The 44,224-nt window shown below is 69.8% G+C and carries 41 protein-coding genes (1 of these 41 cut by a window edge); 24 read left to right on the forward strand and 17 right to left on the reverse strand.

The genetic code is table 11. The features are described 5' to 3' along the window. From ACFSOX_RS18130 to nusG, 5 genes are all read left to right on the forward strand, one after another. Positions 1–390, forward strand: partial view of a protein-S-isoprenylcysteine O-methyltransferase gene (locus ACFSOX_RS18130; protein WP_378479221.1) — the 3' portion only. It extends 195 nt beyond the left edge of the window; only the last 390 of its 585 coding nucleotides appear in the window; its start codon lies off the left edge, out of view; its stop codon occupies positions 388–390. A 464-nt stretch (positions 391–854) separates the two neighbouring features. Next, entirely contained in the window at positions 855–1,049 is a 195-nt protein-coding gene (locus ACFSOX_RS18135; RefSeq protein ID WP_378479222.1) for a hypothetical protein, read from the forward strand. A gap of 139 nt (positions 1,050–1,188) precedes the next feature. Beyond that, a complete protein-coding gene (locus tag ACFSOX_RS18140; RefSeq protein WP_378479223.1) occupies positions 1,189–1,860 on the forward strand; it encodes a hypothetical protein in 672 nt (223 codons plus the stop codon). Between the two features lie 471 nt (positions 1,861–2,331). Next, positions 2,332–2,529: a preprotein translocase subunit SecE gene (gene secE, locus ACFSOX_RS18145; RefSeq protein WP_378479224.1), complete on the forward strand. Its 198-nt coding sequence runs from the start codon at positions 2,332–2,334 to the stop codon at positions 2,527–2,529. 17 nt (positions 2,530–2,546) lie between these two features. Next, positions 2,547–3,077: a transcription termination/antitermination protein NusG gene (nusG, locus tag ACFSOX_RS18150; RefSeq protein WP_111355535.1), complete on the forward strand. Its 531-nt coding sequence runs from the start codon at positions 2,547–2,549 to the stop codon at positions 3,075–3,077. Positions 3,078–3,197: 120 nt separating this feature from the next. Here nusG and ACFSOX_RS18155 read toward each other — a convergent pair whose 3' ends face one another. Then, positions 3,198–4,214, reverse strand: coding sequence for a zinc-binding alcohol dehydrogenase family protein (locus tag ACFSOX_RS18155; RefSeq protein WP_378479225.1), 1,017 nt, complete (start codon positions 4,212–4,214; stop codon positions 3,198–3,200). A 133-nt stretch (positions 4,215–4,347) separates the two neighbouring features. On the opposite strand from ACFSOX_RS18155, the gene ACFSOX_RS18160 reads away from it, so the two are divergent. The 4 genes from ACFSOX_RS18160 to ACFSOX_RS18175 all read left to right on the forward strand — a co-directional run bounded on the left by ACFSOX_RS18160 (position 4,348) and on the right by ACFSOX_RS18175 (position 6,910). Continuing rightward, positions 4,348–4,776 (forward strand): winged helix-turn-helix transcriptional regulator, encoded by a 429-nt coding sequence (locus tag ACFSOX_RS18160; RefSeq protein ID WP_378479226.1) that lies wholly within the window; start codon positions 4,348–4,350, stop codon positions 4,774–4,776. Positions 4,777–4,909: 133 nt separating this feature from the next. After that, positions 4,910–5,338 (forward strand): 50S ribosomal protein L11, encoded by a 429-nt coding sequence (gene rplK / locus ACFSOX_RS18165; RefSeq protein WP_378479227.1) that lies wholly within the window; start codon positions 4,910–4,912, stop codon positions 5,336–5,338. A 4-nt stretch (positions 5,339–5,342) separates the two neighbouring features. Continuing rightward, positions 5,343–6,059 (forward strand): 50S ribosomal protein L1, encoded by a 717-nt coding sequence (rplA, locus tag ACFSOX_RS18170; protein WP_378479228.1) that lies wholly within the window; start codon positions 5,343–5,345, stop codon positions 6,057–6,059. A 302-nt stretch (positions 6,060–6,361) separates the two neighbouring features. Next, on the forward strand, positions 6,362–6,910 hold the full coding sequence (locus ACFSOX_RS18175; protein ID WP_378479229.1) for a hypothetical protein: 549 nt from the start codon (positions 6,362–6,364) through the stop codon (positions 6,908–6,910). Between the two features lie 74 nt (positions 6,911–6,984). Here ACFSOX_RS18175 and ACFSOX_RS18180 read toward each other — a convergent pair whose 3' ends face one another. The 4 genes from ACFSOX_RS18180 to ACFSOX_RS18195 all read right to left on the reverse strand — a co-directional run bounded on the left by ACFSOX_RS18180 (position 6,985) and on the right by ACFSOX_RS18195 (position 12,888). Beyond that, positions 6,985–7,845: an FAD binding domain-containing protein gene (locus tag ACFSOX_RS18180; protein ID WP_378479230.1), complete on the reverse strand. Its 861-nt coding sequence runs from the start codon at positions 7,843–7,845 to the stop codon at positions 6,985–6,987. Between the two features lie 569 nt (positions 7,846–8,414). Further along, a complete protein-coding gene (locus ACFSOX_RS18185) occupies positions 8,415–8,618 on the reverse strand; it encodes a hypothetical protein (RefSeq protein ID WP_378479231.1) in 204 nt (67 codons plus the stop codon). Between the two features lie 137 nt (positions 8,619–8,755). Then, positions 8,756–9,238, reverse strand: coding sequence for an MgtC/SapB family protein (locus ACFSOX_RS18190; protein WP_378479232.1), 483 nt, complete (start codon positions 9,236–9,238; stop codon positions 8,756–8,758). 104 nt (positions 9,239–9,342) lie between these two features. Continuing rightward, positions 9,343–12,888, reverse strand: a complete 3,546-nt coding sequence (locus ACFSOX_RS18195) for an FAD-dependent oxidoreductase (protein ID WP_378479233.1) — start codon at positions 12,886–12,888, stop codon at positions 9,343–9,345. Positions 12,889–13,363: 475 nt separating this feature from the next. On the opposite strand from ACFSOX_RS18195, the gene ACFSOX_RS18200 reads away from it, so the two are divergent. Beyond that, a complete protein-coding gene (locus ACFSOX_RS18200) occupies positions 13,364–14,179 on the forward strand; it encodes a GntR family transcriptional regulator (RefSeq protein WP_378479234.1) in 816 nt (271 codons plus the stop codon). A gap of 4 nt (positions 14,180–14,183) precedes the next feature. Here the strand turns inward: ACFSOX_RS18200 and ACFSOX_RS18205 are convergent, their stop codons facing one another. The 5 genes from ACFSOX_RS18205 to ACFSOX_RS18225 form a co-directional block, all read right to left on the reverse strand. Then, positions 14,184–15,086, reverse strand: coding sequence for a 3-hydroxyacyl-CoA dehydrogenase family protein (locus ACFSOX_RS18205; protein ID WP_378479235.1), 903 nt, complete (start codon positions 15,084–15,086; stop codon positions 14,184–14,186). Positions 15,087–15,188: 102 nt separating this feature from the next. Continuing rightward, entirely contained in the window at positions 15,189–15,557 is a 369-nt protein-coding gene (locus ACFSOX_RS18210) for an ArsR/SmtB family transcription factor (protein ID WP_378479236.1), read from the reverse strand. 616 nt (positions 15,558–16,173) lie between these two features. Continuing rightward, positions 16,174–16,752, reverse strand: coding sequence for an HPF/RaiA family ribosome-associated protein (locus ACFSOX_RS18215; protein WP_378479237.1), 579 nt, complete (start codon positions 16,750–16,752; stop codon positions 16,174–16,176). 471 nt (positions 16,753–17,223) lie between these two features. Beyond that, a complete protein-coding gene (locus ACFSOX_RS18220) occupies positions 17,224–17,523 on the reverse strand; it encodes a hypothetical protein (RefSeq protein WP_378479238.1) in 300 nt (99 codons plus the stop codon). Between the two features lie 244 nt (positions 17,524–17,767). Next, on the reverse strand, positions 17,768–18,244 hold the full coding sequence (locus ACFSOX_RS18225) for a hypothetical protein (protein WP_378479239.1): 477 nt from the start codon (positions 18,242–18,244) through the stop codon (positions 17,768–17,770). A 621-nt stretch (positions 18,245–18,865) separates the two neighbouring features. Between ACFSOX_RS18225 and ACFSOX_RS18230 the strand changes: the two genes are divergently transcribed. The 6 genes from ACFSOX_RS18230 (at position 18,866) to ACFSOX_RS18255 (ending at position 24,527) form a co-directional block, all read left to right on the forward strand. Then, positions 18,866–19,639, forward strand: coding sequence for a Crp/Fnr family transcriptional regulator (locus tag ACFSOX_RS18230; RefSeq protein ID WP_378479240.1), 774 nt, complete (start codon positions 18,866–18,868; stop codon positions 19,637–19,639). 138 nt (positions 19,640–19,777) lie between these two features. Next, positions 19,778–21,019, forward strand: a complete 1,242-nt coding sequence (locus ACFSOX_RS18235) for an ABC transporter substrate-binding protein (protein ID WP_378479241.1) — start codon at positions 19,778–19,780, stop codon at positions 21,017–21,019. A gap of 214 nt (positions 21,020–21,233) precedes the next feature. After that, positions 21,234–22,103, forward strand: a complete 870-nt coding sequence (locus ACFSOX_RS18240) for a branched-chain amino acid ABC transporter permease (protein WP_378479242.1) — start codon at positions 21,234–21,236, stop codon at positions 22,101–22,103. Continuing rightward, positions 22,100–23,101: a branched-chain amino acid ABC transporter permease gene (locus ACFSOX_RS18245; protein WP_378479243.1), complete on the forward strand. Its 1,002-nt coding sequence runs from the start codon at positions 22,100–22,102 to the stop codon at positions 23,099–23,101. Before ACFSOX_RS18240 ends, ACFSOX_RS18245 begins: the two co-directional genes overlap by 4 nt. Continuing rightward, the gene (locus tag ACFSOX_RS18250) at positions 23,098–23,823 is read left to right on the forward strand and encodes an ABC transporter ATP-binding protein (protein ID WP_378479244.1); all 726 of its coding nucleotides are present in this window, start codon (positions 23,098–23,100) and stop codon (positions 23,821–23,823) included. The genes ACFSOX_RS18245 and ACFSOX_RS18250 overlap by 4 nt, the downstream gene beginning before the upstream one ends. Next, entirely contained in the window at positions 23,823–24,527 is a 705-nt protein-coding gene (locus ACFSOX_RS18255) for an ABC transporter ATP-binding protein (protein ID WP_378479245.1), read from the forward strand. The genes ACFSOX_RS18250 and ACFSOX_RS18255 overlap by 1 nt, the downstream gene beginning before the upstream one ends. 87 nt (positions 24,528–24,614) lie before the next feature. On the opposite strand, the gene ACFSOX_RS18260 is transcribed toward ACFSOX_RS18255, so the two are convergent. Together ACFSOX_RS18260 and phaC are read right to left on the reverse strand one after the other, a co-directional pair. Further along, a complete protein-coding gene (locus tag ACFSOX_RS18260) occupies positions 24,615–25,304 on the reverse strand; it encodes a CBS domain-containing protein (protein WP_378479246.1) in 690 nt (229 codons plus the stop codon). Between the two features lie 696 nt (positions 25,305–26,000). Further along, positions 26,001–27,767 (reverse strand): class I poly(R)-hydroxyalkanoic acid synthase, encoded by a 1,767-nt coding sequence (gene phaC, locus ACFSOX_RS18265; RefSeq protein ID WP_378479264.1) that lies wholly within the window; start codon positions 27,765–27,767, stop codon positions 26,001–26,003. Between the two features lie 854 nt (positions 27,768–28,621). On the opposite strand from phaC, the gene ACFSOX_RS18270 reads away from it, so the two are divergent. The 5 genes from ACFSOX_RS18270 (at position 28,622) to recJ (ending at position 34,695) form a co-directional block, all read left to right on the forward strand. Continuing rightward, positions 28,622–28,960, forward strand: a complete 339-nt coding sequence (locus tag ACFSOX_RS18270) for a hypothetical protein (RefSeq protein ID WP_378479247.1) — start codon at positions 28,622–28,624, stop codon at positions 28,958–28,960. 125 nt (positions 28,961–29,085) lie between these two features. Continuing rightward, positions 29,086–30,303, forward strand: a complete 1,218-nt coding sequence (locus ACFSOX_RS18275) for an LL-diaminopimelate aminotransferase (RefSeq protein ID WP_378479248.1) — start codon at positions 29,086–29,088, stop codon at positions 30,301–30,303. A 35-nt stretch (positions 30,304–30,338) separates the two neighbouring features. Continuing rightward, positions 30,339–31,682, forward strand: coding sequence for a homoserine dehydrogenase (locus tag ACFSOX_RS18280; RefSeq protein WP_378479249.1), 1,344 nt, complete (start codon positions 30,339–30,341; stop codon positions 31,680–31,682). A gap of 54 nt (positions 31,683–31,736) precedes the next feature. Next, entirely contained in the window at positions 31,737–32,759 is a 1,023-nt protein-coding gene (gene glpX, locus ACFSOX_RS18285; RefSeq protein WP_378479250.1) for a class II fructose-bisphosphatase, read from the forward strand. A gap of 136 nt (positions 32,760–32,895) precedes the next feature. Next, positions 32,896–34,695, forward strand: a complete 1,800-nt coding sequence (gene recJ / locus ACFSOX_RS18290; protein WP_378479251.1) for a single-stranded-DNA-specific exonuclease RecJ — start codon at positions 32,896–32,898, stop codon at positions 34,693–34,695. Here recJ and ACFSOX_RS18295 read toward each other — a convergent pair whose 3' ends face one another. Then, positions 34,696–35,625, reverse strand: a complete 930-nt coding sequence (locus ACFSOX_RS18295) for a LysR family transcriptional regulator (RefSeq protein ID WP_378479252.1) — start codon at positions 35,623–35,625, stop codon at positions 34,696–34,698. It lies immediately after the preceding gene. Between the two features lie 84 nt (positions 35,626–35,709). Between ACFSOX_RS18295 and ACFSOX_RS18300 the strand changes: the two genes are divergently transcribed. Beyond that, entirely contained in the window at positions 35,710–36,120 is a 411-nt protein-coding gene (locus ACFSOX_RS18300; RefSeq protein WP_378479253.1) for a carboxymuconolactone decarboxylase family protein, read from the forward strand. Next, positions 36,117–36,953, forward strand: a complete 837-nt coding sequence (locus ACFSOX_RS18305; protein WP_378479254.1) for a Vgb family protein — start codon at positions 36,117–36,119, stop codon at positions 36,951–36,953. The genes ACFSOX_RS18300 and ACFSOX_RS18305 overlap by 4 nt, the downstream gene beginning before the upstream one ends. Positions 36,954–37,102: 149 nt before the next feature. Here ACFSOX_RS18305 and ACFSOX_RS18310 read toward each other — a convergent pair whose 3' ends face one another. From ACFSOX_RS18310 to ACFSOX_RS18325, 4 genes are all read right to left on the reverse strand, one after another. After that, complete coding sequence (locus tag ACFSOX_RS18310; protein ID WP_378479255.1) at positions 37,103–39,295, reverse strand: methyl-accepting chemotaxis protein; 2,193 nt, start codon at positions 39,293–39,295, stop codon at positions 37,103–37,105. A 426-nt stretch (positions 39,296–39,721) separates the two neighbouring features. After that, positions 39,722–41,431, reverse strand: a complete 1,710-nt coding sequence (locus ACFSOX_RS18315; RefSeq protein ID WP_378479256.1) for a methyl-accepting chemotaxis protein — start codon at positions 41,429–41,431, stop codon at positions 39,722–39,724. A gap of 447 nt (positions 41,432–41,878) precedes the next feature. Then, positions 41,879–42,784 (reverse strand): ROK family protein, encoded by a 906-nt coding sequence (locus ACFSOX_RS18320; protein WP_378479257.1) that lies wholly within the window; start codon positions 42,782–42,784, stop codon positions 41,879–41,881. A 203-nt stretch (positions 42,785–42,987) separates the two neighbouring features. Further along, the gene (locus tag ACFSOX_RS18325; RefSeq protein ID WP_378479258.1) at positions 42,988–43,206 is read right to left on the reverse strand and encodes a hypothetical protein; all 219 of its coding nucleotides are present in this window, start codon (positions 43,204–43,206) and stop codon (positions 42,988–42,990) included. 286 nt (positions 43,207–43,492) lie between these two features. Here ACFSOX_RS18325 and ACFSOX_RS18330 point away from each other — a divergent pair, with 286 nt between their 5' ends. After that, positions 43,493–44,086 (forward strand): hypothetical protein, encoded by a 594-nt coding sequence (locus ACFSOX_RS18330; RefSeq protein ID WP_378479259.1) that lies wholly within the window; start codon positions 43,493–43,495, stop codon positions 44,084–44,086. Positions 44,087–44,224: the final 138 nt, after the last annotated feature.

The raw sequence follows: 44,224 nt of genomic DNA on the forward strand, positions 1-44,224 counted from the left end.
CCGCGCGTCGCCGACTACCCGTTCCAGCCCGTCCTTGCGGCGCTGGGCGGACTGGTCGCCGTCGCCGCCTTGGTGATGTTCCGGCTCTCCCACAAGGCGCTCGGCCGCAACTGGTCGATCAGCCTCGACGTCCGCGACCGCCACACGCTGGTGACCGACGGAGTCTATCGCTGGGTCCGCCATCCCATGTACACGGCCTTCTGGCTGTGGGCGCTCGCGCAGGCCCTCCTGCTGCCCAACGCGATCGCCGGTCCGGCCGGGCTGGTCGGCTTCGGCGTGCTGTTCTTCGGGCGCGTCGGCAGCGAGGAGCGGATGATGCTGGACGCGTTCGGCGACCAGTACCGCGCCTATATGGGGCGCACCCGGCGCATCATTCCGCTGGTCTACTGAGCCTCGCGGCGGCCCGTCTTCGCTCCGCGCCCCCCTCCACGCTCCCCTCCGCGACCGCCGTCTCGCACCTCGACCGCGAGTCTCGAATCGCCCCGGGATCCGGCCGCTCCTCGCCGGCGCCGTGGCGTCGCCGAGCGTCGAGCCGCCCCTCCGTCCGGTGTGCCGCCGACGGTCCACCGGGATCGTGCCGGGCCGCGTGCGAGGGCCTCGGCGAACTTGATTTCCTACACCGATATCATGGATTTCGGGGTGGTTCTTGGAAGCCTCGCATCGCGCAACTAGCACGCGCGTGTTATGGGTTAGCCGTGCGCGGAGGGCGTGTCTTTGATGCAACAACACCGCGGGAATGCGCTCGACCGACGGCGTTTTCGAGCTATCGATGGTTGCGCCGCCCGGTGTCTTGCACGACCCTTCGGCAGCTCACGTTCGACGTGGGTACTTGGGGAAAGATCACGGGGGCTCACATGTTGAAACTCGCAGTCATCGCGTCCGCCAGTCTCGCTTTGGTCGGTTCGGCCTTCGCCGCCGACATGCCGGTGCGGCAGCCGCCGCCGCCGGTCGCGGCCGTCGGCAAGGCGCCGGTCGGCAAGGCTCCGATCGGCAAGGCGCCGATCGGCAAGGCTCCGATCGGCAAGGGCCCGGTCGTCGCGAAGTACTGAGACAGGGCTCGGGCCGGCCGATCGCTCGGCCTGCCCGCTCTCGGCCGGTCCACGACCGTCCACTGCAAGACCCGGGACCGCTGGTCGTCGCGTTCGACCTGCGGTCCCGCAGCAACGTGCCGCGAGCCAGGAGGCCTCGATGTTCGACCTTTTCAATCGCAAACGTCTCGTCGCGATCGTCGCCGGCCTGTCCGCGATCGCCCTGTCGAGCGGCGTCGCGATCGATGCGGCGCAGGCGCAGGGCACCACCCTGACGCGGGTCTCCGCCGTCGGCCAGGTGGACGGCGACGTCGCCGCGCCGCGCCCGCCCAAGCCGGCCGCGAAGTCCGGCGGCCGCTACTATGTCGATTTCCGCGCCCGCACCGCGGCGAGCTACGGCCACGCCTTCATCTGGTACGGCAAGTCGGGGCAGCGCGCCGTCGAGGTGGCCGGTCTTCATCCGGCGACCGACAGCGTCATCCCTTACATTCTCGGGCACATCCTCCCGGTGCCGGCCGAGACGGGCAAGAGCTACGGCGATCTCGACGAGCAGTACCTGACCGCGAGCTACCGGGTGTACCTGACGGACGCCGAGGCCCAGAAGGTGTTCGCCTATATCAAGCGCAAGCAGGCCACCACGCTGGTGTGGAACGCCGCGACCATCAACTGTGTCGCGTTCATCTCCGACATCGCGCAATACATGGGCCTCGAGGTGCCGAGCTCGAACCTGCTGTACCCGGAAGACTGGGTGAACCGCCTGCGTGCGCTCAACCGCGGCCGCAAGGTGACGGTCAGCGCGGAGCCGGTCGGGTTCCAGAGCGACGCCCGCTGACGGGCGGAGCCGTTGCGGCGGACATCCCCGGGTGATCGACCGGATCGAAACACGCGCGGCTCGCCCCCCGGCGAGCCGTCGCCGTTCACGGCCGGTCGAGGCGACCGGGCAGGGGCGATCGACGACGTGCGATCGTTCTTCGAGCCCTTGAATTTCCCGAAGAAAATCGAGCGCCGGCCGGACCGGGTCGGCCGGGTTCTGTTGACGGCCCCGCTCGAACGTGTAAAACGGGCCGACCTAGACGTTCGAGGTTTCGGACGGGTCTGCCGGGACCGCCCCGATTTCGATTGCGATCCGAGCCTCCTGGCGTCTGGAATCCCTCGACTCCTGCCTGGTCTGAGCGTCGCCGATCGCACAGCCGGGCCGGGGGGCGGCTCTCGCGGCGGGGTGTTCGTGAGGAGAGGGAGCCGACGGCGATCCGGCCGTCGCCCGCGCGGCTTTTCACGCATTTTGGGACGATCGGAAGAGGCGATGGCGAAGGTTAGCCCGTTCAAGTTCTTGCAGGAGGTCCGCTCGGAGACCGAGAAGGTCACCTGGCCGACCCGGCGGGAGACCGCGATCACCACCGTCATGGTGTTCGTGATGTCGGCGAGCGCGGCCGTCTTCTTCCTCCTGGCCGACCAGGTCATCCGGTTCGGCGTGACGCTCGTGCTCGGGATCGGACGCTGACGCGGCGGATGATGGACATGAGCAAGCGCTGGTACATCGTTCACGCCTACTCGAATTTCGAGAACAAGGTCGCCGAATCGATCCGCGAGCAGGCGCGCCAGCGCCACCTCGAGCATCTGTTCGACGAGATTCTGGTGCCCAAGGAGAAGGTCCAGGAGGTGCGCCGCGGCCGCAAGGTCGATTCGGAGCGCAAGTTCTTCCCCGGCTACGTGCTGGTGAAGATGGACCTTACCGACGAGGCCTATCACCTCATCAAGAACACCCCGAAGGTCACCGGATTCCTCGGCAGCGACAACAAGCCGATGCCGATCTCCGAGGCCGAGGCCGGCCGCATCCTGCACCAGGTGCAGGAGGGCATCGAGCGGCCGAAGCCGACCGTCTCGTTCGAGATCGGCGAGCAGGTGCGCGTGTCGGACGGGCCGTTCGCCTCGTTCAACGGCGTGGTCGAGGAGGTCGACGACGCCCGCTCGCGCATCAAGGTCGCGGTGTCGATCTTCGGTCGCGCCACGCCGGTCGAGCTGGAGTTCGGGCAGGTCGAGAAGGTCTGACCGCAACGCCCTGTTAACTATAGTGATTCGTCCAACGGCCGGGCCTTGCCCGGCCGTTTTGCATGCGAGGCGCTGCCGCGGCGGTTCTGCGAATGCAACTCCGCAGTCTCGGCTAAGCTGTTAAAATCCTTCGAGAACAAGCTTGCCGCGGGTGCGGCCGCTCTCGATCAGCGCGTGGGCCCGCCGCAGCGTCGCCGCGTCGATGCGCCCGAGCGTCTCGGTCGCCGTGGTCTCGATGCGACCCGCGTCGACCAGATCGGCGACCTCGTCGAGCAGGCGATGTTGCTCGATCATGTCCGGCGTCTCGAACACCGGTCGGGTGAACATCAGCTCCCAGTGCAGCGAGGCGCATTTGCGCTTCAGCTTTCGCACGTCGATCGGCCCCGGATCGTCGATCAGGCCGAACCTGCCCTGCGGCGCGATGACCTCGGCAATCGCGTCGAAGTGCTGGTCGGTGCTTGTGGTGGAGAAGATATAGGGCACGGTGGCATGCCCGATGGCGGCGAGCTGCGGCGCCATCGGCTGGGTGTGGTCGATCACGTGATGGGCGCCGAGCGACCGCGCCCACTCGGCCGTCTCGGGGCGTGACGCGGTGCCGATCACGGTGACGTCGGTGAGCGCCCGCGCGAGCTGGATGGCGATCGAGCCGACCCCGCCCGCGCTGCCGATCAACAACAGGCCCGGGCCGCCGTCGCGGCCGTCCCGGCCGCGCGGAATGCCCAGACGGTCGAACATCATCTCCCAAGCCGTGATGGCCGTCAGCGGCAGCGCCGCAGCGGCCGCGAAGCCCAGCCTTGTCGGTTTGCGGCCGACGATGCGCTCGTCGACCAGGTGGAACTCGGCATTGGTGCCCGGACGGGCGATCGAGCCGGCGTAGAAGACTTCGTCGCCGGGGCTGAACAATGTGACGTCCGGCCCGACCTCGGCCACCACGCCGGCGGCGTCGTAGCCGAGAACAACCGGCTTCCCAGTGGTTTCGGTCCGCTTCCTCACTTTGGTGTCGACCGGATTCACCGACACGGCCTTCACCTCGACCAGGAGATCCCGGCCGGTCGGCACCGGCCGGTCGAGGATGAGGTCGATCAGCGATTCGGGGTCGTCGATGGGCAGCGAGCGGGTGAAGCCGACGGCACGCATGAGGTCTCTCCAGGAGGCGGGGTCGCAGGGAGCGGCTCTCGACACGAGCCCACTCCGCACCCGCAAACCTTGTCGCTACGTCCGGAGAGCGCAAGAATGCACTTTTCCGCCTCTAAGGGACCATGAGAATACTATGCCGAAGCCGTTCCGGACGTATGACTGCGGTCCCGGCTGCCCCGTGGAGGCGACGCTCGACCTCATCGACGGCAAGTGGAAGGGCGTCGTGCTCTATCACCTGCTGGACGGCTGCCTGCGCTTCAACGCGCTGCGCCGCAAGCTGCCCGGTGTCACCCAGCGGGTGCTGACCCGCCAGCTCCGCGAGCTGGAGGAGAGCGGCCTGATCGTCCGGACCGTCTATGCCGAGGTGCCGCCCCGGGTGGAGTACCGGTTGTCCGCGCGGGGCGAGAGCCTGCGCCCCGTCATCCTCGCCCTCAAGGCGTGGGGCGACGCCTATCTGGCCGAGCGCGCAGCGGTTTCCGAGGCTTCGGCGGCGGCGGCCCGAGCGCCTTCGGGACCGTCGACCGACACCGGCCCCCTTGTCTCCGAGCCCGCCCCGCGATAGAGAACCGCCACCCCGCCGCCGGCCCCCCGCCGGCGGTGGCGTCGATACGTGGGAGGAGGGACGGTTCGCCGACCGCCCTTGATCCGCACCACGAACCCTGCGAGCCGGCGGCGCCGGCGCGAAGGACTTTGCCATGGCGAAGAAAATCACAGGATACCTGAAGCTTCAGGTGCCGGCGGGAGCGGCCAATCCGTCTCCGCCGATCGGCCCCGCGCTCGGTCAGCGCGGCCTCAACATCATGGAGTTCTGCAAGGCGTTCAACGCCCAGACCCAGCAGATGGAGAAGGGATCGCCGATCCCGGTCGTCATCACCATCTATGCCGACCGTTCCTTCACGTTCGAGATGCGCACCCCGCCGGTGTCGTACTTCCTCAAGAAGGCGGCCGGCATCCAGTCGGGGGCCAAGGCGACCGGCCGCGACATCGTGGGCTCGATCACCCAGGCCCAGGTGCGCGAGATCGCCGAGAAGAAGATGAAGGACTTCAACACCGACAACATCGAGTCGGCGATGCGCATGATCGAGGGCTCCGCCCGGTCCATGGGCCTGAGCGTGAAGGGCTGATCCGATGGCTGAACATGGAAAGCGCGTGGTCGCCTCCCGCGAGGGCATCGACCGCAACAAGCTCTACCCGCTCGCCGAGGCGGTGACGCTGGTCAAGGCGCGGGCCACCGCCAAGTTCGACGAGACGATCGAGATCGCCATGAATCTCGGCGTCGATCCGCGTCACGCCGACCAGATGGTGCGCGGCGTCGTCACCCTGCCGAACGGCACCGGCCGCACGCTCCGGGTCGCCGTGTTCGCGCGCGGTGCCAAGGCCGACGAAGCCCGCGCGGCGGGCGCCGACGTGGTCGGCGCCGAGGATCTGGTGGAGCGCGTCCAGGGCGGCAACATCGACTTCGATCGCTGCATCGCCACCCCGGACCTGATGCCGCTGGTCGGCCGTCTCGGCAAGGTGCTCGGCCCGCGCGGCATGATGCCGAACCCGAAGGTCGGCACCGTGACCATGGACGTCACCGGCGCCGTCAAGGGGGCCAAGGGCGGCTCGGTCGAGTTCCGCGTCGAGAAGGCCGGCATCGTGCACGCCGGCGTCGGCAAGGCCTCGTTCGAGGCCGAGAAGCTGATCGAGAACATCAAGGCGTTCGCCGATGCGGTGTCGAAGGCCAAGCCGGCCGGTGCCAAGGGCCAGTACATCAACCGGATCGCCATCTCCTCGACGATGGGTCCGGGCGTGAAGGTCGAGCCGGGCACCGTTCTGGCCGCGGCCGCGGGCGCGCAACACTGAACTCGGCGGCGCGCGCGCCTGCGTCGCGCGCCTGCACGACACGACGAACGGCCGGGCCAGTCCCGGCCGTTTCGATTCGCGCGACATGGTCCGCCGCAGCCGGATTTCGTGGCCGCTGTGGATCGGCCCGATTTGTGTCCACGCGCCGCCATAGTGTGGGCGGGAATGCGCGCATGATACGGTCGACAGCATTGGCCAGCCGGTGCGAAGCGTTTAAGATTCCGTCAATGTTCGGATTATGTCGACGGATTCGCGCGCCGGCGTCCCGCATCGGCCGATCTGCAGACCCGGAGGTGCCCGGCGTGACCCCGTGCCGAGTGACCTGGTGCCGCGTATCGACTCTGTTTCTGGTCGCGATCCTCGCGCCGCTCGCCGGCGCGGCGCGGGCGCAGCAGACGACCATCACGACAGGCTTCGTGGTCCGTATGCCGATGCCGCTCGCGGCCGTGCCGCGGACCGACCCCGACCGGCCGACCCTCGTCGGCCACGGCCTCTCCTTCACGCGCCGCGGCACCCCGATGGCGCAGCCCGGCCGCGCCGGCCTTCTCATGGAATGCCGCCAGGGCACGCTCGAGCTGCTCGCCCTCGATCTCGACTGGCCGCCCGGCTCCGAGCCGGTCGGCGACGTCGATGTGACGGTTTTGCTCGATCAGGTCGCGAGCCCGGAGCGCTGGCGCATTCTCGGCAACGCCTATGCGCCGCCCGATCCGGCGGCGTTGCTGGAGCGCTTCCGCACCGCCCGCAGCTTCGCCCTGCAGGTGCGCACGAGCGGCGGCGAGCGCGAGCTGAGCTTCGATCTGCGCGGCGTCTCGGCCGCCGCCGGCCAGCTCCGGGCGAACTGCGCGAACTGACTCCTTCGTGAGCCGGGATTCGGCACCGATCGACGGTCGCCGTCACCAGGCGCCTGCGGCCGCGCCGTGCCCGATCAGGCCACGAAGGCGCTGCGGAGCGCACGGCTGAGCGCGAAGGCGTAGTTGTGGAGATTGGTCTCGGCGAGGGCCGGGAGATCGGCGATCATCTCCTTGCAGGCCTCGAGCTTGATGTCGGTCGGGTCGGGGCGCCGTTCGGCGAAGGCCGCCGACAACTCGGTCAGGATCAGGGGCGGGCATTTCAGGCCACCGAGCACGATCCGGCTGACCCCGCGTTCCGGGTCCGAGATCACGGCGGCGATCGCGTCGGCCGATTCGCTGACCGTCCGGGTGACCTTGTAGTACCCCCAGCGGGCCCGCTTGGACGATCGCGGCAGGCTGATCGCGGTGACGATCTCGGCCGGTCCGAGCGCGTTCATGAACGGCTCGGGATAGAACCGGGTGATCGGGATGCGGCGCTCGCCCGCCTGCGACAGCGTCACCATGGTGGCGTCGAGGGCGATCAGGGCGGTCGGCCAGTCGGCGCAAGGGTCGGCCCAGCAGGCGCTGCCGCCCAGCGTGCCGCGGTTGCGGATGTCGCGGTGGGCGATGCCGTGCGCCACGTAGGGCAGCAGACCGGCGATCGGATCGGGCACCAGCCCATCCTCCACCATCGCGTGGGTCACCATGGCCCCGATCGCGACCGTGTCGCCGTGCGCCTCGATCATGCGCAGCTCGGTCGCCTGGCCGAGATCGACGAGGACGTGCGGAGTGGTCGACCGCAGGCTCATCTGCGGGATCAGCGACTGGCCGCCCGCCATGACGACGCCGCGCTCGCCGCACTGGGCCAGCACGTTGACGGCCTCCTCGGCGCAGAGCACGCGAACGTAATCGAAATGGACGGCATCCATGCAGACGTCCAGCGAGGGCTCCTTCATGGGCGGCGTCCCAGCCGGGTGCGCACCCGATCCTCACATTGCAACGGCTCGTCTCCCCCGGCTCGACCCCGCAGGGCCGACGTCACCAGCGGCCTGCGCGGCCCGGAGCCGCGATTGTGGACCTCGAGGGCGCGTCTCGCTGTGCGAGCCGGGGCCGTGAAACGCGGCGCGTTCGGCGACAGGAAGGTCGAGCGATCGAACACGATCCTGAGCCGGGCGCGTCACGAGAAACCCCGGGGCGACGGCCCCGATCGACCCAGCTTTCACACCAGCCCCGTACTTGTCAATTTGGCAGAACACGGCCTCCGTCCGACGTTCTGGACAGCGCTCCGAATGCCCCGCGCAGGCGGGCGCCGGGTGCTGGCACGCGCCGACGGTGCGAATGCGCAGAGGCGCGGACGGGCCTCGACGCGGACGGATCGGGCCGGCCGGCCCGCCGCCGACAGGGCGGCGTCGTGGACGCCGGAAACCGACGAGACGGCTGTGATGGCCGTGCGTGCCACGTGGCGGTGCGCGTGAGGTGGTCTCGTCGAAGCGACGTCCGAGACCGCAGCCGCCCGAACGTCCGATCACCCGTCGAGCACGGCCTGCAGCTCGCGCAGATCCTGCTCGTCGACCACCGGGGCGAGATCACCGATGCGGATGTCCAGATGGGTGGCGATCTCGCGGGCGAGGTCGTGATGGCCGCGGCGGGCCGTGTCGGCGAGCACGATGCCCATCCCGAGAAGGGTGGCGGAGTGAACCGTGCCGGACAGGTCGGTGACTGTACGCATCGTCAGTCCCCCTCGATTGCTCATCATAGCATCGTATCGTTGATGCTTCGCTTACGGGCGATCGCGTAAGGGACACACCGCGGCCGTGTGGTGGGTCGCGTGGATCTGCGGCCCGCATGGCGGTGTCGTGGGCGCCGTCAGGGCGCCGACGGGGGACCGGAGGCGTCGCCGTTCGGCTTGCCGACGCCGTAGCGTGCCCGGATCGACCTCTCGATCGGGCCGCCGGCGAGCAGCACGAAGAACAGCAGGGGCAGGGCGATCGCGATCACGGTCCAGGCCGCGACCGCGCAGGCGGCGCCGAGGCTCGCCGTCACCCAGATGCAGGCGGCCGTCGTGAGGCCGCGCACCCGCGCGTCGCCGGAGCCGCGCACGATCACGCCGGCGCCGAGAAAGCCGATGCCGGTCAGGATGCCCTGGACCACGCGGCTGACGTCGGTGAGGCGGTCCTGCTCCTGGATCGAGGGATCGACGGCCGCCATCACGGCGAGCGCGGCGCCGAGCCCGACGAGGCCGAGCGTGCGCATGCCGGTCGGCTTGCCGTGCAGGTCGCGGTTGAGCCCGAGGGTCATGCCGACCACGGTGGCGGCGGTCAGGCGCAGGGCGATGTCGGTCCAGTCCATGGTCGTGCTCGATCCGGCCGAGAGGTGCGGCGGTCAGTCTGCCCCTCTCCCCGCGTGCGGGAGGCGGGGGTGCCGACGCTGTGGCACGGCGGCAGCCCGTTCGCTCACCCCGCCGTGTGCCCGCGAACATCGAGCTGACGGAGCGCGCGGTCGATCCACAGCTTGGTGAGCTTCTCCTGGGTGCCGTTCTGGGAGAGGCGGCTCCTCAGATTGGCGAAGTCGACCCGGTCGAGCTCCTGGTCCTGGTTGGCGCAGGAGAACACCACGGTCTCGGTGCCGGTCGCCGGATCCTTGTGGACCTGTAGGCACTGGGCGCAGATCTCCTTCATCATGCATTGCATCGGCGAGTTGATCGAGCCGATCGCCTTGTGGCCGGGCTTGAGGTGGGCGGCCAGCATGCCGTGGCGAGCGCGCGCGACCGCGGCCATCATGCCGTCGGAGCCGATGGCGATCACCCGGTCGACGTCGCCGAGATCGATCGGCTGGTCGCCGAGGGCACCGCTGGCGTAGGCCTCCAGCGCCGCCACCATGTTGCCGACGAAGGTCTTGTCCTGCGGCCGGTCGGCCGCGAAGCCCGGCGCCTCGTCGCAGCACCACACGATCGCGTCGGCGGCGCGCTCGATCTCGGCGACCTTGTAGCGGTCGCGGATCTGCTTGTAGCCGGCGAAGTAGAGCACCTTGCCGCCGCGGGCGCGCGCCGCCTCGCCGATCGAGAACAGCACGGCGTTGCCGAGGCCGCCGCCGATCAGCAGCACGGTCTCGCCGGGCTCGATCTCGGTCGGCGCGCCGGTCGGCCCCATCAGGATCACGGGCTCGCCGGGCCGCAGCGTGGCGCACAGATCGGACGAGCCACCCATCTCCAGCACGATGGTCGCGAGCAGGCCCTGCTCGCGGTCGGTCCAGGCACCGGTGAGGGCGAGACCCTCCATGGCGAGCGCGGTGCCGTCGACCCGAGTCGCGTAGGTCTCGTAGTTCTGCAGCCGGTAGAACTGGCCGGGCTCGAAGGCGCGCGCCGCCGCCGGCGCCTTCACCACCACCTCGACGATCGTCGGAGTGAGCCGGTTGACGGCGTGGATGGTGGCCCGCAGCTCGCGGTCGAGTTTTTGGTACAACGCGGTGCGGTCCGGCGGCGTGGTGTCGAGCGTCGCCAGCAGCCGGGCGACGACCGGGAAGCCCTGCTTGGCGCTCGCCATCGCCTTCACGACATTGCCGGCGAACGAGGGATGCAGATCGCCGAAGAAGCTCACGGCGCGCCCGTCCGCCCTTATGTCGGTCAGCACATGGGCGACGGAGGGTTTGGCGATCCGCTCCGGCGAGACCGTCGCACCCGCCTCGTCGCGGGCGCGAAAATACTTGCCGTCGAGCGCCATGGCGGCGTCTTCGCGGGCCAGCGTCGTGTTGGGCTGGGTGCCGGCCGCGACCACGATGGTGCGGGCCGGCAGCGTCACCTCGGGGTCGCCCGCCACGTCGCCCTGGCGGGCGAGCTTCAGCGCACGGGCATGGCCGTAATCGTCGAGCACCACCTCGGTCGGCGAGAGGCGCTCGGCGAACCGGATGCCTTCCTCCATCGCCTTGGCGATCTCCTCGTGATTGAGCGTGTAGCTCGGCGCCTCGACCATGCGGCGGCGATAGGCGACCGTGACGCCGCCCCAGCCCTTGACCAGCTCGGCGAGCCGCGCCGGCCGGTTTTCACGCGCTGCCGCCTCGTGTTCGGCCCTGATCTTCCGCGCGTGATCGATGAACTCGTCGGCGATCAGGGTCTCGGCCTCGCTCCAGGCGGCGCGCACCTGCGCCTCGCTGCGTTCGGCGGCGAGCGCCTCGTAGCGGGCCAGGAACTTCTCGACCTGGAGCGGATAGTAGGCGAGCGCCTCGGTCGCCGTGTCGATCGCGGTCAGACCGCCGCCGATCACGACGACGGGCAGGCGGATCTGCAGGTTGGCGATCGAGTCCGGCTTCGCCGCGCCGGTGAGCTGCAGCGCCATCAGGAAGTCGGAGGCCTGCCGCACGCCGGTGGCGAGCCCGTTCTTCATGTCGACGACGGTCGGCTTGCCGGCGCCCGTGCACAGCGCGACGTGATCGAAGCCGAGCCCGAACGCCTCGTCGATCGTCAGCGTGCCGCCGAACCTGATGCCGCCGAACATCTTGAACTGCGCCCGCCGCTCCAGCAGCAGGCGGATCAGCTTGAGGTAGTTCTTGTTCCAGCGCACCGTGATGCCGTACTCGGCGACGCCGCCGAAGCCGGCCATCACGCGGGTGCCGAGATTCTCCTCCAGCTCGGCGAGGTCGCGGATCGGCCGGAACGCCACGCGTGCGCCCGACATCTCGGTGCCGGAGATCGCCGGATCGAGGGGCTCGATCTTGAGGCCGTCGACCGCGACGACGCCGTGGCCGTCGTTCATGAGGTGATGCGCCAGCGTGAAACCGGCCGGGCCGAGGCCGACGACCAGCACGCTGCGGCCGGTGTCGGGCTTGGGCAGCGGGCGGCGCAGGTTCAGCGGGTTCCAGCGGGTGAGCAGCGAGTAGATCTCGAAGCCCCACGGCAGCGCCAGCACGTCCTTCAGGGCGCGCGTCTCGACCTGCGGGATGTCGACCGGATCCTGCTTCTGGTAGATGCACGACTTCATGCAGTCGTTGCAGATGCGGTGGCCGGTCGCCGCGCACATCGGATTGTCGACCGTCACGATCGCCAAGGCCCCGACCGTGTGGCCGCCAGCCTTGACGAGATTCATCTCGGAGATCTTCTCCTCGAGCGGGCAGCCGGCGAGCGGCACCCCGAACTCGTTGCGGCGGAAGCCGCCGGCCTTCTCCTTCAGGCCGCGCGAGCAGGAATCCTTGCCCTGGGCGTGGCACCAGATGCAGTAGTTGGCCTGATCGAGCGCGCCGGTCAGGTCGGTGCCGCAGTCGGTGAGGGCGAAGCCCTCGCGAAAGCGGCGGTGGTCGTCGGAGAGCTTGAACATCGTCACGCCCTCGACCACCTCGGTCTCGACCGGGACGAGCCGCATCGGATCGATCTTGCCGGGCGCCTTGAACAGCACACCGCCGTGGTGGCGGTGCCGGCCGTCCGCCGTGTGGGTCGCCCAGGCGGCGTAGCGGGCGAAGAGATCGAGCACCTCGGCGTGCTCGGCCTCCGTCTCGAAGATCGGCGCGACGAAGCGCGCGAAGGCGAGCTCGTCGAGCGGCCCGCCCAGCACCTTCTCGACCTCGGCCGCGAGCGCGTCGCCGTCGAAGGCCGCAGCCGCGGCCGGGCCGTATTTCTTGGCGGCGCGGCGCTGCACGAACAGGCGCTTCACGGTGTAGAGCGGGGCGAGCGCGTGGTGGCGGGCCTGGAGGTCGCGCACCTCGGCGCCGATGCCGAACAGGTCGGCGAGGAAATCTTCGACATGCGGGGCGAGCGCGATCAGCAGCTCGGATTCGTCCTTGAGCGCCAGAGCGTCCGGCGTCGCCCGGGCGACCATCAGGCGATCGTGCAGGGCCTGGTCGGCAGCCGCGAGCCAGGCCACGAAGGCGGCGTCGAGCCGCACCAGGCCGTCGCGGTTGTAGAGGTCGGCGAAGGCGAGGCCGTGGGCGAGGCGAAGTGGCGCCGCGTCGGCGCACGCGGCGGCGGACGTCGGAGGCACGGGACGCACGACGGAGTCGATCGGCGAGGTCATGTCGGGAATGCTGTCCTGGTCTACGCGGGTGCGCCCGTCGGCGCGGTCGTTTGGGGCCGAGGACGCCTATAGCACGAATCGAGATGGGCCGAATCGACCCCGCCCGTGCCGTTCGGGCGAGTTCCAGGTGAACCAACCTACCCGGACGTATTGGTTTTTGGGTTCCACCACGGTCTTTTACTACCCCCGTGATAGGACTAATGGCGCAGGCGGGGAATTAGGTGTCTTTATCGTAGGCCGAGCGGACGAGGACGCGTCTGCAGGGGGCCCGGGTGCACATGCGCCACTTAGGTCGGCGAAACTGGTCGGCGAAGTTGGTCGTTGAAACGTGGCCGACGAAACGTGATCGGCGAAAACGAGACTGTTTCCGGGCGTCGTACCGAAAAGACCGCGCGCGGCCGAGGCCGGCGACCGGCCATGCGTCGCATGCGCCGGGCCGGGCCTCGTGGCGGCGGTCGACCAGCCGGGTCGTGCCATGACCGATTCCGAATTGTCTTTCGACGTTCCGGCGCTCGTGTCGCTGTCGCGTCAGATCGAAATGCATCTCGAGCGCCTCATCGTGCAGGGTGCGCTCAAGAGCGGGCAACGTCTGTCGGAGCCCGACATCGCCAAGCGGTTCCGCACCAGCCGCTCGCCGGTGCGCGAGGCGCTGCGGCGGCTCGAGCAGGTCGGGCTCGTGGTGATCGAGCCGCGCCGCGGGGCCTCCGTGAAGGCCCCGAACGAGCGCGACATCTCCGACATGCTGGCGATCCGCGAGGCGCTGGAAGGGATGGCGGCGCGGCTCGCCGCCGCGCGGGCCGAGCCCGATGACATCGCCCGGCTCGAGGCTTGCGTCGGCGATCCGTCCGGCGCCGACGACCAGTCGAATCCCGCGCTGGTCGATTTCCACGAGGCGTTGGCGCAGGCGGCGCACAATCCGGCCCTGCAGTCGATGCTGCGCGGCTCGCTCAACCTGTTCCGGATGGTGCGGGCGATTCCGGCCGACCATCATGCCCGCAAGGCGCGCGCCGCCGAGGAGCATGCGGCGGTCGTCGCCGCGATCGTGGCCCGCGATCCCGATGCCGCCGAGGCGGCGGCGCGGCGCCACATTCTGACGATGCGGACGCAGCTGCTCGGCGCCGACGGCTCGCTGTCGGGCGGCTCGCTCGTCGGCGACGAGCCGACGGCAGCGGGTGTGGTGTTCGATGCGGCTGCGGACGCGGACGCGATCCTGACGCGCACCGCCAACGGTGCGCGCCGGCCGGTCCGCGGCGGCGCGCCGGGGAACGGCCGCGACGATCCGGCCGAGTGAGACGTCAGCCGTCTCGCCGGGCCGCCAGCGTGCGGTTCAGGCGCTCGCGCACGGCGTCGGCCTCCTCGCGCGTCCAGGTGCGGAAGCCCTCGCCGGTCTTCATCCCGAGCTTGCCCTCGGCCACCTTGCGGCGGAGGAAGTCGGTCGGCTCGGCCGAGCGGTCGAGGTGTGGCACCAGTGTCTCCTGGATGTCGAGCGTGAGGTCGAGGCCGACGAGATCGCACTGCTCGAGCGGCCCGAGCACGGCGAGTCGCGCCCCGAAGCCGGTCTTCACGACGGTGTCGATCGTCGCGGCGTCGGCGACGCCGGCGGCGAGCAGTGCGATGGCCTCGCGCTTCAAAGCGTGCTGGAGCCGGTTGCCGATGAAGCCCGGAATGTCGCGCCGCACATGCACGGGCGCCTTCCCGGCGGCGCGCAGCAGATCCATGGTCGCCGTGATCGTCGCGTCGGTGGTCCATTCGGTCTGGATCACCTCGACCAGCGGGACGAGATGCGGCGGATTCCAGAAGTGCGTGCCGACGACGCGGCCGCGACGGGTCAGGTGACGGCCGATCTCGGTGCTCGGGATCGCCGAGGAGTTGCTGGCCAGGATGGTCTCGGGCGCGACGACGTCCTCGAGCTCGGCGAACAAGGCGCGCTTGAGCGCGAGCTTCTCGGGGGCCGCCTCGAACACCACGTCGCTGCCGGCGGCCGCCGGGGCGAGACGCTCGTGAATCGCGATCTCTTGGACGACGGCGCGGTCACGCCCGAGCAGATCACACAGCCCGGCGAGCCGGTCCGGCAGGGCCGCCCGCACGGCTTCGGTGGGTTCGAAGATGCGCACCGGATGGCCGGTTGCGGCGAACAGGAAGGCGATGCCGTGGCCCATCAGGCCCCCGCCCACGACCGCGATGGTCTTGCACGTCACCTCGGTCTCCCGTGTCGAAACGCTTCGCCCGACCGGTGCGCGCCCGGCGAAGGGCGGAACGCGGCGGCGACGACGAGCGGCAAGGCCGCGAATGGCATGGGGTCAGCGGCCGCGGCGGGGCGGCTTGCAGAACGACTTGTGGAGCGCCGCGATGATCTCGCGGACCTCGGGACGGGCGAGCGAGTAGTAGACGTTCTTGCCGTCGCGACGGGTCTCGACGAGGTCGTCGGCGCGCAGCCGCGCGAGCTGCTGCGACACGGCCGGCTGGCGCAGCTTCACGGTCTGCTCGATCTCGCTGACCGACTTCTCGCCCTCGGTCAGCATGCAGAGGATGACCAGGCGCGCCTCGTGGGACAGGGCTTTCAGGAATTCGCTCGCCTCGCGGGCATTGGCCCGCATGGTGCCGAGATCGACCGCGCTGCCGGCGGAGGACGTCCGCGTGCGGCGGGCGACGGGGGTCTGAAGGTTCATGCGTGGTCCTGTCTCGGTGGCCCTGGTGTCTTCTCGATGATCGTCGTTCGACGTGGTGACGGTCCAGCTGGTAGAGGTCGCGGTGGTGTCGTTCTCAGTGGTGCGAGCCCGGGCCGAGACGCCGGCTGCCGCCGCTTTCGCGACCCAGCCACTGTTTCAGATATCACGATATCGAAGGTCTGTCAGCGCGCAGGCCGCGCGGCTCGGCGATGCGTGATCCGGTATCCGACGCTGCTGCGTCCGCGCATGCGAGGAGCTGTTTTGATAGGCGTACAAGCCGCGCGGCCCGACCATCGTCCCGGGGAGTCGTTCGTTCCGCCGGCCGGGTGGCGTTCGGGCGGCGTTCGGGCGGCGCGACCTCGTCCTGAGGGACGATCTCGTGCGAGCGTCGGCCCGGCTCCGTCCACGGCGCGTAGATGCCCTGTCGGCCGCTCGTGTCGCGGGGCTCGATCTCCTTTTTTAGGATCGTTCTGATCTGGGCGGAGGATGGTCTCGGTCACGACGACCACGCCGACGAGGTGGCGCCCCGTCCTGAAACCGTGAGCCCGGAGGCTCGCGACCGGCGCCCGCGAGCGCGCGCCGGGGCCGGTCGCCGCGGCGAACCCTTGCGCGTCGGCTAATCCGCGGACTTCACCCGCACCTTGGTGGCGATCGGACCGGTGTCGCCCACCCCCTCGACGTAGTAGAGCTCGTCGCCGCGTCCGAGCGCGTCGAAGTCGCCGGCCAGGACGCTGTTGCGGTGGAAGTAGAGGAGGCTGCCCTCGGACGTGACGAGGTAGCCGAAGTCCTGCTCCGGCTGTACCTCGGCGACCTGCCCGAGCTTCTGGTTCTGGATGTCGCTGTAGATCGCCTTGGTCTTGCCCTGCCGCTGCTCCTTGAGGCCGACGAGCTGGCGTTCGGCGATGCGGAACGCCTCGTTGATCGCCTTCTGCAGATCGGGTCGCTGATACTTGCGCTGCAGATGCTCGGGCTCGTGGCTGACGACCAGATCGGCGCGGCCCGGGATGCCGATCTCGATCCGCACCACCGGCGGAATCGAGGTGCCGTTCGACTTGGCGCGCTGATCGACCCGGACCCGACACGACGTGATCCGCTCGAACAGACGCTCGAGATCCGCGACCCGGTTGCGGATCATGGTCTCCGCCCAGTCCGAGGAGTCGATGTTGTGGAAAGCGATGTCGACGGGAACTTGCATTGGTCACCTGACAAGCGGTGAGGATGAACGCGCGGGACGATTCACAATGCCCCAATCTAGGCATTCCTGCGCGGGATTTCCAGGATGCGCGGCGGTGGACCGCGCCGTGGCGGGGGGCGCAGCGTGGCGGGAGGGCATCGTCGCCCGGATCCAGCATGGATCGGCCGGGATTGATTTTTCGCTAAGCCCCGAGCCGCGCCTGGTCCGGTCTCGCGATGACCCGAAAGCGGTCCGCTTCGCATCTGTCGCCCGACGTCGCGCCCATCCGGACGGGCGCGCGAGTGCCGAGTCACGTTTCTCGGGGCCGAAGGCGAGGCGGACGGCGGGGAGGCGAGCGCAGCGACACGGCCTGGATCCATGTCCCGCGACGGTTCGGACAAGAGCCGACGCGCGCCGTCGCGGACAGCCGTCCTGCGTCTGCTTCAGGGGATCGGGCGGACCGAGACGGCAGCGGCGCGTGGTGCGCGGCCATCAAGCCTGCGGATGGTCGGCGATGATGTTGATGCGCTCGGCCGGAACAAGTCCGAAGAGCTTGCGGGCGATCGCGCCCTTCACCCGATGAACAGGCAGGCTTCCGTCTTGCCGCCACACCGTGAGCTTCGGCGTGAGACGACCGTCGCGGCCGTTCCAGCTCACCAGATACTCGGAGATGAGACCCTTCTTCTTGATCGTCTCCAGAAAGCGGACGATCTCGTCGTGTCCGTGCAACTGGTGCTCATGTACGAACATGGGGGGCTCGCTCGCCGCCGGGCGTGGGATCGTCATCAGCACACCACAGTTTCGCAGACGCGCAAAGTCATTTTCGCAGTCGCGAATTTTTTCTCATTTTGTGCCAGAGGCGCTCGATCGAAGGTCGAACGGGGGAGGGGAGAAAGGACCGAAAACAAGGCATCCGGCACGCTCCTGAAACGAACGTCGGAGGGCCGGAATGGTTCGCTTGCATTGCAACGAAGACGGGGCATCCGGTGTATCCGGACGCCCCGTCTCGTAAAACGTGCTTCGACCTCCGTCGGCGTCAGACCACGGCGCGATCCGAGGGGATCGGCGCGGCCGGTGTCTCGGCCGGCGCGGTCGGCGGGGTCGTCGTGGCCGTCGGGTGCTCGGGGTGGTGCTCCGGCTCGCCGCCGGTGACGCCGGCCGGCAGCTGCAGCACGGTGGCGATCTGGCCCTCGCACAGGCGGGTCAAGAGGACGACCTGGCCGCTGGGGAATTCGAGCGCGTCGTGGTGCTCGTAGGGGTTGTCCATGTTGATCTGCCGGAAGCGGGCGACCCGCTCGCGCAGCTTGCGGCTCGGGAAGAAGCCCAACGCGTGATCGCACTCGACCTCATGGTCGAAGGCGAGCTCGGTGCCAGGGAGGATGCAGACCGCCACGTTGGGCACGCCCGCCTCGGAGAACCCGCGGGTGATCGAGTTGTTGAACTTGGTGGTGACCAGCGTATCGCCGACCTTCGCGGCACGCGTCGCGACGTGTTGCAGGCTGTAGTCGCACATCGGGGGCTCTCCTTTCGAGCTGACGGGGCGGCCTCTCGGCACCGGCCCCGCATGGTCCCGCACGACGAGCCGGATGCGGACCCTGTCCCGGATGCGCATCGAAGGCGCCGTCGTGCGGCGCTGTCGGCCGGCTGTCCGGACGGCACCGGATCAGCCCTCCTGCAAACGAAATCAGGGTTCCGGGGCGACGTTCCCGGCTCAAAAAAATATCTTGAAATTACTATGTGTTATTGAAGGCGAGTTTTACTTGGTGATCCAACGTCATCGGCGTTCGGCTCTCGTTTTCGTGATCGCAGAGCGCGCTCCGTTCTAGAAATCGACATGGCGACGACACGGTTCCGCCGGGGCGCGCCCTGTCGTGGCGCCGACACAACTCGGTGAACGCCAGTATTGGTCGGTGGGCGACGCAGCAAGTTCGTGTTTTGCTTTGCGTCCGGTGGAGCGCCGGGCGCGTGCCGCACCCCCGGCGCGTCCAGGCCCCGCCGACTCGACCGCGGGCGCCGTGCTCTCGCCCGCACTCGGCTCCGGCGGCCCGCCGGCCGGGGGCGGAACCGCGGTCGTCGCCGCCTCGTTCCCGTCGCGGGGTGCTCCCGTCGTGGCCGAGGGGTGAAGCAGACCGAGATGGCCTCAGGCGCCGCCTATTCGCGTTTCGTGGATCGCAAGCCGCACGAGCTGCTCTGGCGACGGCTGTCCCGGCTCGCCGGTCTGGCGGAGGGCGCCCTGTCGGATCAGGAGCGCTCGATGATCCGGCAGACCTGTGCGGCGCCGGGCGAGGTTCCGGCCGGGGCGGCGCTCTATGTCGAGGGCGAGCCGCTGAAGAAGCCCGGCGTGCTCCTCGCCGGCTGGGCCTGCCGGCTGCGCCTGCTGTCGGACGGGCGCCGACAGATCTTCGACTTTCTCCTGCCGGGCGACCTGTTCGGCCACCCCCTCGGTCCCGAGCCGTTCGCCACCACCTCGGCCGTCACCCTGACGACCGTATCGATCGCCGGGACCGGCTGCCTGTGGGAGATGGTGCGCGAGCCGGACCGCTTCCCCGGACTCGTCCGTGCGCTGGCGGTCGCACAGGCCCGCCAGCAGGCGGGGCTGCTCGACCATGTCGTCCGGCTCGGTCGCCAGACCGCCCAGGAGCGTGTCGCCCATCTGCTGCTCGAGCTCGGCCATCGGCTCGACGAGATCGGCTTTCCGCTCGGCACCTATGTTCCGCTGCCGCTGACCCAGGAGGTGATGGCCGACGCGCTCGGCCTGTCGGTCGTGCACGTCAACCGCACCCTGCAGCAGCTCAAGCGCGACCGCCTGATCGAGACCAGGGCGACGTCGGTCCGCCTGATCGACCCGGTGGCGCTCGCGACGATCGCCGATTTTCGGTTGCCGCCGGGTCGTCCGGCGGGCTCCTGAGCGGGGGCGTGCGCCAGGGGAGGCGGTCATGCGGAACTCTGCGGACGCGCCGAAGAGTCGCTTGCCCGCTCCGGGCCGTCCCCCTACGATCCGCGCCAATTCTCAACGGGCGGAAATAATTCCCAGGAGGAGTGGCCCATGCATTTCGACGACCGTCGCCGGCCGAGCCGGCGTGATGTCCTGGCCGGCGCGGCGGCCGGCGCGACCGTGCTGGCGGCGCCGGCGATCGTGCGGGCCCAGGCGAAGACCATCAAGGTCGCCGTGGTGCTGCCGCGCTCGGGCCTGTTCGCGGCCGCCGGCCAATCCTGCCATCGCGGCGCCGTGGTCGCGCCGAAGGTGCTGGCCGATCTCGGCTACGCGGTCGAGCTGATCAATGTCGACTTCGAGTCCAATGTCGACGTGGCGCGCACCCAGACCGAGCGGGCGATCGCCGAGGGGGCGCAGGCCGTGGTCGGCGCCTTCGAATCCGGCGCGACGCTGGCGATGGCGCAGGTCTGCGAGCAGCGCAAGGTGCCGCTCGTCATCAACATCGCCTCGGTGCCGCAGCTCACCGAGCAGGGCTATCAGTATCTGGTGCGCAACTTCCTCACCAACGCCCAGCTCGTCGGCAACGGGCTCAAGCTGGTGAAGGATCTGATGGCGGCGACCAACGTCCAGTTCAAGAACGCCGTCTTCGTGCATGCCAACGACACCTTCGGCACGGCCCAGCGGGCCGCCATGGACAAGCTGTTCCCGGCGGCCGAGATGCCGTTCCCGTTGGTCGAGTCGATCGCCTACGACCCGAAGGCGCAGGATCTCGCCGTCGAGGTGACCAAGATCCGCGCCGTCGCGCCCGAGCTCGTGCTCGTCACCACCCGCTCGTCCGACGCCATCAAGCTGGTGCGCGACATGGTGCGTCAGCGCTTCGAGCCGAAGGCGATCATCTCGCCCGGCTCGCCCGGCCTCTACGACGAGGAGTTCTACCAGGCGCTCGGGCCGCTGGCCGACTTCCACATCTTCAATCTGCCCTGGGCCAACACCAAGTCGCCGGTGACCCAGGCGCTCGCCGCGGCCTACCGGACCACGCATCCGAGCAATCGGTTCGAGGTCGACTGCTTCAACGCCGGCTTCACGTTCGAGGCGATCATGATCGCCGCCGACGCCTTCAAGCGCGCCGGAACGGCCGACGGCCCGACCCTGATGAAGGCCGTCAAGGAGACCAAGATCGCCGAGCATGTGATGACCGGCGGCCCGATCACGTTCGACGAGAAGGGCCAGAACAACAACATCCAGGCGTCGGTGGTGCAGAACCGCAAGCGCACCCCGACCGTGGTGCTGCCGCCCGACGTGGCGGATGCCGCTCCGGTGCTGCCGATGCCGCCCTGGCAGGGCCGGTCCTGATCGACCGTCCGGGCCCCGGACCCGTTTCCACGGCCCGGGCGCCGGTCGGCGGCCGGGCCGGGACTCCAAGGGGGCAGCCGGGCTGCCGGAACGGAGGTTGCGCACGGTCGCCGACCTGAGGTAACTCGTCGGTCACAAAATTTCCGGCACCTGTCCGAGACGGCGGCCCGACGGCCTCCGCCCGGGGAGGTGCTTTCATGTCGATATCCGTCCGATGCTCGCGATCTGGCTCAACGTCGTCGTCCAGGGAGTTCTGACCGGCCTGCTCTACGGCCTGATGGCGCTCGGCCTGTCGGTCATTTTCGGGGTGGTGCGGCTCGTCAACTTCGCGCACGGCGAGTTCGCCGTGGTCGCCATGTACGCGGCCTTCGTGCTGTTCCGCGCCTACGGGGTCGATCCACTGCTCTCGATGGTGCCGATCGCGCTCGCCTTCTTCGTCATCGGCTTCGCGCTCCAGCGCACGCTGATCAACGCTTTCGTCGGACGGCCCGACCACGAGCAGTTCATCCTGCTGGTCGGCCTCGCCATCGTGCTCGTCAATGCGGTGCTGATCGTGTTCGGGCCGGACGCCCAGCCGGCCAATCTCCCCTATGCGTTCGACAGCTACATGATCGGCCCGCTGTTCATCGACAAGGTGCGGGTCTACGCCGCGGTCGCGGCGCTCGCCGTGTGTGCGGCTCTGTTCGGCTTCTTCCGCTTCACCCGCACCGGCACGGCGATCCGGGCCTGCGCCGACAATCTGGTCGGCGCCGCCGTGATCGGGCTCGACGTGCGCAAGCTCTACGCCATCACGTTCGGCATCGGGCTCGCCTGCGTGGGCGCCGCCGGCGCCCTGATGATCATGATCTCCGACGTGGTGCCGAGCCTCGGCCCGGCCTACACGCTGCTCGCCTTCACGATCGTCATCATCGGCGGCCTCGGCTCGATGGCGGGCGCCCTGGTGGCGGGCCTCTTGATCGGCGTCTCCGAGGCGCTCGCCGGCTTCCTCATCGCCCCGTCGATGAAGAGCATGTTCTCCTTCGCCCTCCTGGTCGCCGTGCTGGTGCTGCGGCCGCAGGGCCTGCTCGGAAAGAAGCCGGCATGATCTCGCTGTGGCGCGACATGAACGGGCGCGGGCAGGTGGCGGTCGTGCTCGCCTTCCTGGTGCTGCTGCTCGCCCCCGTGGCGGCGACCCGTTATCTGCTCTCCGTCCTCACCCTGATCCTCTACTTCGTCTATGTCGGTCAGGCCTGGAACCTGATGATGGGCTACGCCGGCCAGCTGTCGCTCGGTCACGCCCTCTATGTCGGGCTCGGCGGCTACATCTCGGCGGCCCTGTGGGTGCATTTCGGCATCGGGCCGTGGCTCGGCGTCGTGCCCTCCGTCGCGATCGCGGCGATGTTCGGGGCGGCGATCGGCTGGCTCGGCTTCCGCTTCGGCATCGAGGGCGTCTACTTCGCGCTCCTCACCATCGCGTTCGCCGAGTTCACCCGCATCGGCTTCGACCACATCGGCTTCGTCGGCGGGGCCGGCGGCCTGTTCATCCCCTACGAGGAGAGCCGGCTCGGCGAATGGTGGAACCTGCGCGGCAGCCAGGTCTTCTTCTACTATCTCGCCTTCGGGATGGCGGTGCTCGCCGTGCTGCTCACGGCGCTCCTGGCGCGCTCGCGGCTCGGCTATCAGTGGCTCGCCATCCGCGAGGACGAGACGGCGGCGCGTGCGCTCGGCATCGACGTGTTCCGGGCCAAGATGAAGGCGGTGCTGATCTCCTCCTCGATGACGGCGGTCGGCGGCGTGTTCTACGCCTTCTACTACAACAGCCTGTTTCCGGCGCAGCTGTTCGACATGAGCCGCTCGATCGAGCTGATCCTCGGCCCCATCGTCGGTGGTACCGGCACGGTGTTCGGCCCGGTGATCGGCGCCTTCGTGCTCACCCCGCTCGGCGAGATCCTGATCGCCGTGACCGAGAAGGCCGGCATCAACGCACCCGGCGCCAAGGCGATCTTCTTCGGCCTGATCCTGATGGTGATCATCTATCTGGTGCCGACCGGCGTGTGGCCGTGGCTGTCGCAGAAGCTCGGCTTCGCGAGGCGCCGTCCGTGAGCGCGCTCCTGTCCGTCGTCGAGGTCGGCAAGCGCTTCCGCGGCCTGGTCGCGGTCGACCGGGTGTCGTTCGAGGTGCAGTCCGGCGAGATTTTCGCCGTGATCGGCCCGAACGGGGCCGGCAAGACCACGCTGTTCAACATGATCGCCGGCGTGCTGCCGCCCAACGAGGGCACCATCTCGTTCCGGGGCGAGCGCATCTCGGGTCGCACGCCGGATGCGGTGTGCCGGCTCGGCGTCGCCCGCACGTTCCAGATCGTCCGCCCGTTCCCGGCCCTGACCGTCGAGGACAACGTGGTGATCGGTGCGCTTCTGCACCGCACCGACATGGCGGCGGCGCGGCGCCACGCCCGCGACGTGCTCGCCACGCTCGACCTGTTCGACAAGCGCGATTATCGTGCCTCGGCGCTCACGCTCCCGGACCGCAAGCGCCTTGAGCTCGCCCGTGCGCTCGCCACCGATCCGAAGCTCCTGCTGCTCGACGAGGTGATGGCCGGTCTGCGGCCGACCGAGACCGACCGGATGGTCGACATCCTGCGTGGCGTCAACCGCGACATGGGCGTCACCATCCTCTTGATCGAGCACGTGATGCGCGCCGTGATGGCGCTCGCCGGCCACATGCTGGTGCTGCACCACGGCGCCCCGATCGCCCGTGGCCGGCCCGAGGAGGTGGTGCGCGACGAGAAGGTGATCACGTCCTATCTCGGCCAGGAGACGATCTGATGCTCTCCGTCCGCGATCTCGACGTGTTCTACGGCGACGCCCAGGCGCTCGACCGCGTCTCCTTCGAGGTCGCCGAGGGCAGCATCGTCGCCATCGTCGGCGCCAACGGCGCCGGCAAGACCTCGCTGATCCGCACCATCGCCGGGATGATCCGTCCCGCGCACGGCAGCATCACGTATCGGGGCGAGGAGATCGCCGGCCTGCCGAGCCACCGCGTCTGCAATCTCGGCATCGGCCAGGTCGCCGAGGGGCGCCAGGTGTTTCCGACCCTGACGGTCGGCGAGAACCTGGAGATGGGCGCGCTGCTGCCGCGGGCGCGCGCCAAGCGCGACGCCGAATTCGCCCGCGTGTTCCGGATGTTTCCCATCCTCGAGGAGCGGCTGAAGCAGACCGCCGGCACGCTGTCGGGCGGCGAACAGCAGATGCTCGCCATCGGCCGCTGCCTGATGGGCCAGCCCGATCTCGTGATGTTCGACGAGCCCTCGCTCGGCCTCGCCCCGGCGATCGTCCACGAGGTGCTGCGCACCATCCGCGATCTCAACGCCGCCGGCCTCACCTGCGTGCTGGTCGAGCAGAACGTCGCGCTGTCGCTCAAGCTCGCCGACCGCGCCTATGTGCTCGAGAACGGCCGCGTCACGCTGTCCGGAACCGGCGAGGAGCTCTTGGCCGACGACCGCGTCCGCCAGGCCTATCTCGGCATGTGAGCGCGGACGGGCGTCGAGTCCCGGCGCGCCGTCACCCGTCCCCGCGCGGGCAGAGGCGCGGAGCACCGCGTTCACGGCCGGTGCCTTTCACACGCCGGCGACGACGGGCCGGATCACCATGTTGTCGTTGACGGCCTTGACGCCGGGGATCTCCGCGATGGCGATCTGCAGCGCCTGCTTCTCGGCGACCGAGTCGACCATGCCCCAGACGTCGACGATGCCGTCCGTCACCGTCACGTTGACCAGGGTGGACGAGAACCACGGCTCGTCCTCCAACCGCGCCATGACGGCCCGGCGCAGATCGGCGTCGGCGACCGGGCTCGCCGGCGGGCGGTGGCGCTGCGCGGCGAGGGCGTGCAGGAGGTTCGCCCGGCTGACGATGCCGACCAGCTTGCCGTCCTTCACGATCGGCACCCGCTTGATGCGGTGGCGCTCCAAGAGGCTCGCGATCTCGGCGACCGGGGTGTCCGGCGTCGCGGTGACGAGCTCGCGCGTCATCACGTCGGCGACGCGGCGGGCGTGCTCCTTGACGAACTGGGACGCCAGCACCTCGCGGCCCATCAGCAGCTTCAGCCACCACGATCGTTCGTGACCGGTGCCCGCCTCGGCGCGTCGCACGAGGTCGCCCTCGCTGACGATGCCGACCGGACGTCCGGCCGGATCGACCACCGGGACGCCGCTGATCCGGTTCTCCAGCAGGATCGCGGCGACGTCCGGCACGGACGTGTCCGGTGTCACGGTGACGAGCGTGGTGGTCATGATGTCGGAGGCCTTCATGACGGCGGACTCCTCTTGTGCATGCGTCTTGCCCGACCCGGTCGGGGCGACGTGTCCCGGCCGCCCGGGAAAGCCATCGTGACATCATCGACCGGCGGTCGCGGCCCGCATTGACGGCGCGCAAGTCTTTCCTCGCCGATGCGAGGGGCCAGGGGCAGCGCGTCACCGATGGTCGGGGCGCGTTCGGGAATGGTTGGCTTCATACCAACGGCCATGACGGCCGACTCTCTCCGTCACCCTTTGGTGCCCGGCGAAGCCGGGCCTCGAAGGGCGACGGCATCGATCTCGGGCTTGCCCGAGATCGACATCATTGAAGCCCAAGTCGGCAACCCCGACTTGGGTGGCCGACATCCTTCGAGGCTCGCTGCGCGAGCACCTCGAGACGACGGATCGAGGTCCGGGGCCTTTTGGTCTCACCTCGACCGCGATCGCGTGTCCCGGACAAGGCGTGTCGGGCCGCAGGCCCGATGCGCCGCCGATCCGGGGCCCGGGGGCCGCAAGACGGGGGCAAGACACACGAAGGGGGCACGTCGAGGGGATGGCCGGTGGCCGGACGAGCGCCTCGCCTGATCGCCCCTGGATCCCGGCCCGCGGCACGTTGCACCGCGCCGGGGACACGGGTCCGCGCCCGAGACCGAGAGCGGAGCCGATCCGATCCGCTCAGCTGATCACGACGTCGCCGTCACGACCTCATCCTCACGATCGCACCTTCACGTAGCTGCCGGGCGCGTCCTCGATGGCCGGGAACTCGGCCGTGCCGGGCACGCGAGCCGGCACCTGGGTCGGATCGAAATGGCGGATCCATTCGAGCCAGTGCGGCCACCACGAGCCGGGGTGCTCGGTCGCTCGCTTGATCCACGCCTCGACATTGTCGCCGGCCGGCCGCTCGCCGGTCCAGTACTGGTACTTCTTGCCGGCCGGCGGGTTGATGATGCCGGCGATGTGCCCGGAGCCGGCGCAGACGAACTCGACGTCGCCGCCGAACATCTTGGCGCCGATATAGACCGACTCGGCCGGCGCGATGTGGTCCTCGCGCGCCGCCACCGTGTAGATCGGCACCAGGATCTTCTTCAGGTCGAGCTTGACTCCGTCGATCTCCATCCGGCCCTGGCTCAGATTGTTCTCCAGGTAGCAGTTGCGCAGATAGTAGGAGTGGTTGGCGGCCGGCATCCGGGTCGAGTCGGAATTCCAGTAGAGCAGGTCGAACGGGAACGGCTGCTCGCCCTTGATGTAGTTGGAGATGATGTAGGGCCAGACCAGATCGTTGGAGCGCAGGAAGTTGAAGATCATGGCCATCTTGCCGCCTTCCAGATAGCCGTGCTCCGACATCTGGCGCTCGATCGCCTCGATCTGGCTCTCGTCCGACGTGAACAGCTTGAGATCGCCGCCCTTCTCGAAATCGACCTGGGCCGTGAACATGGTGGCCGATCGGATTCGCTCCGCCGTGCTCGCCGCCGACAGATAGGCCATCGTGACCGACAGCATGGTGCCGCCGACGCAATAGCCGAGCGTGTGGGCCGACGGCGCGCCGGTGATCTTCAGCACCACGTCGAGCGCCTCCAGCGGCCCCTGTCGCATGTAGTCGGCGAAGGTCTTCTGGGCGAGGTGCTCGTCCGGGTTCACCCAAGAGATGGTGAACACCGTCACGCCGTTGTCGACCGCGTATTTGATGAACGACTTCTCGGGATTGAGATCGAGGATGTAGTACTTGTTGATCCACGGCGGGACGATCAGGAGCGGCGTCTTCAGCACCGTCGCGGTCGTCGGCGTGTACTGGATGAGCTGCATCAGCTCGTTCTGGTGCACGACCTTGCCGGGCGTGATCGCGAGATTGCGGCCGACCTCGAACTGCGAGTTGTCGGACTGCCGGATCTTCAGCTCGCCGTGGCCGGCTTCGATGTCCTCGGCCAGCATCGTCATGCCGCGCACGAGATTGTCGGCGTTGGAGCGAAGCGTGAGCCGCAGGAGCTCGGGATTGGTGAAGACGAAGTTCGACGGCGAGATCGCGTTGAGCACCTGCTTCATGTAGAAGTCCGCCTTGCGGCGGGTCAGCGGATCGAGCCCCTCGGCGTCCTCGACGAGATGGTTGGCGACTCGGCTGGTGAGCAGATAAGCCTGTTTGAGAAAGTCGAAATAGGTGTTGGTCGTCCACTCGGGATGGGAGAAGCGGCGGTCGCGCGGATCGGGCGTCGCGATCGGCGGCGACGTCTCGCCGGCGAGCCGCCGCATGGTGGTGGCCCACAGATCCAGATAGGCGTGGCCGATCGAGGTCTGCAGGTCGATGGCGCGCGTCGCGTCGCGCATCCAGTACTCCATCACCTTGCCGAACGTGGTGACGATGTCGACCACCTGCTGGGGCGGCTCGTCGTGGATCTTGCCTTCCTCGCGCGGCTTCATGTAGGCGGCGAGGGCCCGACCGCCTTGCTCCATGATGCGGGCCACGTTGGTCGCGAGCTTCTCGATGTCGACCGTGCTGGGTCCGACATCCGGCTGCGGCTTGCCCTTCGGCTTCTCGGCCTTCGCCTCCGGCTTCGGCTCCGCCTTCGGTTCCGCCTTGGTCTCGGAGCCGGGCGCCTGGGCCGGGACGGGCGTCGCTGGGGCGGGAATCTCGATCCGGGGCGCCGGTGCGGGTGCCGGCGGTGCATCCGCGCGGGTCTCGACCACGGGGGTCTCGACCACGGGGGTCTCGGCCACGGCTGCTTCCGTGACCCGGGACTCGGCCGGGTCGGCCTCGGGCAGGGGCGGGGAGACGCCTGCGTCCTCCGCCGCGGCGACGATCGCGGCCGGCGACGGGCCGGGCGCCGGCTGCGGCGGCTCGGCCTTCTCGAGTTCCTCCGGCGGGGTGGCGTCGGCGGTCGGTAGGACGGTCAGCGCGTCGGGCGACGAATCATGGCCGTTCCCCGCGACCGAAGGGTGCGGCGTCGGCCCGGGGCCGGCCTCCGGCAGCGGCGGAGTCTCGTAGCTCAGCGGCGGCAGGCCGTCCGCGGCGGAGATCAACGCTCCCTCGACGAGCGCCTCGCCGGCGCCGTCACCCGCCTCGCTGTCCGCCGCTTCGCTGTCCACCGCCTGGATGTCCGCCGTCTGGGTGTCCGCCGTCTGGGTGTCCGCCGGCTCGGCGACCGCCGGGGCGATCGGCTCGGCCCCGGTCCCCTCGCCATGAAGCGGGGCGACCTCCGGCTCGTCCGTGTCCGGCGTCATCGGCCTCTCCTGGGCGGTATCCATCGGGTAGGGCTCCTTGGTTTGGACATATTATGCCGGTACCGCAGCCGTCAGCCCAGCGTTTCATCCGACAGTTTAGATGTTGGTCACTTCGCGCCATGTCTAGAAGCGTATCGCGGCGCCCACGTGACGTTTGGGCGGACCGGCTCTCGCGGCGGCTGCCCACCGGGGCGGTCCTCGCTCTGGCGGCCGTGCTGGTCGCGGGCTGCTCGTCCATCCTGTCGGACATGCCGCAGCAGATCGGTGGGCTGCCGAGCGACGCGCCGGCGCGTCCCGCCGTGCCGCCCAGCTTTCCGGCCGTGAACGACATGCCCGAGGCCCGCGCGGAGCGCACCCTCACCGAGGCGGAGCGCAAGAAGGTGCAGGCCGACCTGGACGCCGCCCGCGCCGCCGCCGCCAAGCGCGCCGGGGCAGCCGCCCAGACGCAGGAGCGCTGACCCGGCCGCCGCACCGGAATTCCCGCCCGGTCCGGCTCCCCACCTTTACTGATCCGGCGATCGTCGTGTTAAAAGCCCCGCACGCGCCGGTCAGGCACCGATCTCGCAGCGGAGCTTTCGACATCATGGAAGAATTTCATCGGATTCGCCGTCTCCCGCCCTATGTTTTCGAGCAGGTGAACCGCGCCAAGGCCGCCGCCCGCAACGCCGGCGCCGACATCATCGATCTCGGCATGGGCAATCCCGATCTCCCGGCGCCGGCCCATGTGGTCGAGAAGCTGAAGGAGACGGCCGGCAAGTTCCGCACCGACCGCTACTCCGCCTCCAAGGGAATCGCCGGCCTGCGCCGCGCCCAGGCGGCCTATTACGGCCGTCGCTTCGGCGTGAAGCTCAATCCCGACACCCAGGTGGTGGCGACGCTCGGCTCCAAGGAGGGCTTCGCCAACATGGCGCAAGCCATCACGGCGCCGGGCGACGTCGTGCTGGTGCCGAATCCGAGCTACCCGATCCACGCCTTCGGCTTCCTGATGGCGGGCGGCGTCATCCGCTCGGTGCCGTGCAACCCGGGGCCGGAGCTGTTCCACGCGCTCGAGCGCGCCTGCGCGCACTCGATCCCGAAGCCGACCGCGCTGGTCGTCTGCTATCCGTCGAACCCGACCGCCGAGGTCGCCGATCTCGACTTCTACAAGGACGTCGTCGCCTTCGCGAAGAAGCACGATCTCATCGTGCTGTCCGACCTCGCCTATGCCGAGGTCTATTTCGACGACGTCCCGCCACCTTCGATGCTGCAGGTGCCGGGCGCCTTCGACGTCGCGGTCGAGTTCACCTCGATGTCGAAGACCTTCTCGATGCCGGGCTGGCGCATGGGCTTCGCGGTCGGCAACGAGCGTCTGATCGCGGCGCTGGCGCGGGTGAAGTCCTATCTCGACTACGGTGCCTTCACGCCCGTGCAGGTCGCCGCCACGGCCGCCTTGAACGGCCCGGAAGACTGCATCCGCGAGATGCGCGAGACCTACAAGCGCCGCCGCGACGTCCTGGTCGAGAGCTTCGGCCGGGCCGGCTGGGACGTGCCGCCGCCGCGCGCCTCGATGTTCGCCTGGTGCCCGATCCCGAAGCCGTTCGACACGCTCGGCTCGATCGAGTTCGCCACCATGCTGGTCGAGAAGGCCGAGGTGGCGGTGGCGCCGGGCGTCGGCTTCGGCGAGCACGGCGACGGGTTCGTTCGCATCGCGCTGGTGGAAAACGAACAGCGGATCCGTCAGGCGGCGCGCAACTTGCGGCGGTTTCTTGAAACCGGTCCCGAAAAGCTGCACAACGTCGTTCCCCTCGCACAGTCGCGCTGACGCGCGACTCTCCCGCTCGACAGGTCGTTCTCGAAATGGTTGCGCCGCTCAAAGTCGGTCTCGCGGGCCTCGGCACCGTCGGTGGCTCGGTCGCTCGCCTGCTGCAGAAGCAGGAGTCGAATGCGCCGGAGTCGAACGTCCTGGCGACGCGGTGCGGTCGTCCGGTGAAGCTCGTCGCGGTCTCGGCCAAGGCCGAGGCCGAGATGCACGCGCTCGGCATTCCGGGGCTGCGCTTCGTCCCGAGCCCCACGGCACTCGCCGCCGATCCGGAGATCGACGCCTTCGTCGAGCTGATGGGCGGCGCCGGTGATCCGGCCAAGTCGGCCATCGAGGCGGCGCTGTCGGCCGGCAAGCCGGTCGTCACCGCCAACAAGGCGCTGATCGCCCGCCACGGCGTGGCGCTCGCCACGCTCGCCGAGAAGCACGGCGTCGCGCTCAATTTCGAGGCGGCGGTCGGCGGTGCCATCCCCGTGGTCAAGACCCTGCGGGAAGGCTTCGCCGGCAACTCTTTCGAGCGCGTCTACGGCATCCTCAACGGCACCTGCAACTACATCCTGTCGCGGATGGAGAGCGACAAGCTCTCCTTCGCCGACTGTCTTCGCGAGGCGCAGCGGCTCGGTTATGCCGAGGCGGACCCGACCTTCGACGTCGAGGGCTTCGACACCGCCCAGAAGATCGCCATCCTGGCGAGCCTCGCCTTCGGCGTGCAGGTCGATCCCGACGCCGTCTTCGTCGAGGGCATCTCGTCGATCACGCCCGAGGATCTCGAGGCGGCGGCCGAGCTCGGCTACCGTATCAAGCTGTTGGGCGTCGCGGTGCGCACCGAGCAAGGCATCGAGCAGCGCGTCCACCCCACCATGGTGCGGCTCGATTCGCCGCTCGCCCAGGTGATGGGCGTCACCAATGCCGTGACGGTCGATCCGGCCGGCTTCCCGCCCATCACCCTGGTGGGACCGGGCGCCGGTGGGGCGGCGACCGCCTCGGCCGTGGTCGCCGATCTCGCCGACATCGCCCGCGGGCTACGCGCCGCGCCGTTCGGCCGCCCGACCGAGGCGCTGACCGGCAGCCGCCGCGCCCCGATGCAGCGCCACGAGGGCGGCTACTACATCCGGCTCGCCGCCGTCGACCGGCCCGGCACCTTCGCCACCATCGCCAAGCATCTGGCGGACGAGCACATCTCGCTCGAATCGATCGTCCAGCGGCGGCGCAACGGCGAGCCGCATGGCGGCTCCAGCCCGGACAGTGCCCAGACCCCTGCGCCGGTCATCCTGGTGACCTACGCCACGACCGAGGACGCGGTTCGCAAAGCGTTGAGCGAGATCAAGAACAGGGGTGTGATCGCGGGTAACCCTCAGGTCATCCGCATCGAGAAGAACTGACCGGACCCCCCTTCCCCCTGCGCTCCGGTCGCTTTGAAAGGATTCGACGTGAGCATGAGCGAGGTCGTCAAGGGCGATCGGAACCAGATCGCCGCCACCCGCCAGCGCGAAACTCTCGACCGCGTGCTCTCGATCGAGATCGTCCGAGTGACCGAGCGGGCCGCCGTCGCCGCCGCCCAGTGGCGCGGCCGCGGCAACGAGAAGGCCGCCGACCAGGCCGCCGTCGACGCCATGCGGCGCGAGCTGAACCGGCTGCCGATCTCCGGCACCGTGGTGATCGGCGAGGGCGAGCGCGACGAGGCGCCGATGCTGTTCATCGGCGAGCATGTCGGCAACGGCAAGGGCCCCAAGGTCGACATCGCCGTCGATCCCCTGGAGGGCACCACGCTCTGCGCCAAGGCGATGCCGGGCGCGATCGCCACCATGGCGATGGCGGAGGGCGGCTCGCTGCTCAACGCCCCCGACGTCTACATGGACAAGATCGCCATCGGGCCGGGTTACTCCAAGAACGTGGTCGATCTCGACGCGCCGCCCGAGCAGAACATCCGCTCGCTCGCCATGGCCAAGGGGGTCAAGCCGGACGAGATCACGGCGTTGATTCTCGATCGGCCGCGCCATGCCGATCTGATCGCCGCGGTGCGGCGCACCGGCGCCTCGGTGCAGCTCATCTCCGACGGCGACGTCGCCGGCGTCATCCACACGGCGGACCCGGAGACCACCGGCGTCGACATCTATCTCGGCATCGGCGGCGCCCCGGAGGGCGTGCTGGCGGCGGCCGCGCTCTCCTGCATCGGCGGCCAATTCCAGGGCCGGCTGATCCTCGACAACGAGGAGAAGCGCGAGCGCTCGCGCCGCATGGGCATCAAGGATCCCAAGAAGAAGTATCAGCTCGAGGATCTGGTCACCGGCGACTGCGTGTTCGCGGCCACCGGCATCGTCTCCGGCTCGCTCCTGCGCGGCGTGCGCTTCCGCCCCGGAATCATCGAGACCGAGACCGTGGTGATGCGCTCCACCACCGGCACGGTGCGCTGGATCCGCGCCGAGCACCGCCACTTCCAGAAGTTCCAGATGGGGTGAGGCTGGCGCTGGACCCTCAGCTTCGTCATGGCCGGGCTCGTCCCGGCCATCCACGTGTTTGCGCGGTGGCCGGCCGAAAGTCCGTGGATGGCCGGGACAGGCCCGGCCATGACGGCTCTGGGCGTCCGAGCTGCGTATGACCCCCTTCCTCGGCGTCGAGAAATCCGCCACCGGGCGCGTGTGGCGCGACCGGCTGGACGAGCGCGCCGCGCAGCGCGCGGTCGCCATCGTGCAGCGGCACGGCACGCCCGAGCTGCTCGCCCGCGTGCTGGCCGGGCGCGGCGTCGAGCCCGACGCCGTGCCGGCGCATCTCGACCCGACCATCCGCCGGCTGATGCCGGATCCGGCCGTGCTGACCGACATGGAGGCGGCGGCCGCGCGCCTCGCCGACGCGGTGGAGCGGAGCGAGCGCGTCACCGTGTTCGGCGACTACGACGTCGACGGGGCGACCGCGAGCGCCCTGATGACGCTGGTGCTGCGCCAGTGCGGCCTCGATCCCGACATCTACATCCCGGACCGGATCTTCGAGGGCTACGGTCCGAACGTCGACGCGATCCGCCAGATCGCCGCGCGAAAGACCACGCTGATCGTCGCGGTCGACTGCGGCACGTCGAGCTACGAGCCGTTCGCGGAGGCGAAGAGGCTCGGGGTCGACGTGGTGGTGGTCGATCATCACATGGCGGACGAGACGCTGCCGCCGGCCGTCGCGCTGGTGAACCCGAACCGCCAGGACGATCTCTCCAAGCTCGGGCATCTGTGCGCGGTCGGGCTGGTGTTCATGACCGTGGTGGCGCTGGTGCGCGAGCTGCGCCGGCGCGGCTTCTGGAGCGAGCTGCGGCCGCAGCCGGATCTTCTCGAATACGTCGACATCGTCGCGCTCGGCACCGTCGCCGACGTGGTGCCGCTCGTCGGGCTGAACCGCGCCTTCGTGGCGAAGGGCCTGATCGGCATGAGGCGGCGCGAGCGCGTCGGCCTCACGGCCCTGATGGACGTGGCGCGGCTCGCCGGTCCGCCGGAGGCGTGGCACCTCGGGTTCCTGCTCGGCCCGCGGATCAACGCCGGCGGGCGGATCGGGCGGGCCGATCTCGGCGCTCGGCTGCTCACGCTCGACGATCCGGTCGAGGCGCAGACCATCGCGGCCGAGCTCGACCGGCTCAACCGCGAGCGCCAGGTGATCGAGCAGGCCGCGGTCGCCGAGGCCGAGGCGGAGGCGATGGCGGCGCTCGGCCTGGAGGAGAAGGGCGCCGTCGTGGTGACGGCGGCGGCCGGCTGGCATCCGGGCGTCGTCGGCCTCGTCGCTGCGCGGCTCAAGGAGCGGTTCGGCCGCCCGGCCTTCGCCATCGCCATGGAGCCGGGCGAGACCGGCACCGGCTCGGGCCGCTCGATCCCGGGCGTCGATCTCGGCCGCGCCGTCAAGCAGGCCCTGCACGAAGGGCTGCTGGTGAAGGGCGGCGGGCACGCCATGGCGGCCGGCGTGACGTTGAGGAAATCCGCGCTCGGCGCCTTCCGGGCGTTTCTCGAGGAGAGGCTGGCGCCGGCCGTCGAGGTGGCGCGACGGGATCATTCGCTCAAGATCGACGGCGCCGTCTCGGCCGCCGCCGTGACGCCGGATCTGTGCCGCACGCTGGCGCTGGCCGGCCCCTACGGCTCCGGCAATCCGGAGCCGATCCTCGCGCTGCCGAACCACACGGTCGCCTATGCGGACGAGGTCGGGCAGGCGCATGTGAAGGTGCGGCTGAAGGGCGGCGACGGCGCCGTCGTCGAGGCGATCGCATTCCGCTCCGCCGGCCAGCCGCTCGGCCGCGCGCTGCTGGAGAGCCGCGGCCGGCGCGTGCATGTCGCCGGCGGCCTCGCCGTCGACCGCTGGCAGGGCGCCGAGCGCGCCCAGCTCCGCATCCTCGACGTCGCCGCGAGCGAGCCGACCGGGCTGCGCTGATCAGGCGTGCCGGGCCTCCGTGGTCGGCGCCGCGGCGGCGACCGCGCGGCGCAACCAGGCGAGGCCGTCGTCCGCGGTCAGCCGGCGCGGCCAGGCCTGCACCACCTCGAAGCCGGGCAGCGGAAACGGCGGTGGCGCCGTGGCGAGGCCGAGCCGGGCGGCGAGCGGCGCCAGCGCCCGGGCCGGCTCGGTGGCGACCAGGTCGGTCGCCGCGAGAATCTCCGGCGCGACCAGAAAATGCCCGACCGTGGTGACGACGCGGCGACGCACGGCCTTTCGCCGCAGCGCGTCGTCGACCATGCCGGACGGCTCGCCCGACAGCGACACCTGCAGATGGTCGAGCGCCGCGTAGCGGGCGAGCGTCAGCCGCCGTGAAAAGGCCGGATGGTCCTTTCGTGCCGCGCAGAGGAAGCTCTCGGTGAACAAAGGCGCCCGTGCGAAGCGGGCCGGCGCCTTCGGAAAATGCCCGACGATCAGCTCGGCATCGCCGTCCTCCAGCAGCGCGAAGCCGGTGGCGTGGCTGGTGTGGCGTACCACCAGCTCCACGTTCGGGGCACTTGCTCGCAGCGCCGCGGCCAGGCGCGGCAGAACCACGAAGGCGACGTAGTCCGACATGCCGAGCGTGAACCGACGCGTCGCCCGCGCCGCATCGAAGCTCTCGCCCGACGTCAACATGGCGCCGATCTCGGTCAGCACGGCGGCGACGCGCGGGGCGAGGCGCAGCGCGGCCGCGGTCGGCGCGAGACCGGCGGGCGTGCGCACGAACAGCGGATCGGAGAGCAGCCCCCGCAATCGCGCGAGTGCGTGGCTCACCGCCGGCTGGGTGAGATGCAGCCGCGCCGCGGCGCGCGTGACGCTGCGCTCGGCGGCGAGCGCGTCGAGAACGACGAGCAGATTCAGGTCGATGCTGCGCAGATTAATTCCATGCATATCGATCCTATAAAACATGAATTAGGCGGATGAAAGCCGCGCGCCTATGTGTCTGCCGGTTCCACCGCCACAAGGAGCGCCGCCATGGACGCCGCCCGTCCCGACACCCGCTACGAGCGGGGCCTGAAGAACCTCGCCGCCATCGACGGCGCCGCCGGCGAGCGCGTGATCGACGCCCTCGCCGACGTCGCGCCCGACTTCGCCCGGCTCCTGATCGAGTTCCCGTTCGGCGACATCTACGACCGACCGGGCCTCGATCTGCGATCGCGTGAGATCGCCACCGTCGCGGCGCTCGCCGCGCTCGGTAACGCCCGCCCGCAGCTCGAGGTGCATCTCCACGCGGCGCTGAACGTCGGCGTGAGCCGCGAGGAGCTGATCGAGATCCTGATGCAGATGGCCGTCTATGCCGGCTTCCCGGCGGCCCTGAACGGGCTGTTCGCTGCCAAGGCGGTTTTCGCCGAGCGCGACGCCGTCGCCGCGGGGAGGGCGCCATGAGCACCACCCGACGCGCCGTGATCTTTGCCGGCGTCTCGACGGCGGCGGGTCTCGTCGTCGGCCGGACGGCCGCGGCCGAGCCGTCCGGCCCGGACGGGGGCGAGGTGCTGCATCGCGGCTTACGCTCGCCGGTCGGCATGGTGCTCGGGCCGGACGGCAGCCTGCAGGTCGCCAACTGGAGCGGCGGCACGGTGGAGCGCCTGATGCCGGACGGTACCCGCACCGTGGTCGCGTCGGTGCGCAGCCCGGCCGGCCTCGCCGTCGACCGGGACGGGCGCCTGCACGTCGCCCTCTACGGCGACGACCAAGTCGTGCGCCTCGACGGGTCGCGGATCGTCACGGTGGCGGACAGGCTGGCGACGCCGGTCGGCATCGCGTTCGACGGCGCCGGCCGGCTGGTGGTCGCCAACCGGCGCAGCGGCGATCTTCTGGCGATCGCACCCGACCGTGGCCGCACCGTACTGGCCGGCGGCCTGCCGATGCCGACCGGTGTCGCGCCCACCGCCGACGGCGGCTTCGTGATCGCCAATTACGGTGGCGGAATCGTGCGGCTTCTCGCCGACGGCCGCCGCCAGGAGGTCGCCGCCGATCTCGTGCGGCCCGCCGCCGGGATCGTGGTTGACCGGAGCGGCCGCGTCTTCGCGGTCGACTACGGCGGCGACGCGGTCCGCGAGGTGCTTTTCGACGGCGGCTCCCGGGTGATCGCGGCGGCGATCCCGAGCCCGGTCGGCCTCGCGATCGGACCCGACGGGGTGCTCTATGTCGGTGCCTGGGGCGACGGCACGGTCCGCCGCGTCGTGCCGCCGCCACCGCGTCCGCGGCTCCGGCCGTGATCGGCCGACCGCCCGCGGTGCCGGCGCGTCGAAACAAGAAGCCCGGGCCGTTCTGGCCCGGGCTCGAGGGGGGGTCTTAACGTCGGCGGCTTTCTGCCGCTCTGGTCTGGGCTCGCAGCCGAGCCGAACGGACCACGCCGGTGGGGCGGCTACGCGGCCCGGATCGTGTTCAGGAACTTGCCGACCTCGAGCTTGAGGCGGTTGCTCTCGCTGGACAGCGACTGCGCCGAGGAGAGCACCTGCGAGGAGGCCGAGCCGGTCTCGGCGGCGCCGCGATCGACTTCGCCGATGTTCGTCGCGACCTCGGTGGTGCCCGACGCCGCCTGCTGGACGTTGCGGGCGATCTCCTGGGTGGCGGCCCCTTGCTCCTCGATCGCCGCGGCGATCGAGGCCGAGATATCGGCGATGCGGCCGATGGTGCCGCCGATCTCCTTGATGGCCAAGACCGAGTCCTGTGTCGCCGCCTGCATCCCGGTGATCTGGGCCGAGATGTCGCCGGTCGCCTTGCCGGTCTGGGCGGCGAGCGCCTTGACCTCCTGTGCGACGACCGCGAAGCCCTTGCCGGCCTCGCCGGCCCGGGCGGCCTCGATGGTCGCGTTCAACGCGAGCAGATTGGTCTGCTCGGCGATCGCCGTGATCAGCTTGACGACGTCGCCGATGCGCGCCGCCGCCTGCGACAGCTCGTTGATGCGGCCGTCGGTCTTCTCGGCCTGCTTCACGGCCTCGTTGGCGATGCGGCTCGACTCCTGCACCTGACGGCTGATCTCGTGCACCGAGGAGGCCATCTCGTTGGTGGCGGAGGCGACCGACTGGACGTTGGTCGAGGCGAGCTCGGAGGCCGACGCGACCTTGGTGGAGAGGCGCTGCGTCGTCTCGGCCGTGCGGGTGAGCGTGCCGGCGGCGCGCTCGAGCTCGCCGGACGCCGACGACACTGTCTCGATGATCTCGCCCACCGCGGCCTCGAAGCTGTCAGCGAGGCTGTGCATCTCGACGCGGCGCTGCGCCTCGGTCTTGGCCTGGTCCTCGGCGCGCTGCGCGATCATGCGCTGCAGGTCGTCGCGCATCCGGCGCAGCGTCGCCGCAAGCGTGCCGACCTCGTCGGCCTGCTCGACGTCGAGCTGCCGGCCGAAGTCGCCGGCCGCGATGCCTTCGGCGAAGGTCACGCTCTTGCGGATCGGCGACGAGATGCTGCGCGCCGCGACCCACATCAGCGCGATCGCGCCGAGCGCGACGACGAGACCGACCACGAGCTGCCACATCGTTGTTCTGGTGGCACGGGTGTCGAGCGCGTCGGTGAGCTTGCGGGCGTCGGCCAGCACCACGTCCTGCGGCACCTGGATCAGCACCGACCACGGCTTGCCGGTGTGGCCCATGGCGATGGGCGCGAAGGCGCGCAGCAGCTTGGTCTGCGGGTCGAGCTCGACCGACTCCTCGCCCTTCTTGATGTGGGAGAGATCGGCCTGGGCGTTCTTGTTGAAGGTCGACATCGGCTGTCCGATAAGGTCGGCACGGCCCGAATGCGCCACGATCAGGCCCTCGTCGCTGAGGATCACGATCTCGTTCTTGCCGCCGTAGACGGTCCGGCTCAGCTCGGTGGCGAGCTTCTGGACGAAGTCGAGGTTGAAGTCCGTGCCGGCGAGGCCGCGGAACTTGCCGTCGATCATGACCGGGACCGACAGGGTGGCGAGATAGACGCTCTTGCCCTGTACGATGTAGGGCAGGGGGCCGAGCACGCTTTCTTTGGCGCCCTCCTGCAGGCCGATGTACCAGCCGCCCTTCATCACGCCGTTGGGGTGGCGGTCGCGGCTGTCGTACTCGACCAGCGGCTGGATCGCGATCTTGCCGTCCTGGCCGCGGGTCCAGTACGGCAGGAACCGGCCGGTCGCGTCGGAGCCGGCGTCGCGGCGATTCCTGAACTCGCCGTCGCGTCCGTCGAGCGCGCCCGGCTCCCAAGCCGAATAGGTGCCGTTGAGCTGCGGGTTCTGCTTGAGCACGTCGAGCAGGATGCGATTGAGCTGATCGCGGCGCAGGTCGTTCGGGGTCGCCTCGCCGCCCTTGGAGGCGAGCACGCCGAAGCTCTCGGCCATGGTTCGGGCCGCCACCATCGCGACCGTGAACTCACGCTGCACGGCGCGCGCCTCGCGCGCCGCGAGATACTGCAGCGTCTCGCGGCCGTTGCGCTCCAGCAGCGACGAGACGCTCTGGTCGACGAACTGGTTGTTCCAGGACGAGGAGAGCACGCCGTAGCCGACCAGCACGCCGGCCGTGCCGACCAGGCAGACGCCGGCCAGCGAGGCGATCTTCGACTGAATGGATTTGGCGATGAACGATGGGAGCTTCATGGGAGAGAGCCTCGGCGTCGATGCAGTGGGACCGTCGGCCGGCGACACTCGAGGGGTGCCCCTGACGAGGGGGCCCGGGTCGAGGCGCCGCAGGGGTGTGCCGGAGCCGTCAAGACGCGAGAATTGTCGGCGAAACGATAAAAATGTCTGTCTATCAGGTCCGCGTCATCTGCAAATCGGCTCTGCATGATCACGTAATTCGGAGTCGACGAGGAGCGTCGGACAGCCATCTACATCCTTTGTATGAGGACGCTTCCAAGGCTCGGACGCATCGTTCGAAACTGAGCACGCCGGGCATCGCCGACATCGACGAAAAAGCCCGGGCCGTTCTGGCCCGGGCTCGAGGGGGGGTCTTAACGTCGGCGGCTTTCTGCCGCTCTGGTCTGGGCTCGCAGCCGAGCCGAACGGACCACGCCGGTGGGGCGGCTACGCGGCCCGGATCGTGTTCAGGAACTTGCCGACCTCGAGCTTGAGGCGGTTGCTCTCGCTGGACAGCGACTGCGCCGAGGAGAGCACCTGCGAGGAGGCCGAGCCGGTCTCGGCGGCGCCGCGATCGACTTCGCCGATGTTCGTCGCGACCTCGGTGGTGCCCGACGCCGCCTGCTGGACGTTGCGGGCGATCTCGCTGGTCGCCGCACCCTGCTCCTCCACGGCGGCCGCGATGGTGGCGGCGATCTCGGCGATCTTCCCGATGGTGCCGCCGATCTCCTTGATGGCCGTGACCGAGTCGCTGGTCGCCGACTGCATCTCGGCGATCTGGGCCGAGATGTCGCCGGTCGCCTTGCCGGTCTGGGCGGCGAGCGCCTTGACCTCTTGCGCGACGACCGCGAAGCCCTTGCCGGCCTCGCCGGCCCGGGCGGCCTCGATGGTCGCGTTGAGGGCGAGCAGGTTGGTCTGCTCGGCGATGGCCGTGATCAGCTTGATCACGTCGCCGATGCGGCTCGCCGCCTGCGAGAGCTGATTGATGCGACTGTCGGTCTTCTCGGCCTGTCGCACGGCCTCGTTGGCGATGCGGCTCGACTCCTGCACCTGACGGCTGATCTCGTGCACCGAGGAGGCCATCTCGTTGGTGGCGGAGGCGACCGACTGAACGTTGGTGGAGGCCTGCTCGGACGCCGAGGCGACCCGGGTGGCGAGGCTCTGCGTGGTCTCGGCCGTGCGGGTGAGCGTGCCGGCCGCGGCCTCCAGCTCGGTCGAGGCGGACGACACCGTCTCGATGATCTCCCCCACCGCGGCCTCGAACGTGTCGGCCAGCTTCTGCATCTCGGCCTTGCGCTCGGCGACGGCGCGCTTCTCGGCCTCCTGCTGCTCGCGTTGCATGCGCTGCTTGTCGAGGCCGTTCTGCTTGAACACGAGGGCCGCCTTGGCGATGTCGCCGACCTCGTCGCCGCGCTCGGTGCCGGCGATCTCGATCGAGAAATCGTCCTTGGCGAGCGTCTGCAGGCTCGCGACCGAGGCGCCGATCGGCCGGGCGATGCCGAACTGGCCGATGAAGAAGCCGAGCGCCAGCGCGCCGAGGATGCCGACCGACGCGACCGTGACGATGGTGTTGCGGCCGCTCGTGGCGGTCTCCTCGCCCTTGGCCGACAGCTCCTTCACCAGCTTGTCGAGTTCGGTGAAGTACTCGCGGGTGCGGGTGCGCGCCTTCTCCTGGGCCTCGCGGCTGGCCACGACCTCCTTGTTGAGGCGATCGAGCTGCTCGGCCGAGGGCGGCAGCGACATCGTGCGCACGAAGGCGAGGGTCGCGTCCAGCTCCTTGAAGTACGCGGCGGCCATCGGGCTGAAATCGGCGAGGAAGCGGCGATCGAGATCGGTCGAGGCGAGCTTCTTGATCCGCTCGTATCGTTCCTCGAACAGCTTGCGCTCGCGCTCGATGCGGCCCGTCGCGTCCTGGATGATGTCGGGCCGCGGGTTGGCGTTCATGCGGTACTCGGCCCGGTTCATCGCCAGCAGGTTGATGTTGAGCTGCGACGACAGCGTGTTCTTTTCGCCGGCCAGTTGCGCTTGGCTGGACACGTCGGACAGCACCGACAGTGCGTTGAGCGCCACGACGCTGATCACCACGGCCGCGACGCCGAGCAGCGCGATGACGGACAGGATCTTCGGCAGGATGCGAATTTTGGACAGCAGGGACATCGACGGCTCCAGGCAGGCGAGCATGGGCCCGCGCGCCGCAGCGGCACGCGGAGGACAGCGGTTCTCCCGGGTTGCGGGGACCGTGACGACGAGGGTTTCCTGGCTGCTCCGGGCACCTGGGCGACGGGGCAGGGCACGCGACCGGGCTCGAGCGAGCCGGCAAGAGCGGACGACGGAGAACGTTCGCCCAGCACCATTTCTGGGGCAAATCGATTAAAATTTGTTTTCTGCAAAGTAAAGGGCGCTAAGGCCGAGAACCAATACATAAGCATTAGGCGCGCATCGGGCCTGGTTTCTTCGCCCGGTTCGCATTCACCAATTCCGACTATCGTGTTGCGAAGCGGGGGCCGTCGAAGGCTGTGCGCGATCTGGTCGTTCGCGGCTCGAAGCGGTGTCGGCGTCACGCCGGACCCGGGACACGAGGCCGCGTCGCGCGCCGATCGCGCCTCACCCGGCCTCCGTCGGCCACAGCCAGGCGGCACCGCGCACGCCGCTCGAGTCGCCGTGGCGGTTCTTCACGATCGCCGTGTCGAGCCGGTCCGTGAAGGCGTGGCGCGCGACGCGCGCCGGCAGCGCGGTGTAGAGTGCGTCGATGTTGGAGAGGCCGCCGCCCAGCACGATCACGTCCGGGTCGATGACGTCGACCACCATGGCGAGGCCGCGCGCCGCCCGATCGAGATAATCCTCGAAGCACTTTTGCGCGATCGGGTCGCCCGCCGCAGCGGTGGTGACGATCTCACCCGGCGTCGCCGCTCGCCCGCTCGCATGAAAGAAGTCACGGGCGAGGCCGGGGCCGGACAGAAACGTCTCCAGGCAGCCGTGGCGGCCGCAATAGCAGGCGGGACCGGGCCGCTCGTCGTCGCGCGGCCAGGGCAGGGGCGCATGCCCCCACTCGCCGGCGATGCCGTTGCGTCCGGTGACCACGCGGCCGTCGACCACGACGCCGCCGCCCACCCCGGTGCCGAGGATGACGCCGAACACCACGCGCGCGCCGGCGGCGGCCCCGTCGGTCGCCTCCGACACGGCGAAGCAGTTGGCGTCGTTCTCCAGCCGCACCGCCCGCCCGAGCGTTCGGGCGAGATCACGATCGAGCGGCTTGCCGTTGAGGACGACGCTGTTGGAGTTCTTCAACAGGCCGGTCGCCGGCGAGATCGCGCCCGGCGTGGCGATGCCGACCGTGCCGCGCATTCCGAGCGTCGCCTCGGCCGCGGCGACGAGGCCCGCGATCGCCGCGAGCGTCCCCGCGTAGTCGCCCGCCGGCGTCGCCACGCGGCGACGCCACAGCGCGGTGCCGTCGTCGCCGAGTGCCAGCCCCTCGATCTTGGTGCCGCCGAGATCGATCCCGATCCGCATGATTCACCGCCCGCCCCTCTGCGGACGAGCGATGCCACCGTGGCAGCGGCGGCGCAACCGCGACCGACACGGCACCGTTCGCCGCTCGTCGCCGGGAAAAAGGCGGGATCCCAGGGGCGACAAAGCCGGACGGCCTGGATGCCCCGCCTTCGCGGGCATGAGCGGAGAACCGGGCGGACGCGGCGACCGATTCGGCGACCGATTCAGCTCATGCGCCGGCGCAGCGCGCTGGCGATCTCGCCGGCGCCCAGCATGGTGCCGTCGTCGCCCTCGATCAGCAGCACGGCGTGACCGGTGCGGCTCATATGGGCGGCCCAGCCGATCGCCTCGTCCATGCTGGCGGCGTCCTTGTGGAGAAGCTTGTCCCGCTCCAGCGGCGAGATGTCGTCCGCGCCGGCCGGCGCGCTGTAGATCCGGTACATGCTGCGCTCCTTCGCTGATGGATCGAACGGCGGAAGCCAATCAGAACCGCGGCGCGATCGGTTGAGCGAGATCAAGTCGTTCGGGCCGATCGCCGCGACCCGTCACCGCAGCCCGGTGATGCGGCCGTGCAACGGTCGCGGCCCGGGCGTCCGCCGTTCGGGGTGCAAAGCTTGACCGGGACGAAGGTTCCGCCATCCTTCGCCGAAACGGCGCGAGGGGGACGGGATGCGCGCGATCGGACGAGGTGTCGGGGCTTCGGCCCGCCGGAGAGTCCTGGGTGCGCTGGTGGGCACGGCCGTCTGGGCCGGTGGACTCGCTCCGGCCGTGGCCGGCGAGATCGACCCCGGCGCCACCGCGTTCCTGCAGACCGTGTCGCTCCCGATGCCGGCGGTCAGCCGCGTCATCTTCTGTCACGGCTTCGGCTGTGCCTTCCGCACCGAGATCGGCCTCGGCCCGGGCGACCGCGCCCAGATGGCGAGCCTGATGGCGGCCGGGCGGGCCTCGCCCGCCGCCGAGCGGGCCGCCATCGCCAAGACCGAGGTGTGGTTCGAGAAGCGGGTCGCCCCGCTCACCGGCACGGCCAAGGCGAAGGCGCGGGCCGGCGGCCTCGGCCACGCCAACGACCGCACCCAGTTCGACTGCATCGACGCGACCGTCAACACCACGTCGCTGCTGATCGTGCTGCAGGAGCTCGGGCTGATGAAGTACCACCGGGTCGGCGAGCCGATCTCGCGCCTGCTCACCGGCGGCGGGCCGCACTACACGGCGGTGATCACCGAGATCAAGTCGGGCGCCGAATGGACCGTCGACCCGTGGACCCACAATCACGGCGAGCTGCCCGATGTCTGGCCGGTCGCGAAGTGGAAGGCGGGGGGGTAGGGGAACGCCTTCCCACCGGCATGCCCGCGCTTGTCGCAGGCATCCACGTCTTTTCAGCGTGGCCCAGACGTGGATGGCCGGGTCGCGCCCACGGCTGTCCGGCACGGATTGTGCTTTATGCGGCGAGCCTCGGTTGGT

This window comes from Rhodoplanes azumiensis (assembly GCF_042682915.1).
GTDB lineage: Bacteria > Pseudomonadota > Alphaproteobacteria > Rhizobiales > Xanthobacteraceae > Rhodoplanes > Rhodoplanes azumiensis.

Coding starts and splice junctions, on each gene's coding strand:
- rplK (WP_378479227.1), top strand. CDS start 4,910: ATGGCGAAGAAAATCACAGGATACCTGAAGCTTCAGGTGCCGGCGGGA.
- ACFSOX_RS18300 (WP_378479253.1), top strand. CDS start 35,710: ATGGACGCCGCCCGTCCCGACACCCGCTACGAGCGGGGCCTGAAGAAC.
- ACFSOX_RS18255 (WP_378479245.1), top strand. CDS start 23,823: ATGCTCTCCGTCCGCGATCTCGACGTGTTCTACGGCGACGCCCAGGCG.
- ACFSOX_RS18280 (WP_378479249.1), top strand. CDS start 30,339: ATGGTTGCGCCGCTCAAAGTCGGTCTCGCGGGCCTCGGCACCGTCGGT.
- ACFSOX_RS18245 (WP_378479243.1), top strand. CDS start 22,100: ATGATCTCGCTGTGGCGCGACATGAACGGGCGCGGGCAGGTGGCGGTC.
- ACFSOX_RS18275 (WP_378479248.1), top strand. CDS start 29,086: ATGGAAGAATTTCATCGGATTCGCCGTCTCCCGCCCTATGTTTTCGAG.
- ACFSOX_RS18135 (WP_378479222.1), top strand. CDS start 855: ATGTTGAAACTCGCAGTCATCGCGTCCGCCAGTCTCGCTTTGGTCGGT.
- ACFSOX_RS18240 (WP_378479242.1), top strand. CDS start 21,234: ATGCTCGCGATCTGGCTCAACGTCGTCGTCCAGGGAGTTCTGACCGGC.
- recJ (WP_378479251.1), top strand. CDS start 32,896: ATGACCCCCTTCCTCGGCGTCGAGAAATCCGCCACCGGGCGCGTGTGG.
- ACFSOX_RS18315 (WP_378479256.1), bottom strand. CDS start 41,431: ATGTCCCTGCTGTCCAAAATTCGCATCCTGCCGAAGATCCTGTCCGTC.
- ACFSOX_RS18305 (WP_378479254.1), top strand. CDS start 36,117: ATGAGCACCACCCGACGCGCCGTGATCTTTGCCGGCGTCTCGACGGCG.
- glpX (WP_378479250.1), top strand. CDS start 31,737: ATGAGCGAGGTCGTCAAGGGCGATCGGAACCAGATCGCCGCCACCCGC.
- ACFSOX_RS18195 (WP_378479233.1), bottom strand. CDS start 12,888: ATGACCTCGCCGATCGACTCCGTCGTGCGTCCCGTGCCTCCGACGTCC.
- ACFSOX_RS18160 (WP_378479226.1), top strand. CDS start 4,348: ATGCCGAAGCCGTTCCGGACGTATGACTGCGGTCCCGGCTGCCCCGTG.
- ACFSOX_RS18295 (WP_378479252.1), bottom strand. CDS start 35,625: ATGCATGGAATTAATCTGCGCAGCATCGACCTGAATCTGCTCGTCGTT.
- ACFSOX_RS18270 (WP_378479247.1), top strand. CDS start 28,622: ATGTCTAGAAGCGTATCGCGGCGCCCACGTGACGTTTGGGCGGACCGG.
- secE (WP_378479224.1), top strand. CDS start 2,332: ATGGCGAAGGTTAGCCCGTTCAAGTTCTTGCAGGAGGTCCGCTCGGAG.
- ACFSOX_RS18200 (WP_378479234.1), top strand. CDS start 13,364: ATGACCGATTCCGAATTGTCTTTCGACGTTCCGGCGCTCGTGTCGCTG.
- ACFSOX_RS18325 (WP_378479258.1), bottom strand. CDS start 43,206: ATGTACCGGATCTACAGCGCGCCGGCCGGCGCGGACGACATCTCGCCG.
- ACFSOX_RS18185 (WP_378479231.1), bottom strand. CDS start 8,618: ATGCGTACAGTCACCGACCTGTCCGGCACGGTTCACTCCGCCACCCTT.
- nusG (WP_111355535.1), top strand. CDS start 2,547: ATGAGCAAGCGCTGGTACATCGTTCACGCCTACTCGAATTTCGAGAAC.
- ACFSOX_RS18140 (WP_378479223.1), top strand. CDS start 1,189: ATGTTCGACCTTTTCAATCGCAAACGTCTCGTCGCGATCGTCGCCGGC.
- ACFSOX_RS18215 (WP_378479237.1), bottom strand. CDS start 16,752: ATGCAAGTTCCCGTCGACATCGCTTTCCACAACATCGACTCCTCGGAC.
- ACFSOX_RS18235 (WP_378479241.1), top strand. CDS start 19,778: ATGCATTTCGACGACCGTCGCCGGCCGAGCCGGCGTGATGTCCTGGCC.
- ACFSOX_RS18180 (WP_378479230.1), bottom strand. CDS start 7,845: ATGAAGGAGCCCTCGCTGGACGTCTGCATGGATGCCGTCCATTTCGAT.
- ACFSOX_RS18230 (WP_378479240.1), top strand. CDS start 18,866: ATGGCCTCAGGCGCCGCCTATTCGCGTTTCGTGGATCGCAAGCCGCAC.
- ACFSOX_RS18155 (WP_378479225.1), bottom strand. CDS start 4,214: ATGCGTGCCGTCGGCTTCACCCGCTCGCTGCCCATCGACGACCCCGAA.
- ACFSOX_RS18225 (WP_378479239.1), bottom strand. CDS start 18,244: ATGTGCGACTACAGCCTGCAACACGTCGCGACGCGTGCCGCGAAGGTC.
- ACFSOX_RS18210 (WP_378479236.1), bottom strand. CDS start 15,557: ATGAACCTTCAGACCCCCGTCGCCCGCCGCACGCGGACGTCCTCCGCC.
- ACFSOX_RS18310 (WP_378479255.1), bottom strand. CDS start 39,295: ATGAAGCTCCCATCGTTCATCGCCAAATCCATTCAGTCGAAGATCGCC.
- ACFSOX_RS18320 (WP_378479257.1), bottom strand. CDS start 42,784: ATGCGGATCGGGATCGATCTCGGCGGCACCAAGATCGAGGGGCTGGCA.
- ACFSOX_RS18190 (WP_378479232.1), bottom strand. CDS start 9,238: ATGGACTGGACCGACATCGCCCTGCGCCTGACCGCCGCCACCGTGGTC.
- rplA (WP_378479228.1), top strand. CDS start 5,343: ATGGCTGAACATGGAAAGCGCGTGGTCGCCTCCCGCGAGGGCATCGAC.
- ACFSOX_RS18260 (WP_378479246.1), bottom strand. CDS start 25,304: ATGAAGGCCTCCGACATCATGACCACCACGCTCGTCACCGTGACACCG.